This is a genomic window from Shewanella schlegeliana (assembly GCF_016765635.1).
Lineage (GTDB): Bacteria > Pseudomonadota > Gammaproteobacteria > Enterobacterales > Shewanellaceae > Shewanella > Shewanella schlegeliana.
Genome location: NZ_JAESVD010000002.1, coordinates 1 through 57671, shown reverse-complemented (window position 1 = coordinate 57671; position 57671 = coordinate 1). Strand labels below are relative to the sequence as shown.

49 protein-coding genes, 2 tRNA genes and 1 other annotated feature (1 of these 52 running past the window's edge) are annotated in these 57671 nt (G+C 43.6%); of the genes, 30 read left to right on the top strand and 21 right to left on the bottom strand.

Annotated features, from left to right (window positions below; all coding sequences use genetic code 11):
• Together JMA39_RS03295 and hpf are read right to left on the bottom strand one after the other, a co-directional pair.
• Positions 1–291: the beginning of a chorismate mutase gene (locus JMA39_RS03295; RefSeq protein WP_202720410.1), read on the bottom strand. Its footprint begins 1683 nt before the window's first position; the window shows 291 of its 1974 coding nt (coding positions 1–291); it begins with the start codon at positions 289–291; its stop codon lies off the left edge, out of view.
• A gap of 71 nt (positions 292–362) precedes the next feature.
• Positions 363–481, bottom strand: a sequence feature (Phe leader region).
• A gap of 121 nt (positions 482–602) precedes the next feature.
• Positions 603–965 (bottom strand): ribosome hibernation-promoting factor, HPF/YfiA family, encoded by a 363-nt coding sequence (gene hpf / locus JMA39_RS03290; protein ID WP_202720409.1) that lies wholly within the window; start codon positions 963–965, stop codon positions 603–605.
• Between the two features lie 308 nt (positions 966–1273).
• Here hpf and JMA39_RS03285 point away from each other — a divergent pair, with 308 nt between their 5' ends.
• Positions 1274–1966 carry a cytochrome b/b6 domain-containing protein gene (locus JMA39_RS03285; protein WP_202720408.1) on the top strand — a complete coding sequence of 231 codons (693 nt, stop codon included), beginning with the start codon at positions 1274–1276 and terminating at the stop codon, positions 1964–1966.
• Positions 1967–2055: 89 nt separating this feature from the next.
• Here JMA39_RS03285 and JMA39_RS03280 read toward each other — a convergent pair whose 3' ends face one another.
• On the bottom strand, positions 2056–2517 hold the full coding sequence (locus JMA39_RS03280) for a c-type cytochrome (RefSeq protein WP_202720407.1): 462 nt from the start codon (positions 2515–2517) through the stop codon (positions 2056–2058).
• 262 nt (positions 2518–2779) lie between these two features.
• Between JMA39_RS03280 and trpR the strand changes: the two genes are divergently transcribed.
• Positions 2780–3055, top strand: a complete 276-nt coding sequence (gene trpR, locus JMA39_RS03275) for a trp operon repressor (protein WP_202720406.1) — start codon at positions 2780–2782, stop codon at positions 3053–3055.
• A gap of 53 nt (positions 3056–3108) precedes the next feature.
• Here trpR and JMA39_RS03270 read toward each other — a convergent pair whose 3' ends face one another.
• Positions 3109–3510 carry a hypothetical protein gene (locus tag JMA39_RS03270; RefSeq protein WP_202720405.1) on the bottom strand — a complete coding sequence of 134 codons (402 nt, stop codon included), beginning with the start codon at positions 3508–3510 and terminating at the stop codon, positions 3109–3111.
• A 132-nt stretch (positions 3511–3642) separates the two neighbouring features.
• Positions 3643–4263, bottom strand: a complete 621-nt coding sequence (gene slyD, locus JMA39_RS03265) for a peptidylprolyl isomerase (RefSeq protein ID WP_202720404.1) — start codon at positions 4261–4263, stop codon at positions 3643–3645.
• A gap of 713 nt (positions 4264–4976) precedes the next feature.
• On the opposite strand from slyD, the gene thrA reads away from it, so the two are divergent.
• The 4 genes from thrA (at position 4977) to JMA39_RS03245 (ending at position 10242) form a co-directional block, all read left to right on the top strand.
• Entirely contained in the window at positions 4977–7442 is a 2466-nt protein-coding gene (gene thrA, locus JMA39_RS03260; protein ID WP_202720403.1) for a bifunctional aspartate kinase/homoserine dehydrogenase I, read from the top strand.
• Entirely contained in the window at positions 7439–8374 is a 936-nt protein-coding gene (gene thrB, locus JMA39_RS03255; RefSeq protein ID WP_202720402.1) for a homoserine kinase, read from the top strand. The genes thrA and thrB overlap by 4 nt, the downstream gene beginning before the upstream one ends.
• Positions 8375–8418: 44 nt before the next feature.
• Positions 8419–9705, top strand: a complete 1287-nt coding sequence (thrC, locus tag JMA39_RS03250; protein ID WP_202720401.1) for a threonine synthase — start codon at positions 8419–8421, stop codon at positions 9703–9705.
• A gap of 240 nt (positions 9706–9945) precedes the next feature.
• Positions 9946–10242 carry a hypothetical protein gene (locus JMA39_RS03245; RefSeq protein ID WP_202720400.1) on the top strand — a complete coding sequence of 99 codons (297 nt, stop codon included), beginning with the start codon at positions 9946–9948 and terminating at the stop codon, positions 10240–10242.
• A gap of 29 nt (positions 10243–10271) precedes the next feature.
• Here JMA39_RS03245 and nfo read toward each other — a convergent pair whose 3' ends face one another.
• A complete protein-coding gene (gene nfo, locus JMA39_RS03240) occupies positions 10272–11126 on the bottom strand; it encodes a deoxyribonuclease IV (protein ID WP_202720399.1) in 855 nt (284 codons plus the stop codon).
• A gap of 238 nt (positions 11127–11364) precedes the next feature.
• Between nfo and JMA39_RS03235 the strand changes: the two genes are divergently transcribed.
• Positions 11365–11904: a hemerythrin domain-containing protein gene (locus JMA39_RS03235; RefSeq protein WP_237732585.1), complete on the top strand. Its 540-nt coding sequence runs from the start codon at positions 11365–11367 to the stop codon at positions 11902–11904.
• A gap of 55 nt (positions 11905–11959) precedes the next feature.
• Here JMA39_RS03235 and JMA39_RS03230 read toward each other — a convergent pair whose 3' ends face one another.
• From JMA39_RS03230 to JMA39_RS03210, 5 genes are all read right to left on the bottom strand, one after another.
• Complete coding sequence (locus JMA39_RS03230; protein ID WP_202720398.1) at positions 11960–12145, bottom strand: DUF3545 family protein; 186 nt, start codon at positions 12143–12145, stop codon at positions 11960–11962.
• A gap of 222 nt (positions 12146–12367) precedes the next feature.
• The gene (gene pgi / locus JMA39_RS03225; protein ID WP_202720397.1) at positions 12368–14005 is read right to left on the bottom strand and encodes a glucose-6-phosphate isomerase; all 1638 of its coding nucleotides are present in this window, start codon (positions 14003–14005) and stop codon (positions 12368–12370) included.
• An 18-nt stretch (positions 14006–14023) separates the two neighbouring features.
• Entirely contained in the window at positions 14024–14980 is a 957-nt protein-coding gene (gene tal / locus JMA39_RS03220; protein ID WP_202720396.1) for a transaldolase, read from the bottom strand.
• Positions 14981–15258: 278 nt separating this feature from the next.
• Complete coding sequence (locus tag JMA39_RS03215) at positions 15259–16344, bottom strand: OmpA family protein (protein ID WP_202720395.1); 1086 nt, start codon at positions 16342–16344, stop codon at positions 15259–15261.
• Between the two features lie 238 nt (positions 16345–16582).
• On the bottom strand, positions 16583–18949 hold the full coding sequence (locus JMA39_RS03210; protein WP_202720394.1) for a phosphoketolase family protein: 2367 nt from the start codon (positions 18947–18949) through the stop codon (positions 16583–16585).
• A gap of 420 nt (positions 18950–19369) precedes the next feature.
• On the opposite strand from JMA39_RS03210, the gene JMA39_RS03205 reads away from it, so the two are divergent.
• Positions 19370–20851, top strand: a complete 1482-nt coding sequence (locus JMA39_RS03205; RefSeq protein WP_202720393.1) for an alanine/glycine:cation symporter family protein — start codon at positions 19370–19372, stop codon at positions 20849–20851.
• A gap of 108 nt (positions 20852–20959) precedes the next feature.
• A complete protein-coding gene (gene yaaA / locus JMA39_RS03200; RefSeq protein ID WP_202720392.1) occupies positions 20960–21733 on the top strand; it encodes a peroxide stress protein YaaA in 774 nt (257 codons plus the stop codon).
• 77 nt (positions 21734–21810) lie between these two features.
• On the opposite strand, the gene JMA39_RS21375 is transcribed toward yaaA, so the two are convergent.
• Together JMA39_RS21375 and JMA39_RS21370 are read right to left on the bottom strand one after the other, a co-directional pair.
• A complete protein-coding gene (locus JMA39_RS21375; protein WP_308440708.1) occupies positions 21811–22059 on the bottom strand; it encodes a hypothetical protein in 249 nt (82 codons plus the stop codon).
• A gap of 202 nt (positions 22060–22261) precedes the next feature.
• A complete protein-coding gene (locus JMA39_RS21370) occupies positions 22262–22390 on the bottom strand; it encodes a hypothetical protein (protein WP_308440709.1) in 129 nt (42 codons plus the stop codon).
• 490 nt (positions 22391–22880) lie between these two features.
• On the opposite strand from JMA39_RS21370, the gene JMA39_RS03190 reads away from it, so the two are divergent.
• The gene (locus JMA39_RS03190; RefSeq protein ID WP_202720391.1) at positions 22881–23195 is read left to right on the top strand and encodes an ArsR/SmtB family transcription factor; all 315 of its coding nucleotides are present in this window, start codon (positions 22881–22883) and stop codon (positions 23193–23195) included.
• A 258-nt stretch (positions 23196–23453) separates the two neighbouring features.
• Here JMA39_RS03190 and rpsT read toward each other — a convergent pair whose 3' ends face one another.
• Entirely contained in the window at positions 23454–23720 is a 267-nt protein-coding gene (gene rpsT / locus JMA39_RS03185; RefSeq protein ID WP_202720390.1) for a 30S ribosomal protein S20, read from the bottom strand.
• 255 nt (positions 23721–23975) lie between these two features.
• On the opposite strand from rpsT, the gene murJ reads away from it, so the two are divergent.
• From murJ to JMA39_RS03125, 12 genes are all read left to right on the top strand, one after another.
• The gene (gene murJ, locus JMA39_RS03180; protein ID WP_202720389.1) at positions 23976–25535 is read left to right on the top strand and encodes a murein biosynthesis integral membrane protein MurJ; all 1560 of its coding nucleotides are present in this window, start codon (positions 23976–23978) and stop codon (positions 25533–25535) included.
• Positions 25536–25599: 64 nt separating this feature from the next.
• Positions 25600–26535, top strand: coding sequence for a bifunctional riboflavin kinase/FAD synthetase (gene ribF, locus JMA39_RS03175; protein ID WP_202720388.1), 936 nt, complete (start codon positions 25600–25602; stop codon positions 26533–26535).
• Positions 26536–26566: 31 nt separating this feature from the next.
• Positions 26567–29389, top strand: a complete 2823-nt coding sequence (gene ileS, locus JMA39_RS03170; RefSeq protein WP_202720804.1) for an isoleucine--tRNA ligase — start codon at positions 26567–26569, stop codon at positions 29387–29389.
• A 10-nt stretch (positions 29390–29399) separates the two neighbouring features.
• A complete protein-coding gene (gene lspA, locus JMA39_RS03165; RefSeq protein ID WP_202720387.1) occupies positions 29400–29912 on the top strand; it encodes a signal peptidase II in 513 nt (170 codons plus the stop codon).
• A 13-nt stretch (positions 29913–29925) separates the two neighbouring features.
• Entirely contained in the window at positions 29926–30339 is a 414-nt protein-coding gene (gene fkpB, locus JMA39_RS03160) for an FKBP-type peptidyl-prolyl cis-trans isomerase (protein WP_237732620.1), read from the top strand.
• Positions 30340–30341: 2 nt separating this feature from the next.
• Positions 30342–31271 carry a 4-hydroxy-3-methylbut-2-enyl diphosphate reductase gene (gene ispH, locus JMA39_RS03155; RefSeq protein ID WP_202720385.1) on the top strand — a complete coding sequence of 310 codons (930 nt, stop codon included), beginning with the start codon at positions 30342–30344 and terminating at the stop codon, positions 31269–31271.
• 243 nt (positions 31272–31514) lie between these two features.
• Positions 31515–32069 carry a type IV pilus modification protein PilV gene (gene pilV, locus JMA39_RS03150; RefSeq protein WP_202720384.1) on the top strand — a complete coding sequence of 185 codons (555 nt, stop codon included), beginning with the start codon at positions 31515–31517 and terminating at the stop codon, positions 32067–32069.
• Positions 32070–32073: 4 nt separating this feature from the next.
• Positions 32074–33063, top strand: coding sequence for a PilW family protein (locus tag JMA39_RS03145; protein ID WP_202720383.1), 990 nt, complete (start codon positions 32074–32076; stop codon positions 33061–33063).
• Positions 33064–33080: 17 nt separating this feature from the next.
• Complete coding sequence (locus JMA39_RS03140) at positions 33081–33512, top strand: pilus assembly PilX family protein (RefSeq protein ID WP_202720382.1); 432 nt, start codon at positions 33081–33083, stop codon at positions 33510–33512.
• Positions 33513–33514: 2 nt separating this feature from the next.
• On the top strand, positions 33515–37099 hold the full coding sequence (locus tag JMA39_RS03135; RefSeq protein WP_202720381.1) for a pilus assembly protein: 3585 nt from the start codon (positions 33515–33517) through the stop codon (positions 37097–37099).
• Between the two features lie 8 nt (positions 37100–37107).
• Positions 37108–37500: a type IV pilin protein gene (locus JMA39_RS03130; RefSeq protein ID WP_202720380.1), complete on the top strand. Its 393-nt coding sequence runs from the start codon at positions 37108–37110 to the stop codon at positions 37498–37500.
• Positions 37500–37802, top strand: coding sequence for a TapY2 family type IVa secretion system protein (locus JMA39_RS03125; protein ID WP_237732584.1), 303 nt, complete (start codon positions 37500–37502; stop codon positions 37800–37802). Before JMA39_RS03130 ends, JMA39_RS03125 begins: the two co-directional genes overlap by 1 nt.
• A gap of 25 nt (positions 37803–37827) precedes the next feature.
• Here the strand turns inward: JMA39_RS03125 and JMA39_RS03120 are convergent, their stop codons facing one another.
• Complete coding sequence (locus JMA39_RS03120) at positions 37828–38364, bottom strand: GspH/FimT family pseudopilin (protein WP_202720379.1); 537 nt, start codon at positions 38362–38364, stop codon at positions 37828–37830.
• Between the two features lie 163 nt (positions 38365–38527).
• Positions 38528–39040 (bottom strand): GspH/FimT family pseudopilin, encoded by a 513-nt coding sequence (locus tag JMA39_RS03115; protein WP_202720378.1) that lies wholly within the window; start codon positions 39038–39040, stop codon positions 38528–38530.
• Between the two features lie 246 nt (positions 39041–39286).
• Between JMA39_RS03115 and JMA39_RS03110 the strand changes: the two genes are divergently transcribed.
• Complete coding sequence (locus JMA39_RS03110) at positions 39287–39625, top strand: P-II family nitrogen regulator (RefSeq protein WP_202720377.1); 339 nt, start codon at positions 39287–39289, stop codon at positions 39623–39625.
• Between the two features lie 66 nt (positions 39626–39691).
• On the opposite strand, the gene JMA39_RS03105 is transcribed toward JMA39_RS03110, so the two are convergent.
• Positions 39692–40708, bottom strand: a complete 1017-nt coding sequence (locus JMA39_RS03105) for a LacI family DNA-binding transcriptional regulator (RefSeq protein ID WP_202720376.1) — start codon at positions 40706–40708, stop codon at positions 39692–39694.
• Between the two features lie 420 nt (positions 40709–41128).
• Between JMA39_RS03105 and JMA39_RS03100 the strand changes: the two genes are divergently transcribed.
• Positions 41129–43753: a TonB-dependent receptor gene (locus JMA39_RS03100; RefSeq protein ID WP_202720375.1), complete on the top strand. Its 2625-nt coding sequence runs from the start codon at positions 41129–41131 to the stop codon at positions 43751–43753.
• Positions 43754–43895: 142 nt separating this feature from the next.
• Positions 43896–45431 carry a tryptophan halogenase family protein gene (locus JMA39_RS03095; protein WP_202720374.1) on the top strand — a complete coding sequence of 512 codons (1536 nt, stop codon included), beginning with the start codon at positions 43896–43898 and terminating at the stop codon, positions 45429–45431.
• A 79-nt stretch (positions 45432–45510) separates the two neighbouring features.
• Here JMA39_RS03095 and JMA39_RS03090 read toward each other — a convergent pair whose 3' ends face one another.
• Together JMA39_RS03090 and JMA39_RS03085 are read right to left on the bottom strand one after the other, a co-directional pair.
• The gene (locus JMA39_RS03090; RefSeq protein ID WP_202720373.1) at positions 45511–47043 is read right to left on the bottom strand and encodes a tryptophan halogenase family protein; all 1533 of its coding nucleotides are present in this window, start codon (positions 47041–47043) and stop codon (positions 45511–45513) included.
• Between the two features lie 77 nt (positions 47044–47120).
• The gene (locus tag JMA39_RS03085) at positions 47121–47849 is read right to left on the bottom strand and encodes a SapC family protein (protein WP_202720372.1); all 729 of its coding nucleotides are present in this window, start codon (positions 47847–47849) and stop codon (positions 47121–47123) included.
• A gap of 824 nt (positions 47850–48673) precedes the next feature.
• Between JMA39_RS03085 and JMA39_RS03080 the strand changes: the two genes are divergently transcribed.
• The 5 genes from JMA39_RS03080 to JMA39_RS03060 all read left to right on the top strand — a co-directional run bounded on the left by JMA39_RS03080 (position 48674) and on the right by JMA39_RS03060 (position 56622).
• A complete protein-coding gene (locus JMA39_RS03080) occupies positions 48674–51391 on the top strand; it encodes a family 20 glycosylhydrolase (RefSeq protein ID WP_202720371.1) in 2718 nt (905 codons plus the stop codon).
• A 234-nt stretch (positions 51392–51625) separates the two neighbouring features.
• Positions 51626–52528, top strand: coding sequence for an N-acetylglucosamine kinase (nagK, locus tag JMA39_RS03075; protein WP_202720802.1), 903 nt, complete (start codon positions 51626–51628; stop codon positions 52526–52528).
• Positions 52529–52560: 32 nt separating this feature from the next.
• Positions 52561–53694, top strand: coding sequence for an N-acetylglucosamine-6-phosphate deacetylase (nagA, locus tag JMA39_RS03070; RefSeq protein WP_202720370.1), 1134 nt, complete (start codon positions 52561–52563; stop codon positions 53692–53694).
• A gap of 115 nt (positions 53695–53809) precedes the next feature.
• Positions 53810–54994 (top strand): transmembrane glucosamine N-acetyltransferase NagX, encoded by a 1185-nt coding sequence (gene nagX, locus JMA39_RS03065; RefSeq protein ID WP_202720369.1) that lies wholly within the window; start codon positions 53810–53812, stop codon positions 54992–54994.
• 314 nt (positions 54995–55308) lie between these two features.
• Positions 55309–56622 (top strand): sugar MFS transporter, encoded by a 1314-nt coding sequence (locus JMA39_RS03060; RefSeq protein ID WP_202720368.1) that lies wholly within the window; start codon positions 55309–55311, stop codon positions 56620–56622.
• A 440-nt stretch (positions 56623–57062) separates the two neighbouring features.
• Here the strand turns inward: JMA39_RS03060 and JMA39_RS03055 are convergent.
• Both JMA39_RS03055 and JMA39_RS03050 read right to left on the bottom strand, forming a co-directional pair.
• Positions 57063–57138 (bottom strand) — tRNA-Thr (locus JMA39_RS03055).
• 50 nt (positions 57139–57188) lie between these two features.
• A tRNA-Phe gene (locus tag JMA39_RS03050) sits at positions 57189–57264 on the bottom strand.
• Positions 57265–57671 lie beyond the last annotated feature (407 nt).

Sequence of the window (57671 nt, the reverse complement as noted above, 5' to 3'; positions counted from 1 at the left end):
GTTTGCACGGCCATGCAGGTAGGCTTGTTGGTTGAGAACAGAGTCTTCGATAATGCTTTGGTAGAGAGAAATTACATAGTGGGCATCTAAACCTTGCTCTCGACCTTGCTTCACTAAGCGAGATAACAACTCTTTCTCTCTGGTTGTGTCACGTATAGGCCTAACATCAACCTCTTTACTACGGGCGACATCCAAACTTAACTCTCGGCGCTTAGCAAGTAGAGCGAGTAGTTCATTATCGAGATTCGTGATCTGCTCTCTAGTGTGATTTAAGGGTTGTGGTTTACTCATCTTAGCCTCTGAATCTAATTATGCTCTCTAATACCCATAATGATAAACCTATATATGCTTATCTTTGCTGATATAAAAAAGCCTCCCGTGTGGGAGGCTTTGGAATTTTCACTTTCGTTTTTACACCAAAATTCCGCCTCCGTGGGTGGGGGGCATAAAAAAGAAAGTAAAAAAAGCAGTATGGATTTTGTTCATGGATTTAAAACTAAAGGGGTGGAGGAGGTGTGTCAATCAAAACTTGGTTTAATTGAGTTTTTTACATAAAAAAGCGCACCCTAAGGTGCGCTTTGCATTAAAACATAACAATGATATCAAGCTGCAAATTCCTCCTCTAAGTCGTCATCAAAGTCGTCATCAATGGCATCATCTTCTATTTTAAGTGTTGCGTGACGTTGACTTTCTGGTTTATGAGTCAGGCGATTGAGCTGTTTCTCCAGCTTTTGTCCCATTGCATTAATTGCTGCGTAAAGGTCGTCGTGTTTCGCCTGGGCAAATAATTTGGCACTTGGTATGCCCACAGAAGCTTCAATCTTAAAACCTTGCTTCTCCTGTAGAATAATAATATGTGGATTAATTAGCTGCACATCGTGTCTTGCTAATTTGTCTAATCTGGCCTCAATACGTTCGCGAATAGATTCAGTAACTTCGAAATGCTTGCTAGTAATCTTTATCATATGTCGAACCTTTTGTTGTTTCCTTGAGTTCAGATTACCAACCTATGACACGAAAGTCGTGATCTAAATCACGTTTAAAGGGCTATTTAATACTGTTCGTCTTTTATTTGATCACTTAGACAAATATAGCCAATAATTGACCTAATTTCCTTGTAAACAACAAAAAACCAAGTCATATTGGATTGGATAAGTCCTCCCTTATTTAGCGTTAATGGCAAAATTATTAGTCTAAATAACCCCATAGCACTCACATAATTCCCACTTTATAATGGCACTTGAAACTAATTATTTTTAGAGAGTGGCTGATAATGGAACAAAGTTTAGTCAAGATTAGAGTCTGGGATATACCGACAAGGATTTTTCATTGGGGGATGCTGTGCTTACTCGGTGGACTATGGTGGACTGCTGATGCGGGGGAGATGGAGTGGCATCAAATTTTAGCCTATGGCTTGATGGTGTTGATCGGGGTGAGGCTTATCTGGGGGATTATAGGTAGCGACACATCGCGCTTCAGTCATTTTGTTCACTCCCCTAAAACAGTGATCGCTTATCTAGAAAAAACTCGGCGTGAAGGGATCTCTGCTTCAATTGGTCATAATCCGGTTGGAGGTTATATGGTGATCACGCTTATTACTCTGATTTGTGTTCAGCTTATAACGGGGTTATTTGCAACCGATGAGATTTTCACAGAAGGACCACTTTATCCCTTAGTCAGCTCTGATACAGCGAGTTGGTTGACTTGGCTGCATAAAAAGAACTTTGATCTTATCTTACTGCTAGCTGCTGTGCATGTGCTTGCTGTTGGGGTGCATACGATTAAAGGCGATAGGATTCTAGCTGCGATGTTTAGTGGCTATAAGTCGTTGCCCGCATCGAAGCTTGAAGAGAGTAATACCTCAGAACTTACTTTTGTATCACTACTAAGAGCTGTGGTCTTAGTTATGATTATTGGCGCGTTAGTGATCAATTATTTTATGTGGCCGGTGATTAATATGCTCTAGTGCGTTTTAGCATAATTGGTGAGCCAATAAATGAGCCAATAAAAAAGCCTGTTAATGAACAGGCTTTTTTATTTCAAGATAAGTTAGACTTAATCTTTCTTGTAAATGTCATGGCAGCCTTTACAGCTTTTCCCTGTGTTACCAAAGGCTTTCTTGATTTCTTTCTTATCGCCTTTACTTGCTGCGACTGCCAGGATGGCTGCATTTTCTTGGAAGGTTTTCATCTTGGCGTCAAAGTCGGCTTTATCGCTCCAGATTTTTGCTAGTGCTTCGGTATCCCCCTTTTCAGAGCCTGCTACAAAACCTTCTAGAGGCAGCTTTGATAGTGCGGCAACATTTTCAGCGCGTTTAGCAAAAACGTCAGCATTGTATTCTTTTTTGCCTTTTAGCATCGCCCCCATATCGCCAAAGTTGTAAGCAATCAAGCTAAAAGCTGATTGACGGTAGTGGATGGCATCTTCAGCTTCTTTAAAGTTATTAGCCTGCACGCTGGTTGCCAGTGTTGCTGTTGCAAGTAGTGCGCTAATGCTCATTATTAGTGTTTTTTTCATATCGAATCTCACGTTTTTATTATGTTTTGTGAACTTAACCGGCTCATTGTAGCCAGAATTATTCAGCTGAATCCAATCGTTTTTTACTTTAGTTACGCTTAGTTACAAATGACTCTTTTATCTACTAAATTCAGCTAACGCTAATGGATGTGGCACAGTGTATACGGGGCAGATTCTTGCTACACTCCCTGTAGTGATGTACTAGTACGTGATTATTGGTATGAAACATAGTTATAAATTATGTTTGTAAATGGGAGTTTAAATGCGAGCAGAGTGGGATTCGGTTTTAGAAAAAATCTTATTGCAGCAAGATCTACAGAATTTAATCGTATTGTTCGAGTTGTTACTTACAGAGGAAGAGCGTAGTGCCGTGGCGGGGCGATTAAAGGTTTTTCAAACATTATTACAAGGCGAAATGAGTCAGCGCCAAATCGCTCAAGAATACCAAATAAGTATTGCCACCATAACTCGCTGCTCTAATTATCTTAAGCATATGAGTTTGCAGCAAAGAGACAATATTCAGCGGTTAATTTTATAGACGCTCAACAGCTTGGCTCTACTAGGATTGTTGCTGCCTTTAGTCGCTATCAGCTATCGACGATGGGTGTTACCGATATCTTCTAGTCGTTGCAAAGTGACGGTTTTATGTTTGCGGTTCATTGTGCGCCTCGCAAAGATATAGAGTGCATAACTTATTAACGCAATACTAAACACAGGCGCTAGTTTCGAGTCTAGTTTCAGTAGTACTAATGCGGTTAGTAGGTACAGGTATGGGGTGTGCTCGTAGATGAAGGTGGGCAGTTTGCCCTTTCTTCTACGTTTCTTAGAGTCAGTACGGCGATTACTAGAGCGCAGTACATCGACACGACTCCCCAATAGAAATAGCAGTGCTGCGAAGAGTTGGGCATAAGTTTGCTCCAGCATCATCAAGCTAACGCTACCTAGAGCTATATAAGTGTAGGGGAGGGCTTCATAAACGGGTCTTGATAACATTTGCAGTTCCTTTGCAAAAAGATTTTTCTGAGCAATTCCATTGTCCAATTTAGGCAGTGTAGACCATAAAAAAGCCCGCTTCACTTAAATCAGTGAAACGGGCTTAAATTCATTCTAAAGAACTAGAAGGATTTAGTGTCTGCAACCACAGCCGCCGTTACCGTCACAACCTTCTTTAGCTTCTTTTGTTTCATCGTCACTGCAGCATCCGCCTTCGTGTCCGTGATCATGGTCGCCGCCACAGCAGCCACCTTCATGAGAGTGTCCATGGCCACCACATCCACCGCCATGTGCGTGAATATGACCGTGAGCGATCTCTTCTTCAGTTGCTGCACGGACTTCAAGTACTTCAACGTTGAAGACTAATGACTGACCTGCAAGTGGGTGGTTGCCGTCAACAACGACTACGTCGTCCTTCACTTCAGTAACTTGTACTGGGCGCTGACCCATTTCAGTTTCTGCAATAAAGCGCATACCTGGAACGATGTCTTCGATGTCGCCAAATGCTGACAATGGAACTTCTTGGCGAAGACCGTCATGATATGGGCCGTACCCTTGCTCTGCATCAACAGTTACATCAAGGATGTCACCCTGTGCCTTGCCTTCAAGTGCAGCCTCTAAGCCAGGGATCATATTTTCTGCACCATGCAGATAGATCATTGGCTCGCCTTCAAAAGAACTTTCTACAAGCTGACCTTTCGCATCTGATAATCGGTAATGGATGCTAACAGCACATTTTTCGGTGATTTTCATATTGGCTCCAATCGGAAATTTGCGCGCATTCTAGCCTGCTTTAAAGGGATTTGCGATAGGGTGAATGCACTTCTGCTACCTAAACCACATCTTTTATTGTCAGGAAATAGAGTCTGCCTGAGCGGTCTTGATCTGAGATGTATGATTTTTTTATCGATTAGTCGCAATTTATCTAACGCTGAACTTTAAGTTTATTTCGGTAGTAGACTCAGATTAATTTGTTAATAGCCTCCTTTTGATAGGTATTATTGCTCTAGCTGAGTTGATACTAACTTTATTGGTCTTGCGTTGATGGTAGGTTTATTTATTGTATTTATATTAATTAGTTACAGCTTTGCTTGCTGTTTGCTTTTACGTAAGCGTAATAGTTTATTAAACGCAGCGTCTACCATGGGAGATTGTAAACGAATATTTATGAGGGTTTTCTTCTATATTTAGCTTCTAGGGTTACTAATCGCAAGAAACTTGTAATTAGGGGTTGACACTTACTGCTGAAAAAGGCAATTCTGTTAGAACACAAATTAATCCAATTGGATAATAACGAATTTTTATGTTTAGCCACGTTTTAATGAACACCACCATTATTACAACCACCACGATTACCAACGTGGGGGCGGGCTAAGCACAACCTGATATAAGTAAAATATCAAGCCCGCTCCCCCTAAAGGAGCGGGCTTTTTTGTTTCTTGGGTGGCGCGGCAAAAGGAGTTTTGATGAAAGTTATGAAGTTTGGCGGTACCTCGCTAGCTAATTGGCAGCGTTTTAAAGGGGCTGCAGAGATTGTTAATGACTCTGCTAATTCTGAGCCAACAGCAGTAGTTCTATCCGCGCCAGCTACGGTAACCAATGGTCTTATTGAGATGGTTGAAGTTGCCATTAATGGTGGTGATTATCGCGCTGTGCTAGCTAAGGTAGAAAAAGTATTTAATGATCTGTACGGCGCAGCAGGAGCAAGTTTAAACGCCGAGCAAAATGCGACTTTGGCTGAGAAGCTTAAGCTACAACTCAGTTTTTGGCAGAGTAAATTAGAAGGGATGAGCTTACTTGGTGAATGCCCTGAAAGCGTTGAAGCGCAGATCTTAGTCGGCGGTGAAAAGTTGTCATCTGCGCTAATGGTTGAGGTGATTAAATCCTTTAGCCATAGCGCTAACCTGCTACTTCCAGAGTCTTTGCTAGTTGGCTATGGTCCGCGTCTTGAATCAGCAGTCGATATTGAAGCGAGTAAACTTCGTTTTAATGCCTTAGATTTAACTGTTGCAGATGTTTGGGTGATGCCTGGATTTACCGCTGGGGATGCTCAAGGCAATGTTGTGACACTTGGGCGCAATGGTTCTGATTATTCGGCTGCGGTATTGTCGGCTTGTATCGGCGCAAGTTGCTGTGAGATCTGGACCGATGTTGATGGTGTCTATAATACAGATCCAAGAGTCGTAGCTGATGCGAAACTCTTATCACAGTTAAGCTATCAAGAAGCGATGGAGGTCTCCTACTTTGGGGCCAAGGTTCTACATCCTAAAACGGTAGCACCTATCGCGCAGTATCATATTCCTTGCTATATCCGTAATACCTTCAATCCACAAGCTGTGGGTACACTGGTGTCGGACAAACCCGATGAGACAGGGCTCAATGTAAAAGCGATTTCTAACCTAGACGATCAAACAATGTTTGACGTGTCAGGTCCGGGTATGAAAGGGATGGTCGGCATGGCCAGCCGCACACTTGGCGCAATCTCCCGCTCAGGCGTATCTGTATCCTTAATCACCCAAAGCTCCTCTGAATACAGCATCAGTTTCTGTGTTGCCACTGAAGATGCGATTAAAGCTAAGTTTGCTTTAGAGCAGGAGTTTGAGCTTGAACTTAAAAGTGACATTTTAGAGCCGATTGAGATGCGTCACGATTTAGCGATTGTATCGCTAATCGGCGATGGTATGCGCACCCACAAAGGTGTGGCGGCTAAATTCTTCCAAGCACTTGCTCAGGCAACGGTTAATATCGTTGCGATCGCCCAGGGCTCTTCTGAGCGTTCAATCTCAGCTGTGGTTGAGCAGCGTAAAACGAAACATGCAATCTCTGCCTGTCATCAGTCTTTTTTCGATGTGCAGCACTATTTAGATGTCTTCCTCGTTGGCTGCGGCAACGTCGGAGCGGGTTTGCTTGAGCAGATAAAGCAGCAACGTAGCATGTTAAAAGAGCAACATATTGCTATCCGTGTTTGTGGCATCGTTAACTCTAAAAAGATGCTGTTAGATCCTCAGGGTATTGATTTAGCCAACTGGCAGGGCGTATTGGCCGATTGTGAGCAAGAGGCGGATCTCGATGGGATGTTGGTTTGGGCGAAAGAGCAGCAGCTGCTCAACCCTGTGCTGGTGGACTGTACCTCGAGTGAACTGGTATCGAATAAGTATCTTGATGTGATGAATGCGGGTTTACACGTGGTGACTCCCAATAAGAAGGCTAACACTCGTGATATGGCCTATTACCAAGATTTAAGGAAAACTGCACTTAAGCAGCGTCGCCAGTTCCTCTACGAAACAACCGTTGGTGCAGGGTTGCCAGTTATCGATAACTTAAAGAAACTACTATTTGCTGGTGATAAGTTGCTGCGTTTTAACGGTATCTTGTCTGGTAGCCTCTCTTATATCTTCGGAATGCTAGATGAGGGGATGACGCTGTCACAAGCGACATCTATCGCAAGAGAGAAGTGCTTTACCGAGCCGGACCCTCGTGATGACTTAAGTGGTATGGATGTTGCGCGTAAGGTGCTTATTCTTGCACGAGAGGTAGGGATGGAGCTTGAGCTTAGCGATATCCATGTGGAGTCTGTGCTACCCGAGTCATTCGACGCCTCAGGTAATGTTGAGCAGTTTATGGCCAACCTTCCGGCTTTAGACTCTGCTGTTGCTCAACGTATTGAAGCGGCCAAGGCCCAAGGCAAGGTTTTGCGCTATGTCGGCCAGATAGATGATGAGGGCTGCAAGGTTAAGATTGCCGAAGTCGATGCAAGCGATCCGCTATATAGCGTAAAAGGCGGCGAGAACGCACTGGCCTTCTATAGCCGCTACTACCAACCGATCCCATTTGTACTTCGGGGATATGGCGCGGGTACCGATGTCACCGCTGCAGGTGCATTTGCCGATATATTACGTACTCTAAATTGGACTCGAGAGGTGGGTGTATGAGCGTAACGATTTATGCCCCAGCATCGATGGGCAACGTCGGCGTAGGTTTTGACCTGCTTGGTGCCGCCTTGGCTCCTATCGATGGCAGTTTGCTTGGCGATACAGTCAAAGTTGAGTCTGCCGAGCAGGGACTGTCACTCGTTCTTGCTGGCCACTGGGCTAGCAAGCTTCCGCAAAATGAGCGAGAGAATATTGTTTATCAGTGTGCAGAGTTTTTCTTAGGCCATCTCGATAAAGATGTTGGCCTTAAATTAACTTTAGAGAAGAACTTACCTGTGGGCAGTGGACTCGGATCGAGTGCGAGCTCAGTAGTTGCCGCCTTAGCGGCCTTAAATGACTTTTTCGATAAGCCGTTTTCAGAGCAAGAATTGCTACGTTTAATGGGCGAGTTTGAAGGTAAGATCAGTGGCTCAATTCACTATGATAATGTCGCACCTTGTTACTTAGGTGGTATGCAGTTAATGCTTGATACGTCACAGCGAGTGTGTGAGTCGATCCCTGATTTTCAGCAGTGGTATTGGGTGGTGGCCTACCCAGGCATTTCGTTATCGACCTCAAGAATGCGTCAATTAATGCCAAACCAATTTGATAAGCAGACCACGATTGATTTTGGTCGTTACTTAAGTGCCTTCGTTCATGCCTCATATAAACAAGATGCAGAGCTAGCTATTGCGGTATTAAAGGATGTGTTAGCCGAGCCTTATCGTGCGGCTGAAATCCCTAATTATCAAAATGCTAAAATGGCTTTAGCCGAGTTAGGCATGTTGACAACTGGGATCTCCGGCAGTGGACCGACACTGTTTAGCATCACCGATAACCTTGATGTCGCCAAACGAGCTCAGCAGTGGCTGGATAACAATTATGTCGAGTCTGGTAAAGGCTTCTCTCATATATGCCAAATCGATAGTCTAGGGGCACGCCGAGTCGATTAAGTGTCTTAACTAGACCCAATAAACAGAATTTTAAGGAAGTCGTCATGGAGTTGTATAACCTAAAACACCCATCACAGGTGGTGAGTTTTACTGAAGCGGTTAAGTTAGGTCTTGGCAAAGACAGAGGCCTGTTTTTTCCTAAAGTCATTCCGCAGTTACAAGATATCGATAGTTTACTGGCATTGCCTTTTGTAGAAAGAAGCAAGAAAGTGATCGGTGCATGGTTAGCCTCCGAGCTTGGACAAGACACCGTTGATAGATTGGTGGAGCGCGCCTTTAACTTTGATCTTCCTTTAGTGAAGGCCGACACTAATCTCTATAGTCTTGAGCTATTTCATGGGCCAACCCTCGCCTTTAAAGATTTTGGCGCACGCTTTATGGCCCAGTGTCTAAATGAGTTGGCAAAGTCGGATAAGATTAACATCCTTACAGCCACTTCCGGTGATACCGGTGCCGCCGTAGCCGACGCCTTCTATGGCTTAGACAATATCAATGTGGTGGTCTTATACCCTAAGGGTAAGATCAGTGTGCTACAGGAAAAGATGTTTACCACCTTAGGAAACAATATCCACACGGTCGCGGTAGAGTCTGATTTTGATGCGTGTCAGAGCCTGGTTAAGCAGTCATTTGAAGATCTAGATATTAGAGATGGCTTGCATCTTAACTCAGCAAACTCAATCAATATCAGTCGGTTACTAGCACAGATCTGTTACTATTTTGAGGCTGTTGCGCAGTTTAAACAGCAAAATGAGGGCGAGCCTGTGATTGCTGTTCCAAGTGGCAACTTTGGCAATTTAACTGCGGGTCTGTTTGCTAAGGCGATGGGGCTACCTGTAAAGCGTTTCGTGGCCGCGACTAACAGTAATGATACCGTGCCTCGCTATTTAGACTGTGGCGAATGGCAGCCAGAAGCAACCGTCGCGACTATGTCTAATGCAATGGATGTGGCAGAGCCGAGCAACTGGCCTCGTGTTGAAGCCATTGTTGAAGCCATGGGGTGGTCATTGGGGGATATTCTTGGCTTAGGGGTTTCTGAAACGGATACAACTGATTCTGTAAAAGCATTAAACAGTGCAGGGTACCTGTCAGAGCCTCATGCCGCAATTGCTGCGTTAGCCTTAAAGCAAACGATGTCTGCTGATGAAAAGGGGATTTTCTTAGCAACGGCGCATCCTGCGAAGTTTAATGAAGTGGTTGAGCAGATTTTACAAATTGAACTGCCACTACCTGAGCCGTTAGCCAGAGTTGTGCCGAAGCAGATCCTATCGGCCACTTTACCCGCGGATTTTGAGCGGTTGAAAACACATTTGTTCAAGGTTTTATCAGCATAAAAGTGAAGGTTACTAAAAAAAGGAAGCTGTTACAGCTTCCTTTTTTTTGTTGGTAAATTGTGGGCATCCATTTAAATATACAGTTGTATTGCAGACGCAGTTTCATGTATTTGATGCTTAATGAAATCTATTAACATCAGTAACTAAATGTGATGGGTAAAGCTGAATGGCTGTGATTTTTGTCACAAATTAATGTGGGGAATTTTTATATCTTGCGCCGCAGTTTTTAAAAAGCAGGGAATGATTGTGTTACGTGTTGTCATAGGTGTTCTATTAGCAAGTCTGTTAACTGGCTGTGCAACTGAAGATATTGAGCTGTACCACCGAATTAATGAAGCCTATGACTTTGAAGTGACACATTGTGATAGCTTTGCAATGGTGACCGGTTTTGGTCGTGGTGATAATGCACTCGCCGATGCAAGGCTTAGTGCCATTAAACAAGGTGAAGAGCTTAAAGGCACTCATATAGTATGGCTACAATCGGATCTAGGCGAGCCAACCAAAGTGGTTGCTGTGATCTATAAGTGTTTAATGTAATTTAAAGCGCTGCCTTATAGCGATAGCTATCACTGCTTAGCAAGGTAGCGTAACCAATTTATCTCTTGCTGCCATAGCTCCGGGCGCACTGTCTCCAAGATCAGTGGGATCCCTTTTACTGGCTCTAACTTCATCAGGCTAGCAAATGCCTCTTGCCCTATCTCTCCTTGCCCTAAAGATTCATGACGGTCTACTCGACTATTGAGCGGCGTCTTGCTGTCATTTAAGTGCATCGCCTTTAGGTATTGGTTGCCTATAACCTTATCGAATAATTCAAACGTTTGTGTGCAGGTGTCTTGGGTTCGAATATCGTAGCCTGCAGCAAATAGGTGACAGGTATCGATACAGACCCCGACTCTAGACTTATCTTCTACCCCATCAATTATCTGCGCCAGTTGCTCAAAACTGTGGCCAAGATTTGAACCTTGCCCTGCGGTGTTTTCAATGACAGCAGTTACGCTCTGTGTACGTTCGAGGGCGAGATTTATCGATTCACTGATCTTCGTTAAACAGTCATCGATTGCTAGCTTACGTAGATGGCTACCGGGATGAAAGTTAAGTAACGATAAGCCTATCTGTTCACAGCGCTGCATCTCGTCATAAAAGGCTTCACGTGACTTATTGAGAAGTTCAGGATCTGGATGCCCAAGATTAATTAGATAGCTGTCATGGGGTAAAATCGCCTCAGGTGAAATACCAGCATCATTACAGTTGTGCTGAAATAGCTCTATCTGTTTAGGATCTAACGGGGCTGCCTGCCAGCGGCGCTGGTTTTTGGTGAAAAGGGCAAACGCATTGGCGCCAATAGCAGCAGCGTTGAGGGGAGCGTTAGCTATGCCACCAGCTGCGCTAACATGTGCTCCAATAAGGTGTGAGGCTTGCATCTATACTTGTCCTTGTTGAGCTTAAGTTTGTTTAATCGCTATTATGCCATGGGAGATCTACACTGGAGTTTTTATATTTATTGTCAGTGAATTTGTCAGCTGCAAGTGTTTGTTAGTTAATCTAAATTAAGTTGATCTTCATCACTAAAGCCATTGTGATTGGTTTGTTATATTGGGCGTTATTTATACGGTTTACTAATATAAAAGATAGTGGGTGCGAATTAGGATGGAGATGACTATGCTAGCGAGACTCATGCATGACCATAAGCATATTGCCATTTTGCTTAAGGTTTTAAAGGCTAAATATACTAAGTTAGCTGCAGGTGAAGCGATAAATTATAATGTGGTACGAGACATAGTGGAGTATATGCAGAGTTATGCTGAGCATAGCCACCACCCACTGGAAGAGGTTATTTCAGAGTTTTACTGGAACAAGCTTGGCCGTGCACATATTAATGAAAAACTGACTTCGGAACACTTAAAGTTAGGGGAGGCGTCAGCTTCCCTTATGGCCACGTTAAATCTGATTTTAAATGATATTGTAGTATCGAAAGAGCAGTTAGTAGCCGATCTTGAAAGTTATGTGAGAATGCAGCAATCACATATGGAATATGAAGAGTCAACGGTATTTCCCAAGTGGAAAGAGGTGATAACCGATGATGACTGGAAAGCCGTTGCGGTGATATGCAACGAACGCTTGATTGATGACCCTTTGTTTAATGAAAATGACAAAGCATTATTTGAAGAGTTAAGAGAATACTTAGAAACGGCTGAATAGATGATACTTAATGATAAAACTAAAAAGAGCGCTGAGCGCTCTTTTTATCTTTTTGTTACATCAGGAGGGTATCTAGCTCGCCATTGAAGCTGTTATCCATCTCTTGAAGTTCTTTGAGTAAGCGGTGCTTCTCTTTTAGAGCTTCAATTTCACGCCATTTTCGCTTTTTATTGGAGCTTCTTGAGCGGCTTGGCTTCTCAACAATGTTATCTAGCGCACTACCATAATCGAGTCGATTCATGGCAACCTCCTATTGTTTATTTTGTCTTCAATTTAATAGCATGATTTTTATTCATGGTGCAACTAAAATGTTTCGAAAATGTTAAATCAACATGAAGTTTTAATGTTTTAGTTTGAGCTAGAGCAGGTGATATATGAGTGGTTTTGTCGCCATAGTGGAAGGCTCTGCTAGTTAAAAACAAAAAAGCCAGTCGAAACTGGCTTTTTGAGGAGAGAATTCAGCTTAAATATTTCCCTGCCTAAACAGATTGATTAAACCATTACTGGATGAGTCAAGTTCCTTGGCCTCATCGTCTGCTGTCAGGCGGTCGAGTACATCATTACCCAACTGTTTACCCAACTCAACACCCCACTGATCGAAAGAGTTTATTTGCCAAATTGCACCTTGTACAAAGGTTCTATGCTCATAAAGGGCAATCAGGGCACCAAGTGTTGTTGGTGTCAGCTTATCCATTAAAATGGTATTGCTTGGTTTGTTACCAGGCATCACTTTATGTTTAGCAATAAGCTGCTTTTGTGCATCATCAAGTTTGCTGTTGCTAAGCTCTGCTAAGGCTTCTTCATAAGTACGGCCTTGCATTAAGGCTTGGGTTTGACCGAAGCAGTTAGAAGCAAGTTGTACATGGTGCTCACCAACAGGATTGTGGCTGTTTAGTGGCATAATGAAGTCTGCTGGGATTAGTGCTGTACCTTGGTGCAGTAGTTGGTGATATGCATGTTGGCCATTGGTGCCTTCACCTCCCCAGATAACTGGACCTGTACTGTAATCAACATCTGTACCGTTTAGGGTGACAGATTTACCGTTACTTTCCATATCAAGTTGTTGGAAGTATGCCGGTAAGCCTCTTAGGTAATGATCATAAGTTAGCACTACATGCGACTGAGCGTTGAAGAAGTTTCCGTACCATAGAGAGAATAGACCCATAATAACAGGCATATTATTTTCTAAAGGCGTATTAGCAAAGTGTTCATCCATTGCATGAGCACCGGCTAATAACTCGCGAAAGTTATCCATACCGATAAGTAGAGCGATAGGCAAACCAATTGCTGACCATAATGAGTAACGGCCACCGACCCAGTCCCACATTGGGAAGATATTGTTGGCATCGATACCAAATTCGGTCGCTTTAGCCACATTCGAGCTGACAGCAACAAAATGCTTCGCCACATCGGCTTGCGATGCACCTTGGTCTAAAAACCACGCTTTGGCAGTAAGGGTATTGGTTAAGGTTTCTTGAGTACCGAAAGATTTAGAAGACATCACAAACAAAGTGGTTTGTGGATTGAGCCCCTTTAATTTTTCAGTAATAGAAGTACCATCAACATTGGCAACAAAGTGACAGTTTAGTTCTCCCGTCCAATATGGGCGCAGAGCTTGAGAAACGATTTTTGGACCTAAGAAAGAACCGCCAATACCAATACTTACAACATCGGTAATCGTTTTACCTGTATAGCCTTTCCACTGACCTGATGTCAGAGATTCGACGAACTCACCCATTTTCGCTAGGGTTTGCTGAACTTCGGCGACAATATTATTGCCGTCGACAGTAATCACTTTGTCTGCAGGAGCACGCAGAGCTGTGTGCAATACAGCTCTTTGCTCAGTGTTGTTAATCACTTGGCCTGCAAACATCGCCTTAATTTTTGACTCAAGCTGACTCTCTTTCGCTAATTGAAACAGTAATGACATCGTCTCTTTTGACGCGCGATTTTTAGAGTAATCTAAAAATAAACCGCATGCCTGAGTCGACATATCACTGAAACGATCGGATTCAGTCGAGAATAGTTCGCGCAGATGAGGAAGCGTCTTACAGTGCTTCTTCAGTGCTTGCCAGCTAGCTTGTTGAGTGAGTTCTGTCATTGTATTGTCCTAATTCCGTTAAGACGAAAGCTTATCTTTTAGCATAACTTCGAGCTTGCCTTGGTCGATAGCGAAGTTGCGAATACCTTCGGCTAGTTTTTCGACTGCCATCGCATCTTCGTTAAACTCCCAGCGGAATTGGGCTTCAGTCATATCGGCTTCAGGTGCAACAACTTCGGTCGCTGGAAGTAGCTTCTGTACGATAGGCGTGTTGCTGTTAGATAGCTCTTCTAGTAATGCAGGACCAATAGTGAGTCGGTCACAGCCTGCAAGCTCTATGATTTCGCCTGTATTTCTGAAGCTGGCACCCATAACTACAGTGTTAAATCCATGACGCTTGTAGTAGTTATAAATGCTAGTAACAGATACAACACCTGGATCTTCTGCTGCGCTGTATTCAAGACCTGTATCTTTCTTGTACCAGTCTAAAATACGGCCAACGAAAGGCGAGATTAGGTAAACACCGGCTTCAGCACATGCACGTGCTTGAGCAAAGCTAAATAGTAAGGTTAGGTTACAGTTAATACCTTCTTGCTCAAGTTGTTTAGCGGCGCAAATCCCTTCCCATGTAGACGCTAGCTTAATAAGGATACGAGACTTGTCGATACCTGCAGCTTGATAAAGGTTGATCAGCTTGTGCGCTTTAGCGATTGAGCCTTCTTTATCGAATGAAAGGCGGGCATCAACTTCAGTCGAGATGCGACCAGGAACGATTTTTAGGATCTCTAAACCGATATTGACGGCGAGTTTATCGCCGGCATCTTCAACCTGCTGTGCTAGATCACTGCTCTGGCTTTTAGCCCAAGTGATGGCTTCTTCGATTAATGCACTGTATTCAGGGATTTCTGATGCTTTTAAAATGAGAGAGGGGTTGGTTGTTGCATCTTCTGGCTGGTAACGTTTTATGGCTTCAATATCGCCAGTATCGGCAACAATGGTAGTGAAAGGTTTAAGTTGTTCTAATGTATTTGCCATGCGTATTACATCCTTACTCTATGTACAGCATCTGTGTGACAGTTAAGTTAGTTGCTATTAAAAGCCATTTTAATGAACATTCCAACTATATATGAAAAAAAATTACACAAAAGTTGCTAAAAATCATTTAAACAGCCTTTTTTGGTAATCTAAGTACGAGATTATGCTAAGAGCTAGTGTTTGATAAAAGATTGATCAAGAAGTATAGCGTTTTTACCAGGCCTTAAAAATAAAAAAGCCCACGGTTGTGATAGCCGTGAGCCTTTATTTGCGAGTGTTTATTTCAGTACTGGAGTCACTGCTATATCTGTGACATGCGCTTCGATACGGCGATTGGCAGCGTTTGCTTCTGCTGAATTGCCTTCCATTAGTGGCCTTGTTATACCGTAACCTTTTGATGAAACTCTGTTAGGTGCAATGCCATATTCATTAATTAGCACCTCAGCAACGCCAGCTGCGCGGCGTTCTGAAAGTTTCATATTGTAGTCTGCTTTACCTGTATTAGAGGCATAACCTGAAATGGTAACAGTTGAATTCGGATGCTGTTTCAAATATGTAGCTAGCTCTGTCATAGCACCATATGAAGACTTTTCTACTTCAGCTGAGTTGTTAGCAAATTTAGCTTCAATATCGAGTTGGGTCTCTACTTCTAAGTAAATAGGACAGCCGTTTGCATCAACCTTATAGGTCACAGGTGTATTTGGACACTGGTCTAAGTCGTCAGTTACACCGTCATTGTCAGAGTCAGCGATGACAGGAGCTACTGGCTTAGCTTTACTACCAAAACGATAGCTCAACTCTAGTCCCCAGTAGTTACTTTCCATCTCTAGCGTCTTCCACTTGTCTTCATCAAGATTTTCATAACGGCGATACTTCGCTTGAAGTTTCAGGTTATCAGTAATGTTGTAACCAATACCCGCACCAACATAGGGGGCTACACCACTGTCACTGTAGTATTCAGTTCCCCATTGCTTATTATTAGAGATGAGGTAGTTGAATGCACCCGCTTCAGCAGATAAGCTCCAATCTCCTGCAAATGGCCAGAATGCTACTACGCCAAGGTTCATACCTTTGGCACCAACATCATTAAGTTTATTTGAATAGTCGACCCATTCCGCACGGCCTAGGTCGCGATAACCAAGTTCTATACCGAAGTGGTCATTCAGCAGGTAACCCGCGAATACGTCCCATGCATAGGGATCATCTTCGCCACAACTTTTCATGGTTTTTTGGTCACAGTTAGGTTCGTAATTGTTGATGCCGACACCGCCACCTACATACCAGGGGCTCATGCCGTCAGCCGCGTTTGCAGCAAAAGGTAACATCGAAGTAAGCAGAACTGCTTTTAGTGTGTTGTTCATCATTCAAAATCCTTATGTTTTATAATAAAACTCCTCCGTCTGCTCAATATTAATGTTAAGCAGTGCCAGCACTTATCACGGAGATCCATTATGTTTTAGCTGGCTGCAACTATTATCAGTTGTAAATACGATATTTTCCACTTAGTTTATGAAATTTCATAGCGAACTAAAGTAGTAAAAAGGGCGCTATTTAAAATAGCGCCCTTTAATTTAGTTTAATTTACCGCGGTAAATCTGAGAGTTAACGTGTCCATACCCAGTTTTCGATGCTTTCAGGGTCAACACCATTAGCCTTGATATAATTTCTATGATCGACTAGGCGCTGCAGCATGTCAGTAGTGATTGCGACGTGTTGTGTCTCATCGATTACACCTTGCTGGAATAGCTTATATGCCATATCGATAACGAGGTGGTAGCGTGATGTGCCATTACGCACGCCCATATCGAATGGAGTTGTTGTAGAGCCTTCCTCTTCATAGCCCTTGATTCTGAAACGATCGCTACCTTTATAGTCAAACACAAGTTTCTTAATGGTGTTTGGATAACCGTGGTAGTTGAATACAACTCCCTTATCGGCTGTAAACACTTCATCCATCAACCAAGGCTTGCTTTGGAACTCTAAGCTACCTAGACCACTGCTGGTAAGCTCTGTAACACTGACAAAGCGGATACGTACACGTGGCAGTAGTTCACGAATCAGTACCAGTGAAGCCATTGCCTCTTGAGTGACGTAGTCACCACAGCCGACGAGAACCACATCAGGGTTTTCATCTGATGCGAAGTCCCAAACCATAACGCCATCTTTAGCTTGCTGACGCGCTTCATCGAGAGTTAGCCACTGTGGAAGATCTTTCTTACCTGCAACTAAGATATTGAGCTTGTCACGATCGGCGTAAGCGCGCTCGGTGTAAACCAGCGTGCTGTTACCATCAGCTGGCAAGTAAGCAGAGATGATCTTAGGGTGTTTCTCAAGCATCGCACCTAAGAATGAAGGGTTTTGATGAGAGTAACCATTGTGGTCTTGACGCTCAAGCAGTGATGACAAGACGACGTTACAGGCTGGCACTGGTTTACGGAAATGTACCCCTTGGCTGGCGTATACGTATTTACAGTATTGGTCAGCCATTGATGAAACAACTTGTGAGAATGCTTCATAGGTTGGGAACATCGCATGACGGCCAGTTACTGTGTAGCCGTGTAACATACCGAACAATAGGTTTTCTGATAGTAACTCGATGACACGACCATCACGAGACATATCTTCGTCCCAGCTTTCGATAGGCCACTGCCAAGCACGACTCGTTTCTTCAAATACAGCTTGCAGCTGATTTGAGTAAGTTTCGTCTGGGCAGAAAATGCGTAGATTGCGCTGGTCACGGTTGAGTTTAAATGCATCACGCATCCATTCCCCCATCTTATACATAGACAGGCCACGATGTCCGCGTGGGGTTTCAGGGCCGTAGGCTAGCTTCTTAAGATCGGGCTGTGCTAATGCACGAACCACTTCACCGCCGTAGCTTAAATGTTGGCGGCCGCATGTAAGTTCTTTTGGTGGTAGTAGCGATTGAATATCTTCATCGAAGATCAGCTCACCTTGATTGTTGATGCTGTAGAGTTCACTGAATTTGTAACTGGCTAACCAGGTATTCAGTGCATCTAGATGACCTTTGTCAGTAGCACACTTATTGACGATAACTTGGTGTGACTCACAGTTACCTTCTAATTTCTTACCGTTAAATTCGGCGGTACCCGTCCAGCCTTTGGCGGTACGCATCAAGATGACTGGCCAGCGTGGTTTAACAATGTCTTCGCCAGCACGAGCTCGGGTTTGGATATCATTAATCATTTCATATGACTTATCCATTGCCGCAGCCATTTGAACGTAAACGTCCTCCTCTAGCTCATCGTCAACGATGATTGGGTGGTAACCTAAGCCTCTAAATTCTAGGTCAAGTTCTTCATGACTCATACGGCCCATACGAGTCGGACCCGAGATCTTGTAGCCGTTGATATGAACAATAGGCAGAACTGCGCCATTGTTTTTAGGGGAAACAAGGCGGTTTGCATACCAAGACGCAGCTAGTGGCCCCGTTTCTGACTCCCCATCACCAATTAGACATGCAGCAATCAGATCGGGGTTATCTAATACAGCCCCCCAAGCAACTGATAGTGAATAGCCCAGTTCACCACCTTCTAGGATTTGGCCTGGAGCCTCTGGGTTTGCGTGAGAAGGGTAGCCATAGGCTGCAGAGAACTTCTGGCAAATATCTGTGATACCGTCTTCGTTATAAGGAATGGTTTCTGGGTAGAAATGGCTCAAAGAGCCTTCCATAAATAGGTTTGCCTGAACAGCTGGGAAGCCGTGACCTGGGCCGACTAAGTAGACAAACGAGCGATTGTGCTTAGTGATAAGTCTGTTAACGTTTGCATAAACGAAATTGATACCCGGACAGGTTCCCCAATGGCCAAGTAGCCTTGGTTTGATATCGCTATGCTCAAGTGCGCGTTTATGCAGCACGTTTTTCTTTAAGTAAATTTGCGATGTCGCTAGAAAGTTAGTTGCTCGAACAAATTTCTTGAGTGCGACAATTTCTTGCTGATGTGCCATAAATAACCCCATTTACGTAATCATAAAGTTAAACAAATTTCATATTAATCACTATATTTGTAATTTTATTACAAAAACGTGGGCAACCTCTGATTTATTGAAAGCAGATTGTATAAAAAAATACCAATGCCCAGGTGTGAATATAGTGTTAATTTGGTTATTTTGACTGGTGGTCTTTGTGTGTTGGTGTGACGATGATGTCGGGTAAGTGATGAATTGTGATCTATATCGCTCGGGGTTAAAGCAATGCTATGCTATTTTGCTGCGCGGATTACAGCGGGCGTGATGTAATTTTTTCACGTTTAAGATAATTTGAAAATAAAATCTGCTGTTATTTAAATACTTAGGAAGGTTAATACAGGATAGACGCAGTCGAGTTGTTATTTGCTTGATTGGGTTTGTCATGGGGATTGAAATAAAATGATAGAAACAACGGTTAATTTTCTCAATGCGCTGCTTTGGGGAAAGCTTTTAGTATATGGTCTGGTGGGAGCCGGACTGTATTTTACAGTTCGACTGACATTTATTCAGCTTACTCATTTTAAGCATTCTGGCGAAATTATGCTTAAGAGTCGACAAGGTGGCGGCCGCAGCGGTCTTTCATCTTTTCAAGTTTTTTGTACTAGCATGGCTGCACGCGTTGGTGCGGGTAACATGGCTGGCGTGGCAGTGGCAATTACAGCCGCAGGTCCAGGCGCCGTATTCTGGATGTGGCTTATTGCCATCTTAGGTATGGCTACCGCTATGGTTGAGTCAACATTGGCACAGGTTTATAAAGTGCGCGATGAAGACGGCCAATACCGTGGTGGTCCTTCTTATTATATGGAGAAGGGACTTGGTCAACGCTGGATGGGGATCCTATTCTCAATCTTCCTGATCATCGCTTTCGGCCTAGTGTTTAACGCTGTTCAAGCTAATACGATTACTGGCGCAATGACTCAGGTGTTCAATTTAGATCCAACTTATGTTGGCATCGGAATTGTAATTGTCAGTGCCTTTGTGATTATGGGTGGCCTAAATAAGGTTGCCAAGGTCTCTGAAATCGTTGTTCCGATTATGGCTGTAGCCTATATCTTGATCGCTTTTGTTGTTGTGGCAATGAACTTCGAGAAGCTACCAGATGTATTTATGCTGGTGATTAAGAGTGCCTTCGGCCTACAGGAAGCTGTGGCTGGTGGTGTGGCTTATACGATTGCTCAGGCTATGCAAGCGGGTATTGCCCGAGGTTTGTTCTCTAACGAAGCGGGTATGGGTAGTGCTGCTAACGTTGCAGCGAGTGCGTCACCAAACCCAAATCATCCTGCATCGCAAGGCTTTGTGCAGATGATGGGCGTGTTTGTTGATACTATCGTTATCTGTACTGCGACAGCGGCAATTATTTTGTTAGCGGGTGACTTAGGCTCAGACGGTGATGGCATCAAGCTGACCATTGAGGCACTGACTCAACATGTTGGCCCATGGGGTGGCGGATTCGTAGCATTAGCAATTTTGTTATTCTGCTTCACTTCAATTATTGCTAACTACTCTTATGCTGAAACTAACGTAATGTATTTGTCAGGTAACAGTAAGAAAGCACTACCAATATTTAGAATCTGTGTTTTAGGTATGGTGATGTTTGGCGCTGTAGCTAAGATCGGTCTAGTGTGGAACTTAGCCGATGTATCTATGGGCCTAATGGCGACCGTGAACATTATCGCCTTACTGCTACTGTCTGGTTTAGCGATTCGAGTCATTAACGATTATCGTCAACAGCTGAAAAGCGGCGAGACGCCAACGTTTGATGCCAGCAAGTTCCCTGAGCTATCTAATTTAGAAGGCGGGATCTGGACGAGCAAAACTGTTGAAGAGGAAGCCAAGGCTCAAGCTAAGGCCGAAGCGAAAGCAGAAGCTGCTAACGCTTAATCTATAAGCTTTATCAGTACAATCTAAAAAACCACGCTGTTTAAGCGTGGTTTTTTTGTTTTTGTTCAGTATCATTGGTTTAAGAGTTTATCTATAAAGGATTTATGCATGTTGATCTTAGTCTCTCCTGCAAAAACATTAGATTTTGAGAACCCTCCGGGCTGCGAAAGCTATTCAATGCCGACGTTACTCGATCAAAGTGAACAGCTTATTGAGGTTTGTCGCAAACTAACGCCGACCGATATTGCTACTCTAATGAAGGTTAGTGATAAAATTGCAGGCTTAAACGTGGCAAGGTTTAGCTCTTGGCAAAAGGATTTCACTCCAACTAATGCCAAACAAGCGCTGTTTGCTTTTCGTGGTGATGTCTACACTGGACTTGATGCCGATACACTCTCGCCCCTGGCTCTTGATAAGGCACAGCAGCAATTACGGATCTTATCGGGTCTATATGGTTTACTTAAGCCACTAGACTTGATGCAGCCATACCGTTTGGAAATGGGCACTCGTTTAGCTAATGAGCGCGGTTCTAACCTCTATCAATTCTGGGGCGATATCATCACCGATGAGATCAATAAGACCACAGAGGAACAGGGTGATGAGTTTATAATCAATCTGGCTTCTAATGAGTATTTTAAAGCAGTGAAACCTAAGCAGCTCAATGCGCAGGTGATCACCCCAGTCTTTAAAGACTGTAAGAACGGCCAATACAAGGTGATTAGCTTCTTTGCTAAGAAGGCTAGAGGCATGATGGTACGTTATATTTTAGATAATAATATCGACTCGCTAGAGGCATTGATCAAGTTTGATTCGGCGGGTTACTACTACAGTGAGAAAGACTCGAAAGTTAATGAGCCAGTATTCCTGAGGGAAGAGCAGTAGCGATCTTATTCGTGAAAGATGCGTAAATTTAAAAGCAGCTATTTGGCTGCTTTTTCTATTTTTAATAGCGATAAAGTTTAGTGCTTTGGCGCTATTGAACCAAGCTCTATTTGGGGTTGGGGCATTAGGTAGGCAAGCTGAGCATAAGCGGCAACATTTTGCTTGAGTGCTGCAGCTAAAGTACCGTTGGGAGTATGGTGATAACCGAAATAACCGCGGTCGTCTTGCCTAAGTGATGCAACGGGCACGCCCATGGCTGGTCGCATAGGTACATCAGGCCCGCCTGAGGCGCTGTAGTTGCCCATCACGATGCGATTAACTGTCATGGGGGGGCTTTGCTCTAATTGTTGCTTAAAGCCCTGCTCATTAACGCTGAAGTCAATTTGATAGATGCGGCCCGTACCAAAGTCGGATTCTACTGCATTATAATCCTTTTCAGCTTCTCCTTGTGGTTACTTGCATAAGCTTTATCGCCGCAATGACGATTGCGACACTTGTGCCGTCATTAATGGCTCCCGTGCTTTCGTCTCATGAATCTAGGTGAGCGCCAATCAGTACAATCTCTTCTGTCTTAGTCGCACCTGTTACTTCGGCAATCACATTATAAGGGGTAGCAAATCCTTGGTTTTCAGAAGAGAGGGCTAACTTTACCGTCATCTCGCTATCACGTTACAGCTTGGCATTGATAAGATCAGCATCGGGGTCGGACATCGCAGTGGCTGAGATTTTATTGACACCATCTTGGTGGCGCATTATTCCAGTATGGGCTTAAGGTCGTGAGTAGAGTCTCAGCCCATTGCACGGTGATTAAATCTTTCTCACTGCCAGCAAGTGTGGGGCCTACCTCAACGATAAGAGATTCAACTAACTAGTAAGCAAGAGTTGAGTTAAGAGCTTTTTGCTGTAATTGAGCGGCTATAGCCTCGTCTTTATTATTTGTTTTTGTGTGTTGGCAGCCAATTAAGCTAAGGAACGTGAATCAGCAAAGCAGATTGAGATAGTTGTTTTTCATAAGTTTTTTCATTTTTTACTATGTATGTCCCACTTTTAAAAACAATCTAGCAAAAAGTGTGCTTTATGTCCCGACTATATCTGTAAGGCAACGCTATATTAGGGCGTCGGTTTGTTTTAGGAGAAATGGCTCGTAATGAATATAGAACTAATGCAGCAACGAGCAGACCATGCCGTTGTATTGTTGAAAGCGTTAGCCAATGAACGTCGTCTGTTTATCTTGTGTTACCTTCTTAATGAAGGCGAGATGTGCGTTGGTGAAATGAACAAGAAATTGGGTTTAAGCCAATCAGCTCTGTCCCAACATTTAGCTTGGTTACGTAAAGATAATTTAGTAGAAACACGCAAAGAAGCTCAAACAGTTTACTACTCGTTAAAGAGTGATGAAGTTGCTGAGATCATTAAATTACTGAATAACATCTATTGCGATAGTTTAAAGACTGTAGCCTAATGAAGTGAAGACCAGTTGTTAGCGTGACTAGAGCATTTGCTGAGAGCTGGTTTTTATTGGCAAGTTAAAAGTTGTAGTGTAGATGAATAATGGAGAGGCCTGCCTCTCTATTTTTTTGCCTGTTGTTTACGGCGGGCGCGTAGAAACAGCTTCATTGTGACAATGACTTATAGCAATCAGTATTAGCTGTTGATATAAAAGTTGCAGATATAAAAAAACCGGCCAAGGCCGGTTTTTAATTTGCTTTAAAACTAAAAATTAAGCAACAAGTGCTTTGATTTTAGTGTTTAAGCGTGACTTATAACGAGCAGCCTTATTCTTGTGAATAAGACCTTTAGTCGCCATACGGTCAACAATTGGTTGTGCTACAGCGAAAGCAGCAGTAGCTGCCGCGTGATCACCTGCATTGATTGCAGCAATTACTTTTTTAACGTAAGTACGTAACATTGAGCTACGGCTAGCGTTATGTTGGCGACGCTTTTCAGATTGAAGCGCGCGCTTCTTTGCAGACTTGCTATTAGCCAAGGTGCAACTCCTAAAACTGGGTTTGGTATTTTTAAGGTCGAGGAATATGCCCTATTTTTGTCACTTTGTCAATGACAATGATTGAATCAATCTGATTAACTCAAAATAATCCAACCAGCTTGGCTATCTTCAACCTAACTCGTGTAATATGTGGCGCAATTCTAGCAGGTATTGCTATGAGACAATAGAGGCTAATGCTAATTTTTATGCGATATTGCCTAAGTTATTTAGCTCTATCCAGAGGTCGGGGGCGTTTTGAGCAAGAAGTTAATTAAGTCTGGCATGATTGTAAGTGCTATGACGCTGATTTCCCGTGTTTTAGGTTTAGTTAGGGATGTGGTTATCGCTAACTTGATGGGAGCGGGTAGTAGTGCGGATGTTTTTTTCTTCGCAAATAAAATCCCAAATTTTTTAAGGCGACTGTTTGCTGAGGGGGCATTTGCGCAAGCGTTTGTTCCCGTTTTAACGGAGTATCAAGAAAAAAATACTAAAGAGGAGGTTCGGGAGTTAATTTCTAAAGTTGCTGGTACCTTGGGCATACTCGTCACTATTGTTACTCTAGTCGGGGTTATAGCATCTCCTGTACTCGCCGCTCTATTCGGTGGTGGCTGGTTTTTAGCTTGGTTAAATGACGAGCCTAATGGTGCTAAGTTTGAGTTGGCCTCTTTGATGCTGAAGATAACCTTTCCATATCTTTGGTTTATCACCTTTACTGCATTGGCTGGTTCGATATTAAATACCCGCGGTCGATTTGCTGTCTCAGCATTTACACCGGTATTTTTAAATGTCGCTATCATTGCGGCGGCAATCTATCTTGCGCCTAACCTGAGTCAGCCTGAAATTGGCTTAGCTTGCGGGGTGTTTTTAGGTGGTTTAATCCAGTTCTTGTTCCAAATTCCTTTTCTTATTAAAGAGAATGCGATGGTTAAGCCAACTTGGGGCTGGAATCATCCTGGAGTGACCAAGATAAGAACTTTGATGATCCCGGCACTTTTTGGTGTGTCGGTGTCACAAATTAACCTGTTGCTCGATACCTTTATTGCAAGCTTCTTGATGACGGGATCTATCAGTTGGCTCTATTACTCTGACCGATTACTGGAGTTTCCTTTAGGCTTATTTGGCATCGCTATCGCAACGGTTATCTTACCCGCATTATCTAAACGTCATGTGAATGCCGAAAGTAATGAGTTTGCCAAAACCATGGACTGGGGAGTAAAAGCGATTATTCTACTGGGGTTACCTGCAATGTGTGGCCTAATTATGCTAGCTAAGCCGATGTTGATGGTGCTATTTATGCGCGGTGCTTTCAGCTACGAAGATGTTGAGATGGCCTCTTATAGCTTGATGGCGTACGGCAGTGGTTTATTGAGCTTTATGTTAATTAAAATCTTGGCACCGGGTTATTACTCACGGCAAGATACTCGAACACCAGTGCGTTATGGCATTATTGCCATGGTGAGCAATATGGTGTTTAACCTTATTTTTGCGATTCCCTTCGGTTATGTTGGGTTGGCTATTGCCACATCGTTATCGGCATTACTGAACGCATTTTTATTGTATCGAGGCCTACATATCGCTAATGTTTACCGAATCAAAAAGTCGACGATAATCTTTAGTGTTAAAGTACTGCTCGCTGCAGGGGTTATGCTTGCAGTATTGTTTAAACTGGATCCGACTACGGCACAATGGATTGACTTGTCCTTTATAGAACGTAGCTATACATTGGCGAAGTTGATTGCATTTGCAGCAATCTCTTACTTTATTTGCTTGGTTTGCCTTGGAATTCGTCCTTGGAGGATGAAAGCTGCTGTTTGAGGCTGATTATCAAGGCTAGCTGGTATATAATCCGCCCATTTACTCTCATGCGTCGTGTAAGATAATGGAATTAATCCGCGGTATTCATAATATTTTGCCGAGACATCATGGTTGCGTATTGACGATAGGCAACTTTGATGGCGTCCATCGTGGTCATGCGGAAGTGATAAATCGACTGGTAGAAAAGGCACAGCATCTAGGCTTGCCCGCAGTTGTAATGACCTTTGAGCCGCAGCCGCGAGAGTTGTTTCAAGGTGAAAACGCGCCGGCTCGCTTGAGCTTATTACGAGACAAGCTAGTCTTGCTTGATGAGCTGAAGATCGAGCGTTTATTATGCGTGAACTTTAATAAGAAATTTTCGAGTTTTACCGCCGAGGATTTTATTGAGCAGCTACTCGTAAAAGCACTCGGTGTGAAATATTTAGTGGTAGGTGATGACTTTTGCTTTGGTAAAATGCGTCAAGGCAATTTTGAGATGCTACGCAAAGCGGGTGAGAAGTATGGCTTTGCCGTGGTGAGCACCCAAAGTTTTGTTTTAGGTGATAAGCGGGTTAGCTCGACAGAAGTCAGGCTGCAGCTTGCAAAGGGTAACCTAGAGCAAGCTCGGCGCTTATTAGGGCACCCTTTCACATTAAGTGGCAAGGTTGCTCATGGTGAGAAAATCGGTCGTACAATAGGTTTTCCCACAGCCAATATCGCTTTAAAACGCAAGGTTTCGCCAGTTCGTGGTGTCTTTGCTGTGAAGCTATATTGGGATAACAGCGATATATATGAAGGCGTGGCTAACGTAGGTTTTAGGCCTACGGTAAATGGTCAAGTGTGTCAGTTAGAAGTCCACTTGTTTGATTTTGATGGTGATCTTTATGGTAAATCCGTTGAAGTTGAATTAGTGGCGAAGATTAGAGACGAGCAGCCATTCGGATCGTTAGATGCGCTGAAAAAACAAATTAAAGATGATGCCGATAGAGCGAAAGCCCTACTTGGTAGCGATGCAGGCTGAAAAGCTTAGCGAACAAAACGGTAAAGGATCAATGAGCGACTATAAATCTACTTTGAATTTGCCGGAAACAGAGTTTCCGATGCGTGGTAATTTGGCTAATCGTGAGCCAGAGATGTTGAAATCTTGGAACGAGAATGGACTGTACCAGCAGATCCGTGAAAGCCGTAAAGATGCTAAACCGTTTATTTTGCATGATGGTCCTCCATATGCGAACGGTGATATTCATATTGGCCACTCAGTAAACAAAATTCTTAAAGATATTATTATTAAGTCAAAAACCATGTCTGGTTTTGACGCGCCATACGTTCCAGGTTGGGACTGTCATGGTCTGCCGATTGAGCTAAAAGTAGAGCAGAAAGTTGGCAAGCCTGGGCATAAGATTACAGCTGCTGAATTCCGTCAAAAGTGTCGTGAATACGCGGCTAAGCAGGTTGACGGTCAGCGTGAAGACTTTATCCGTTTAGGTGTTTTTGCCGATTGGCAAAACCCTTACCTAACGATGGATTACAGCACAGAAGCTAACATCGTACGTTCACTTTCTAAAGTGATCGATAACGGTCACCTTCACAAAGGTGTTAAGCCTGTACACTGGTGTACTGACTGTGGTTCTGCTTTGGCTGAAGCGGAAGTGGAATATGAAGACAAGATGTCGCCAGCGATCGATGTGGCTTTCTCTGTTGTTGATAAGCCTGCTTTACTTGCTAAGTTCGGCGTCAATGATTACCCACATAATATCTCTATGGTTATCTGGACAACGACACCTTGGACGCTGCCGGCTAACCGCGCACTATCTGTAGGTGCTAATGTTGAGTACACCTTAGTTGAGATGGTCAAAGAGGGCCAGACTCAAGCATTAGTATTAGCGACTGATTTGTATGAATCATGTATTGAGCGTTATGGTGCTGAATCGCACACTGTATTGGGTACTGTTGCGGGTAGCGATTTAGAACTACTGCGTTTTAACCACCCATTCTACGGTTTCGACGTGCCTGTTATTTTAGGCGATCACGTGACTGTTGATTCTGGTACTGGTGTGGTTCATACCGCTCCTGGCCATGGTCAAGACGACTTCGTGGTTGGCCAAAAGTATGGCCTAGAAGTGGCTAACCCTGTTGGTGATAACGGCGTTTATAAGCCAGATACAGAGCTCTTCGCAGGTTTACATGTATTTAAGGCAAACAAGAACGTTGTTGAACTGCTAGAAGAGAAGGGTGCACTACTTAGTCATGTACAGATTAAGCACAGCTACCCACACTGCTGGCGCCACAAGACGCCGATTATCTTCCGCGCAACACCGCAGTGGTTTATCTCTATGGATCAAAAGGGTCTGCGTACGCAGGCGCTAAGTGAAATCGAGCAAACTCAGTGGATCCCTGATTGGGGCCAAAGCCGTATCGAGAAGATGGTTGAGAACCGTCCAGACTGGTGTATTTCACGTCAGCGTACTTGGGGCGTGCCAATTACCTTGTTTGTACATCGTGAAACAGAAGAGCTTCACCCTGATAGTGTGTCTTTGATGGAGCGCGTTGCAGCACGTATTGAGCAAGAAGGCATTCAAGCTTGGTGGGATCTTGATGCATCAGAGCTATTGGGCGATGAAGCTGACCAGTACCGCAAAGTGACTGATACTTTAGACGTTTGGTATGACTCAGGTTCAACTTTCTCATCGGTTGTTGCTGCGCGTCCAGAGTTTAAAGGCAATGATATTGATCTTTACCTAGAGGGTAGCGATCAACACCGTGGTTGGTTTATGTCATCACTAATGATCTCGACTGCGATGAACGGCAAGGCTCCTTATAAGCAAGTTTTGACTCACGGATTCACCGTTGATGGACAAGGCCGTAAGATGTCTAAATCAGTTGGTAACGTGATTGCACCGCAACATGTGACTAACAAGCTGGGTGCTGACATTCTACGTCTATGGGTTGCTGCGACAGACTATAGCGGTGAGATGACGGTTTCTGATCAGATCTTAAATCGTAGCGCCGATGCTTATCGCCGAATCCGTAACACGGCTCGTTTCCTATTGGCTAACATCAATGGCTTTAACCCAGAGACCGATATGGTTGCGGTTGAAGACATGGTTGCATTGGATCGCTGGGTAGTTCGCCGCGCAGCTGCACTACAGCAAGAGTTACTAGAGGCATACGAGCAGTATAACTTCCACTTAGTCACTCAGAAGTTGATGCAGTTCTGCTCTGTTGAGCTAGGTAGTTTCTACTTAGATATCATTAAAGACAGACAGTACACAGCAAAAGAAGATAGCAATGCTCGTCGTAGCTGTCAGTCTGCACTGTACCTAATCTCTGAAGCTATGGTTCGCTGGATTGCGCCAATTCTAAGCTTCACAGCTGATGAAATCTGGAAACTGCTTCCAGGTGAGCGCACCGAGTACGTGTTTACCGAGACTTGGTACGAAGGTCTTAAGTCAGTGACACTAGAATCTGACCTAAGTGATGAGTATTGGGATCAGTTGCTAGCCGTTCGAGCAGAAGTGAACAAGGTCATCGAGAACGCACGTCGTGAAAAGCAGATCGGTGGTTCTTTAGAAGCTGAAGTGACCTTGTATGCCGATGAAGCACTGTTAGCTGCACTTGAGAATCTAGGTGATGAGTTACGCTTCGTTCTATTAACTTCTAAGACAGAAGTTGTTGCACTAGCGGCTGCACCATCTGATGCAATCGAGACTGAGCTTGCTTCACTAAAGCTAGGCTTGAAAAAGTCAGAAGCACAGAAGTGTGAGCGTTGCTGGCACCATAGAGAAGATGTCGGCACTGTTGCCGAGCATCCAACACTATGTACTCGTTGTGTAACCAACATCGAAGGCGATGGCGAAGTCCGCCAATTCGCTTAAAGGAACTGTCATGCCCACTACTTGGAAAGACAGTGGCCTGCGTTGGTATTGGGTAGTTGTGTTGGTGTTTCTTGCTGACCAACTATCTAAGCAATGGGTGTTGTCGAATTTTGAGCTTTACGAGTCGATACAGTTATTGCCCATTTTTAACTTTACCTATGTGCGTAATTATGGCGCCGCATTTAGCTTTTTAAGCGATGCAGGTGGCTGGCAACGTTGGTTATTCACCTTCGTTGCGGTTGGCTTTAGCGTAGTGTTATCGGTTTGGCTGCGTCAGCAGCCAAGCAAAATGTGGCGACTAAACTTAGCTTATACCTTAGTTATTGGTGGCGCGTTAGGTAACTTGATTGACCGCCTACAGCATGGCTTTGTGGTCGACTTTTTAGATTTTTATTGGAATACCAGCCATTTTCCTGCATTCAATATCGCCGATTCTGCGATTTGTATCGGAGCTGGACTCATCATCTTAGATTCGTTTGTCACTGGTAAAGATGATAAGCAAACAGGTGAACTGAAGGAGTAGTTAAGTGTCAGAAATGCATTCAATTTTATGTCACATGAATATCGTGCTAGAAGACGGCTCAACTGCTGAGAGCACTCGCTCTAGCGGAAAGCCAGCACGATTTAATGTGGGGGATGAAAGCTTAAGTCCTGCATTTGAAGCTGAGATTATTAACCTTAAACAGGGCGATAAGCACAGCTTTACTTTGCAACCTTCTGACACCTTTGGTGAGTCGAATCCTGATGCTGTACATCATATGGATAGGAGTCGTTTCCCTGCCGATATGAAACTAGAATCTGGCGTAATAGTGAGTTTCGCAGGTCCCGGTGGCAGCGAAATCCCTGGAATGGTGAGAGACGTTGTTGGCGACTCGGTAACTATCGATCTCAACCATCCACTCGCGGGACAAGTGCTCACCTTTGAACTTGAAGTGGTACAGGTACTGTAATTATGAATATTCTTCTGGCAAACCCACGAGGCTTTTGTGCTGGCGTCGATCGTGCAATTAGCATTGTGGAGCGAGCATTAGAGCTGTTTTCACCGCCTATCTATGTCAGACATGAAGTGGTACATAACCGCTATGTAGTACAGAATCTGAAAGACAGAGGTGCGGTATTCGTAGAAGAGTTGGATCAGGTGCCTGATGATAGCATTGTCATCTTTAGTGCCCATGGCGTATCGCAAGCGGTTCGTAGCGAAGCGAAGAGACGTGGCCTTAAAGTGTTTGATGCAACTTGCCCTCTAGTCACCAAGGTTCACCTACAGGTTGCAAGGGCCAGCCGTAAAGGCATTGAATGCATCTTAATTGGCCATGCTGGGCACCCTGAAGTCGAGGGCACCATGGGGCAGTACGACAACCCTGCTGGCGGCGTACATTTAGTTGAGTCTCCACAAGATGTCGAAAACCTCGTGGTTAAAAACCCTGATAATCTGTGTTTTGTTACTCAAACTACCTTGTCTATGGACGATACCACAGATGTGATCGCATCCTTGCAAAGTAAGTATCCTTCAATTGAGGGACCACGTAAGGATGATATCTGTTATGCAACGCAGAACCGCCAAGATGCGGTGCGCAATGTAGCGGAAGAAGTCGAGTTGTTTATTGTGGTTGGCTCCAAGAACAGTTCAAATTCGAATCGTCTGCGTGAGTTAGCACAGAAGAAAGGCACTACGTCTTTCTTAGTCGATAACGCCGATGACGTGGATGCCACATGGTTTAATGGAGTACAACGCGTTGCTGTTACTGCAGGAGCGTCAGCGCCAGAGGTTCTGGTTAAGCAGGTCGTCGATGCCATCGCAAAGATGGCTCCAAGCGTGGTGACTGAGGTAGAAGGTCGCTTGGAAGATACGGTGTTTGCGGTACCTGCAGAGCTTCGTTGATACTATGTAAATCGAGATACAAATTGATGTAAATAAAAAAGAGGCTTAGGCCTCTTTTTTTTTGCTTGAAATTCAGTCACATCGTACATGTTAATCAGTAATGCGTATCAACCACCATAACTCAACATTCGACTAATCTATTATTAACCTGTATGCTTTCGTATTACTATAAGTCACCGATTTTAAACGTTAAAAGAGCAATTTTAACGTCAAGAATATGACGAAAGCTGAGGAATTGACGGAATGAACACCAAAGAGAAAGGACTTTCATTAATTGAAGTGCTCGTCGCTTTGGTTATTTTAACCGTTGGTCTAGTTGGCGTCTTTAACCTTCACATCATCTCTAAACGTGGTAGCTTCGAGTCTTTTCAGCAAACTCAGGCTGCTTACCTTGCTAATGATATCGTTAGTCGCATTAAGCTCAATCGTTCACAGTTAATGTCTTACTCAGGAACCTATACGGGCGCATTATCCTTGCCTAGTAAAGCATGTGATGTCGCTCCAGGTGGGGCAGTCATCTGCACGACAACCGAGACTCGAATATGGGATCTGTATCAGTGGGAGCAGTTAATTTTAGGTTCATCTGAAACTATCAATGGAGCCAATGTTGGTGGATTAGATACTGCTACTGCCTGTATTGACGCTAAGGCTTCCGGTGAGGTGACAGTCGTGCTCAGTTGGCGAGGCATGAATAAAATTTCTGAAGGTGTAACTCACCCATCTTTTGTACGCAGTTGTGGAAGTAGCAAAAATAGCGAGCGGCGTAGAGTGTACTTCATCGATACGGTAATTATTTAATCTCATGAAGAAAAATATTGTATTAACCAAATTACAAAGTGGATTCTCATTAGTTGAATTGATGGTCGCCATGCTAGTTAGCTTATTTTTGACCGCTGGTATTTTTTCAATGTTTACTATGTCATCAACTAACGTAACTACGACGAGTCAGTTTAATCAATTACAAGAATCAGGCCGTATAGGCTTAGCCTTAATGCAAAGGGATGTTAGCCAATTAGGTTTTATGGCTGACATGACTGGCACGGACTTTGTTTTAGGAGTTAATACGCAAGTTAATGCGCTTGCTATTGCAGCAGGAAATGATTGTATCGGAGGGGGGGCCAATAATGCCACCTTCCCCAATAATCAAGCTGCTCACTTTAGACGTTTATGGGGTTATGAAAGCGGTGTCGGTGGCCAGTCCCTAGCTTGTTTATCTGGTGTGTTACCTAATACAGATGTGCTTCAAATCAAACGCTTGATTGGGCCATCGGTCGTAGCCGCTGCACTAAATTCAAGTCGTTACTATATGGCAACTACTGCGAATCAGGCGGTGATATTTGCTGGTGATCAGCCTGCTCCAGCACTTCCTAACGCCAGAATTTGGGAGTATCAACATCACGTTTACTTTATTGAAAATGATAATGGCGTTCCGGTTTTAATGCGAAGAACTCTAGGTAGAGGTGGAATGAAATCTTCGACGAGCTATGAGCAGTTAGTCGAAGGCGTTGAGAATATGCGCATAATGTACGGTTTTGATAGTGATGGGAATAATACCGCTGATAGCTTTATGCCTGCTCAAAATGTCACCAGTTTAATGTGGGATAACGAAGTCTTTCAGCGTTTAGTTGCCATAAGGATCTATCTTCTTGTTCGTTCAATAGAGGAAGATCCAAGTTACACCAACAATGTGACTTACACTCTTGGGGATAAGCAAATTGTCGCTGGTGGTGATGGCTTTAGGCGGAAAGTCGTCATGACGACAGTCGTCTTGGAAAATCCTGTTTTGATTTAGGAATGAAAAGTATGAATATGAGTAAACAAAAAGGAGTGGTGCTTTTTTTCTCTCTTATTATTTTGCTAATCATGACAGTTATCGGTGTTGCTTTAGCTGTTAATTCCAATCAGTCGATAAAGATGGCTGGAGCTGGTTCAGAAAGAATCGAAGCTATGGTTGAAGCCCATGGAGCTCTCGATAAGGTGCTATCGAATAATGCTGGGGCGACCTTAGCCAATATTAATCAGCCAATGCCGATAGCGGACGACACCTTTAATGTATCGAGCCTACTATCTCCAATGGCAGATGGTGACGTTGCTTGTCAAAGGAGTGCCGCTGCGAGTGGGGCAAATTTAGTTAGTTGTAGGCGAGTCGAGGTTGCGACTCAAGCTATTTATGGTCGGGATGATATGGGGCAGGTCACCATTGTTACAGGCATAGAACAAGAAGTATTAACTGGGAGTTAGTTATGTTGACTAAGCGAATATTAACCTCTATTGCATTTGCAGTCATGGTATTTTCAGGCGCGGGTCATACAGATGATACCGAGTTATATGTTTATGAGTCATCGGCTCGTTCTGGTGCTAGACCTCAGGTTCTTATTATCTTTGACAACTCAGGTAGTATGGGCAACATGGTTGATGATGCTGAAGCTTTTTATGACCCCAGTATCACTTACCCAGCAGTAGGCAGCGACAACTCTTTGCAGGAAAGAATGGTCTACTTTACTAAAGGTGGAATCGATAATACCGCAATGCCAGTCCCTGATAGCCCCTCAGAGAGTCGTAGATTTCTATCAGAGATTAACGGTTGTGAGACTTCATGGGATTATTTACAAAAGTACGGTGTTTTTACTGGTTTCTTTAGAGAATATAGCTTCTCCGGTCAAAACGGTACTTGGCAAGAGGTGCCGGACAATAATGGTGCAAATATAACTCATATTGACTGTTTTGATGATATTGAAGGCAAGAAGTGGCGTAACGCTCCCGGTCAGCCCTCAGGCTTTCCAATCGATAGTACAGGTAATAAGAAAAACCCCATTCGATATGCAGAAGTTAATGGTAGCTCTAGTGATGCAGAAATTGATGCGGCTTATGAGAAAGCTAAGCAGACTGCATTTGGAACAGGGCAACCCATTACTCTCTACACTGATAATTACCTTCGTTGGTATCACGGAGATCAGGAGAGTGTTCCTAAGTCACGCTTGGCAATCGCAAAAGAGGTGATAAAAAATACCATTGTGACGACGCCTAGTGTGGATTTTGGTTTAGCAATCTTTAATATTAATTATCCCTATGAAGGTTACGGAGACGGCGGGCGAATCGTTTCAGGTATTAAAGAGATGTCAGAGGCCAATAAGCTGTCTTTGCTTTCTACTATCGATAGCCTTCCCGCTTCGACTAATACGCCTCTTTGTGAAACACTTTATGAAGCTTATCGGTATTTTTCGGGTAGAGTAGTTTATTTTGGACGCGATGATATTAGCGTTGGTAGCCTAGGTTACAAAAAAAATATTCCCCCACGAGATATCAGTATTGAGTCGGGTGGAAAATACATCTCACCATTTAAAGAGTGTCAGAACCGAGCCTATGTTGTATATATCACCGATGGTGTACCGACCCTTGATCATAATGCTGATCATAAAGTTTTGGAGTTATCAGGGATAACGTCTGCAGATCAGTTTGTTAACTCTAGCCCTTCTTTTACCAGTTACCTGCCAGCGTTAGCTGGGTGGATGAATACTAATGATGTAAATACATCTGAAAATGCACCTGACGAGCAAAATGTCACGACTTTCACAATCGGCTTTAGTGAAGGGGCGGATGATGCTGCTGATTTGCTGTTAAAGACTGCTGAGAAGGGAGGTGGTAAGTATTTCCCCGCGGCAAATGCATCGGCATTGCAATCAGCCCTACAACAAGTTTTCTCACAGATTTTAGAAGTTAATGCGAGCTTTACCTCTCCCTCTATCGCTAGTAATAACTTCGATAGAACTCGTACTTTTGATTCTGTCTATTACTCGATGTTTTTACCTAATAAAGGACCACGTTGGTCCGGTAACTTAAAGAAGTTTAGGGTTACAGGAGATGGTGATATCGTTGATAAGAATGGCGTTAATGCACTTGGGAGCGACGGCAATCTTATCTCATCAGCCTGCTCTTATTGGACTGAGAATAGTGTTTGCGCTGCCGCAAGTGATGGCGGTGATGGTAACGATGTTAAAGTCGGTGGTGTTGCTGAGGTGTTGCGTAAAACGACGAATAGGAAACTATTAAGTAATATAGGCTCTAATGGTGCAATGGCAAGCTTTACTAAGTCAAACGCATCAAATTATGCTGGGGGGGATGCAAGCCTAGCTGCATACATGGGAGTTGATGAAACCCAGCTGGATGGGGTGTTTAATTGGACTAAAGGCCAAGATGTTGATGACGACAATGGTAATTTGCTTATTACAGATACCAGAGCAGATATTTTAGGTGATCCACTTCACTCTCGCCCGTTAGCGATTAACTTTGGTAGTGAGCTGTCTCCTGATATTCGCATTTTGATGGGAACCAACCATGGATTCTTACATATGTTTAAGGACTCCAATGATACAGTTTCTGAGTCTTGGGCGTTTATGCCATATGAGCTTTTACCTAATCTGAGGGAGTTGAAGGCAAACGTACCTACGGGGGTTCACTCTGTCTACGGTCTTGATAGTTCGCCAGTTAGCTATGTGAAGACAGGCGCATCTGGTTTAGAGAAGGCTTGGGTGTTTATTGGCATGAGAAGGGGGGGGAAGTCTTATTACGGATTTGATGTTACTACCCCCGACTCACCTCGCTTTATGTGGAAAATAGACTCTAATAGTTCTGGAATGGCTGAGCTGGCACAGAGTTGGTCTGAGCCCGTAGTGACTCACATTCCGGGGTGGCCAACGGGTAACAGTGATCCTACTAAGGCAAAACCTGTATTAATCTTTGGTGCAGGCTACTCCCCATCAACGAAAGACGGTGCTGCAGTGGGCATTAATGATACTGAAGGCCGTGGTGTTTTTATTGTTGATGCTGAAACTGGTACTTTAGTGCACTCATTTGGACCTAGTGCATCATCCAATGTGACTCAATTGCCAGGGATAACGGATAGTATTCCAAACTCAGTAGCAGTTTTGGACAGTAACAATGATAAATTATCCGATAGAATTTATGCATCTGATACAGGGGGGAATGTGTGGCGTATCGACTTACCAAGCGCTTACCCTAAAGACGCAAAGAATCCTTGGACAGCGTTTAAATTTGCAGATTTAGGTGGTGGGACACAGGCAAGCGATCGACGTTTTTTTGCTGAGCCAACCGTTGCGCAAACTATTTTTACAAACTTATCTGAAGTGAGTGTAACAGTTGATGGAACGACCACCACAACTAAGACTTATCAGAATATCCCCTATGATGCCGTCGCTTTAGGCACTGGGCACAGGCCACACCCGTCTGATAAATTAAGACAAGATAAGCTGTTTACCTTACAAGATAGAAACGTTGTCACGCGTTCATATAACGGACTAAACGGCAATACAATACCAAGTCCGATAATGCTAGCTGATCTCTATGACATAACCAGTAAAGCGGCTACTACGGAATCTGAGAATATCACTTTTGGTAAAAAGTTAGGTTGGTTTTATAGTCTTGGAGCAACGGGGGAAAAGAGTTTAGCTGGGGCATCGATCATTCAGGGGCGTGTTTACTTTACTTCATATGTCCCTGGTGATACGTCATCTAGCAACCAGTGCCTCATAGCTGGCATGGGACGTTTATATTCTTTCGCTTTGCATAAAGGAACCAGAACATACACCCAAGAATATATTGAACTTGGCGAACGAGTACCAGATACGCCCCCACCTTTGATACCTCCTGGGGGAGATGGAAATATCTACTTCCCGATCCCTGAAGCTGAAATGAAGCCTTGTGAGGAGGGGGATGTAAACTGCCCACCGCCACCGTGTGAAAATGGTAATGACAAGTGTGTCGGGGGCGCTCTTGGCGTAAATCGAATTTATTATCATGTTAATGAATAGGATGTTTAATGCTTAGAATTAAAGGTTTTACTCTTATAGAGCTTATGATTGCAGTGGCTATTATCGGTATATTGGCTTCTGTAGCATATCCATCCTATGTCGAGTATGTTGCTCAGTCAGGGCGCTCTGACGCAAAAGTGATGCTTCTTGATGCGGCGAATCAACAGGAGCAGTTTTATTTAGATAACCGTAATTATACGACCAACATGACACTTCTAGGATTTGACGAGACACCAGCCGTATCTGAAAACGGTTTTTATAAGGTATCGAGTACGGTACCTAATAGCGGCTCCTATACACTAACGGCCACTGCACAAGGCACTCAATACTCGCGAGATAAAGATTGTCGAGTGCTGACAATAACAGACTCAGGAGTTAAATCTCCAGCGGAGTGTTGGTAATGAAAAAAATCATATTTTGCTTTTTTTTAAGTTTATTTGCTTTACCGCAAGTGGAAGCTAAATCAAAAGAAATGAAAGATTATAAGTGTTTTTTAAAGACAACTACGGTAGAGCAAATCGCTTTCTATCGTTGGCCAGTTAATAAGCTGCAAGTTAAAATGGCTAAATTGCCAGCAAAGAAAGTACCAGATAGAAATGATGGTAAGAGACCATATATTAGAGAAGTGGTTGAGTGCGTAGGCTTACATGACAGCTTTAAAACTGCAGAAGGAAAAAAACTGGACACTTTAACGGTTAGATAATCGCTAAAGTAGCAGTCTTTATACTTTAGCTACAGCTGGTTGCCGTACCTGCGAACCTAATCTTTCCACTGCGGATTATTTCAATTGTTTTGGTATTTTCGTTACTTTTACTGCCTGGGCAGTAAGAGATTCTGCCTGAGGTGAGAGCGCCTGTTGTTAAGCCATCAGGTGAAAAGCTAATGGAGTTTTCATCATAAGAAACAAAGTCGTTAGAGTTAAAAGCATCTATAACTTTTATGACTTTATCATCTACGCCATTGGTACTATCTATTGTGGCAAGGGTGCCATTATCAATAAAAACACTGAAGCCATTGCGCCAATCAGTGCCACATGTATTTCCGTTTAAAGGGCAAACGGTTACGACAACGCCATAGCTGATGGCTTGGTTCCTCGCAAGTTGCAGTGATTGCTGAATATTTCTAATAGCTGCATCGCTTCTGGCATTTTCATAAAAGGCTGTGAAGGAGGGCGCCGCTATTATAATAAGAATTGCGGCAACAGCAATTGTCACTATTAGTTCCACAAGAGTGAATGCACGTATTCTTTTTTTTAAGCCCTTCATGGCGATATCCTTTGCCTAATAACAGTTGAAGTATAATACAATCCGTAGAGGTTTTCAGCTGTTAAATGGGGGGCGATACAGTGCCAATCTATTGGCTTATAAGCATTTTTTGACTCAATACTCATTATAACTTATTGGGTATTAGCTATAGTTTTGTAAAATATTAATCACAACTTATATTGGTTTTTTGGGAGAAACGAACTCTTCCTGATTGACTAATAATGACGGCACGTGAATTGGCATTGTTTATTGAGTCGGGACAGTATTTTAATGTTCCATTAGTTCCTGATGCCAGCCCTTCAGGTTGAAACCTTATAGCCGAACGGTTATAGCTGACGTAATCCTTTGGGTTGAATGGGCCGATGCTATAGATAAGCTGGTCGTTACCATCAATAATATTTGATTGCCCTGAGTCGGTGAAAATACTGATATTATCCAGCCAGTTACTACTACAAATTTGCTCTGATATTGGGCAGACAGTGACTCTAGAACCATAAGAGATGGCATGGTTTCTTGCCATCTGAATTAATTGTTGGATTGTTTTGATGTTAGAGTCGGAGCGGGCTTGAGCGTAGAAACTATTAAACGAGGGAGCGGCGATCACTATTAGAATGGTCGCTACGATGAGAGTAACCATCAGCTCAATTAAGGTAAAACCGGCAGTTCTGTGGGGCATATCAACTCTTCCTTGAGTTAGTTTTAATATTTACATCCGGTAAATATCGCGTTGTGGGCGTTTAAAAAGTATAGCCTACGGCTGAATAAATTAAGTAGGGGTGAGTATATTGTTCGGTTATATGAAGATTGCATTCATTTTTGTGAGCCTTCATAAATCACATTAGACTTCTGAGTTTGGTCACTGCATGATAAGCTACTGCGTTATTAAATAGCGTCTTACAGCAAGTTTTTAGGGAGTTTTACAATGAAAAAAGTCGAAGCCATTATTAAACCATTTAAGTTAGATGATGTGCGTGAATCACTTGCTGATATTGGTATTACTGGTATGACTGTTTCTGAAGTAAAAGGCTTCGGTCGTCAAAAAGGACATACTGAGCTTTATCGTGGCGCTGAGTATATGGTCGATTTCCTGCCAAAGGTTAAAATTGAACTAGTGATTCAAGACGAACTTTTAGAGCAGGCATTAGAAGTCATCGTTGATACTGCACGTACAGGTAAGATTGGTGATGGAAAAATCTTTGTTACTGATATTGAACGTATTATACGTATTCGTACAGGTGAAGAGAACGAAGAAGCGGTATAGCATTGAGCGACTTTTTCGCATTATCTGCTTTTGCAAATAATGCGAAGAAGTAGAGTTCAGTTTTAGTTAAGCTCTTGGTTTAGCTGAAGAGTCTCTAATAACAGGCTCTGGCTGGAATACTTTGGTTTGATCTGACTTTTCTTCTCGGCGCCTAGCTATCAGTAATTCAGTTGCTATATGGGCGATCTCTTCATTGGGCTGATGCACTGTGGTGAGTTTTGGCCAAGTCTGACGTGAAAATGGACTATCTTCGAAGCCAACAATAGAGATGTCTGACGGAATATCTACCCCTTCTAATCTTGCCGCAAATAACGCGCCTGCAGCTATTTCATCGTTACAAGCGACAATCGCGGTCGGTCTAATCTTCAAGCTTAGTAATGTATTAGCGCCTTTAACCCCTGACTCAAATGAATATTTTCCATCGATAATATAACGATCATTAACTGCGATGTTATTATTCTCAAGCGCCTGCTTAAACCCAGCTAAACGCTCTTTAGTTGATTCGTGTTCATGGTCACCACTTAGGAATGCGATGTCTCGATGACCTAAGTCGATAAGGTGCTGTGTAATTGAAATCGCGCCGGAGCGGTCGTTTACCAGCACCGCTAAACCAGAACCTGTTTCAACTTTTTCTCCCGCAATAATACGTACATAGCTGGCATCGATTTTATCGAGTGCAGCCAAGATCACCGGGTCCTCAGAAAGTGGTGGTGTAAGTACTAAACCAGATAAACGATTGTGCTTAACGAGTCGGGTTAGTTCTTCACAGATATTATCTGCCCGAGAGTTACAAGGGTGAATTAATAACTCGTAACCTAGGTCTTTACAGGCCGATAGGATGCCATTTTGCATATCGATAATATAATAGGCATTGGGGTTATCATAAATAAAACCAATCACATACGATTTAGTTCCAGCTAAATTTCTTGCTGCTAAGTTGGGCTGGTAGTTAAGCTCTTTAATCGCTGCATTAACTTTATCAATCGTAGCTTGCTTTACCGAAGGCTCACTATTAGTAACCCGTGACACTGTTTTTATCGATACGCCAGCATGTTTAGCAACATCATTTATGGTGACTTTCATTAAGCGGGATTCTCATTAGTTAAACATTCTGTGTTGCCAAAGAATGGTAACACAAGATTAACAAACCGCGCTGAGATGGTGCAATTTGTCCTTAAATTTAGCGGTATAGTGCGAAGTTTTATCCAAATTAGCAATGAAAAGGCACGAACTTTTTGTGTTTTTTCGTCAAAATAAAAAAAAGTGCATTAATTGACCAGAGTGTCGACATGTATTTAACTATTTGTATTTAAATGGTTCTTAAGTGATCTCTTCTACACTTTTGTTATTCTGTACGAATATAATTGTTGCTGTGGTTATTTTGTTGTGGCGCAACTGTTAATTGTTGTGTAATCTTTGCCTTAGACATGACAGCGTTGTCATTCCGCTTCTGGAATGGTTATGGAAATAAAAAAAGATAATAAGTTATGGAAGGGAAACGAGATGCGACCATCTACCTTTAAGAAAAGTGTACTAGCTACAAATATCGCGTTGCTGATGAGTGGAGCAATGTCAGTTTCTGCTATGGCAGCAGAGGCTGATGCGAAAGCCGCAGCTGCAGACGAAAATATTGAAAAGATTGAAGTTCGCGGTATGCGCGCTTCAATGAAAGCCTCAATTAATGAAAAAAGATTTTCAGATTCAGTTGTTGATGCAATAACCGCTGAAGATATTGGTAAGTTTCCCGATGGTGATGTGGGTGAGTCACTCGCTCGAATCCCTGGCGTTACAGTTAACCGTCAGTTTGGCCAAGGTCAACAGGTTTCTATTCGTGGCGCATCAAGCCAGCTAACCCGCACCTTATTAAATGGCCACGCTGTTGCGTCAACAGGTTGGTTTGATCAGCAAGCTATTGACCGTAGCTTTAACTACTCATTACTACCGCCTGAGATGGTAAGTGGTATTGAGGTTTACAAGTCATCTCAAGCAGACCTTCCAGAAGGTGGTATTGGTGGTACGGTAATCGTTAAGACTCGTAAACCACTCGATCTTGATGCAAATACTGTATTTGTTAGTGCAAAAGGCGATTACGGTACGATTTCTGAGAGTATTGACCCTGAGCTTTCTGGCCTTTATAGCTGGAAAAATGATGATGAAAATTTTGGTGTTTTAGTCTCTGCGGCAGGCTCTGAAACAGACTACCAACGCAACGGTATCGAAACGCTACTAGGTTGGGGTGAAATAGTTCCGACAACGTTCCAGCAAGATCGTAAGCGTACGGCAATCAATGTGGCTGCGCAGTATCGTCCAACCGATGCGTTAGAATTTGGTGTGACTTATACTGGCTTAGAGATGAAAGCCAATAATGCTAATACCTCTATCTTCCTATTCCCTACTCAACAGGGTGTGAATACCTGTAATCAAACAAATGCTGCAGGTGTTTGTACTGATATAACTCATACTGGTGAAGGTGGATTTGCTTGGGCTCAAACCTGGGCACGTAAAGCAAAAATGACCTCTGATACGGTTGATTTTGATTTTAACTATGAAGCAGATAACTTTACTGTTGATGGCCGAGTGGGTAACACTAAATCAGATGGTGGTACTAGCTTAACCTCTAACTATGGTGGCTCAATTGGCCAACCAGGTGATTTTGCTGGTCATTACGATGCCACTGGTAAGGTTATTGATATCGACATTGCTAAGCAAAACTTTGATGCGGGTGATTTCAATGGTGATCTTTCTACTGCCGCGTGGGCATTGAAGAAGCAGCCAAACAGCGATGAAGAAACCTATGCCGATTTAAACTTCACTATTCCTGTTGAATTAGGTGCGATTACCTCATTCAAGACAGGTGTTCGTTATGCTGATCATGATGTAACTCAACAAACAGATATCGCAACCGTTGGCGACATTGCAGTGCGTGATGCATCATATTATTACGATGGCACAATCTCGTCAGGTGCAGGCTTTACTCTGCCAAAACCAAACTTTGACGCTATGATCAACGATGCTAATGCAGCTATTACTGGTTTTGAGCGTGATAAGTCGGGTTACGGAACACTGAATGAGAAAAACTTCTCTATGTACGCCATGGCAACGTTCCAGTCGGAAGGCGTTCGCGGTAATGTCGGTCTACGTTATGTCTCTAGTGACGTTAGATCTGATTATTATGCATTAAGTAATACTGGTCAGTTTGCCGATAACCTCAGTACTGATAAAGCAAGTTATAGCGATGTATTACCAAGCATCAACATTGCGTTTGATTTAACATCAGATTTAATTTTACGTACAACCGCCGCTCAGGTGATGTCACGTCCTAACTACTCTGAGTTGTTTGCGACATCGACCCTACCAGGGCTAAATGACGGAACACCAGGTAACGAAAAGTTAAATCGTGGTTCAGTTTCACTTGACCCATTTAAAGCGACTCAGGCTGATGTGAGCCTTGAGTGGTACTTTGGTGGTGAAGGTCTTGCTGCAATTACCTACTTCATTAAAGATGTTAATTCATTTATTTCAACTCGCCAGAAGCTTAACCAGCAGATTGGAATCGAAGATAATGATTTGAAAGCTCAAGGTGGCAGCGCTTGTGGTGAAGGCGTTTATGATTGCTGGACAGTGAGTGAGAAGTACAATGCTGAAGGTGGTCGAATTGAAGGTGTTGAGCTACAGCTTCAGGACTCTTTTGATAATGGTCTAGGTTACTCGGCTAACTATACTTACGCAGATGCCAGCTCCCCTTCTGAAAACTATCCAGATCAAGTGGGTGTTTTCTCTGATTCATCTAAGCACACAGTTAACTTAGTTGGTTTCTATGAGATGGATGCATTCTCTGCACGTCTTGCCTATAACTGGCGTAGTGAGTACATGATGCGTGAGCTGCCTGGTTTCTACGGTAACCGTCAGCACGAAGATTATGGAACACTTGATCTAAGTGCATCATACAGCGTAACAGAGTGGATGGACGTGACTTTCGAAGCGGTTAATATTTTGGAAGAAGATAGCATTCAAACGGGTGTAGCCCCACTTGATGCAGAGGTTATCCCAGAGTTTAAAGCTGACTACCCAGTGTGGAGCTTTGAAGGTGAAGCTCGCTATAAGGTTGGCGTAGCGTTCCGCTTTTAAATAAAAAATAGTTGTAATCTAAAGCCCAGCATTTGCTGGGCTTTTTATTGAGTAGATAAAATCAGTTAAAGCTAATTAAGTTGGTTGATACGATTAAGGCGAGTTAAATCGAGATGACTAACGGTTATTACTGGAGATAACGATGGAAATTAAAAGAGTTGCAATTGTCGGTGGCGGCACTGCAGGTTGGTTGGCTGCAAATCATTTAGGTAAGGCAGCACTAGACAATCAGCAGTTATCGGTAACCTTAATCGAGTCTCCGGATATTCCAACTATAGGCGTAGGAGAGGGGACTGTCCCCGCTATCCGTCAATCACTTAAAAGCTTTGGTATAAGTGAGACCGAGTTTATTCGTCGCTGTGATGTGACTTTCAAACAATCAATCAAGTTTGTTAATTGGCTGGATAAACTCAGCCATGGTGAGGCCAACTTCTATCATCACCTCTTCGATATGCCTGCGGCAATGGGGGAAGAGTTAACCGCTCAATGGCTATCCCAAAAGGATCGTGCATACGCAGGCACAATATCGCCTCAACACGCAGTTTGTGAGGCGTATAAAGCCCCTAAATCAATCACAGATGCTGAATATTGTGCACATTTGGGGTATGCCTATCACCTAAACGCTGCAAAGTTTGCAGAGCTACTCGGTGACAATGCTAAAGAGCGCTTTCGAGTCGAGCATATTCGCGCTAACGTCCAAGAGGTTGTGCTAGGTGAAGGGGGCGAGATTAAATCTTTAGTGACCGATATCTGTGGCACGCTCGATTTTGACTTTTATATCGACTGCACTGGCTTCGCTTCCTTGTTAATTGATAAATCGCTTAAGGTTCCGTTTGTCAGTAAAGCGGATGAGCTGTTTGTCGATAAAGCCATTGTTGTGCAGGTGCCTACTAGCGGTGACGAAGTTATTCCTCCATTTACGATTTCGACAGCGCATCAAGCTGGTTGGATCTGGGATATTGCGTTAAGTAATCGACGCGGGGTAGGCTTTGTGTACTGCTCAAAATATATGGATGATGAGCTTGCGCTTAGCAAGCTTGATAACTATCTAGGTGGAAACCTTTCAGAGAGTCAGCATCGAGTGATCCCTATGACAGTTGGTTACCGTGCGCGCTCTTGGGAGAAAAACTGTGTGGCTTTAGGGTTAGCGCAGGGGTTTTTGGAGCCACTCGAAGCAACATCAATCTTATTAACGGACTTTGCGGCGGGACTGTTAGCCAGCCGTTTTCCTCACTCTACGGCGCAATTACCGGGACTGAGACAGCGTTTTAACCATGTAATGGATTATGCGTGGGCAAGAGTTGTCGATTTTATCAAACTGCATTATTGCTTATCTGATAGGACTGACTCTCAGTTTTGGATAGATAACCGCGACCCAGCAACTATGTCTGATGAATTAAAAAAGCGTTTGGCAATGTGGCAAGATTTCGTCCCCTCTAGAGAAGACTTTTTCAGTAAATTTGAGGTTTTCGATTTAGAAAACTACCTCTATGTGCTTTATGGTATGCACTATAGAACACGAGTTAATGACGAAATAAACTTCCAGAATAACAATTGCCGAAATAACAAATCCTATCAGCAAAAGCTCGATGAGATCTCTGCTCAGTTAGTTGCCGACCTGCCTGAGCACAGGGAGCTACTTGAAAAAATCAAACGCTATGGATTACAAATGGTCTAGTATAGGCGCTGAAGCTAATCGGCGTGGCCAATTGTAGCAGCTATTGATAGAGCCTAGGGGTAAGGCATTTAGGATAGGGTTACTCGTTAGACTCTATCCAATCTTTGCCATACAGGGACTGCAGCTGTTGCTGATGAGGTGGAAAGTGCTGGGTGACCTTGTTAAAGTAGTGACTAATATCATCAAGGTTGACCGCGTTATCGCTTGTTACGCTGTGAGTCGTATGTTGCTGAAAGCGGCCTTTTCCGGCTAATAAGCAGTACCAACTCGGAGTCAGGTAGGCAGTTTGGCTTTGTGTCTCTTCTAGTATCTTCTCAAGATTGCCATTAGCTGTATCCCAAACTGCTATGATTTGTTTTAATTTATCAGAACAACTTTGCTGTTTGCGTGCATCTAACCAGTATTGACTATCGGTGCGAGTATTTAAAAAATAGTGTGCTTGAATGTAATCTTTAATGGCATCAAACATTGCATTGATCTTGCTATTAAACTGACTTTGTTTAGTTAAACCATCTTGATCATAGCTTCGAATAAACTCTTCTAGCGTATATTGCACGGCCATTAAGGCTGTAGCCTCAAGGGGCTCGATAAAGCCTTGAGAAAGACCCACTGCCAATACATTTTTATGCCAATGTTTTTCTACTCTGCCTAGCCGCATAGATAAGTGTTTAGCAGGCATACCATCACAGCTTTTACCAATATGTGCTCTTAACTCTGCTTCTGCGGTTTCGCTATCGATATACTTTGAGGAATATACATAACCATTACCATAGCGACTGCTTAAAGGGATTTTCCATGCCCAGCCTGCGCTTAATGCCGCTGATTCAGTGAACGGCGCAATGGGTTCTAAGTTTTTAATCGTCGATGGGATCGCGATAGCACTGTCATTGAGTAAGCTATCAGAATAGTCTTTGAATGGTGTATTGAGTGTTTTACCTATTAATAAGGCGCTAAAGCCAGTGCAATCAATAAAAAGTTCGCTGCTAATGATTTCACCGGACTGAGTGACCAGCAGCTTTATTATATTGTTTTCATTAGTCTCAATGTGTTCGACTGTATCGCAAACATGTCTCGCTCCTAGTCCTATGGCGCGCTCTTTTAGATACTCACCTAATAATGCTGAGTCAAAGTGATAGCCGTACTCCATGGTGCCATTGAGGGCGATATCAGTCTTTGGACAGCGGCTTTCTTTGGCTAAATAACTTTGTAACCAATAACTATCTGGATGTGCATCGACCACAACCCCTTGACGTTTTAGGTCGGCATTATGAATGAAGGCCTTACCTGTTTTGAGGTCAATATCTGAATAGAAGGGATGGAAGTAGCTATTATGGGAAGTGTGCGTGACCCAGTTAGGAAAACTAATTCCACACTTATAGGTGGCATTACATCTGGGCATCCATTCAGATTCTGTTATCTCTAGTGTTTCAAAGAAACGTTTTAATGCCGGAGTGGAGCCTTCGCCAACCCCAATCTTGGGTATATCGGCAGAGTCTATAACGGTAATTTTGCAACCTGCATTCGCCCAGGCGTGTTGCAAAAGGCTGGCACTCATCCAGCCCGCGGTGCCTCCGCCGATAATAACGATATTTTTTGGGGGAGTCATAGACATGGTTCGGCACCTTTATGAATAGCAAAATTTCAGCCGTAAATTCAGAGATATGATTTACGGCTGTATTTATCAATTAATTAATGAGTTAAGTCATACTGATTTTGCTTTTCAATAAGGCGAGTGATCTGCTGTAGTGATAGAAGGTGAGCGTAGATTAGCGGTAGCAATCCATTTTCCTTTAGCGATAAAAACTCTTCATTACTAAGCTGATTTAGCGTTTTCTCATCAACGACATAAATGCCGTCGATGTTAATTGGTTGCTGACTTTCGACTAGCTTAACTGTCAGTTGTTTTGCGGTGAACAAACTCTTGGAGGCTAATAGCTGACAAATATTGCCTGTCTGTTCATTAAAAGCGGCTATTTCAAGTAGCGCTTGAGTTCGCTTTTTAAGGTATTCGCTCTGCTCTTTATTATCGTTAAACAAGCGCTGTGCATTTTCACCTGCTTCAGTCACTAACGGGCTTGCGGTATCGACGCAGATCAGAACATTGTCACTTTCTTGGCTAGTTTTAACCAAAGATAGCGGTGCATTATTAAAGCCTCGAGGTTTTATCATTGCAGGCCAATCACTACTTTGGCAGTAGAGGTTTAACCCGTTTTTAACTCCCATCATGGCGACAGGAATAAACTGTCCAGTTTCGCTGTTCTTAACAAAAACCAATGGAAACTCAGTCGCTAATTGATGGAACTCATGGAACACAACAGGAATAAGCTGCTGATCGGCGAAGCGGCGGTAGTCTTGAGACTCGCTAACGCACATTTCAAGATGGGTATCAGAGTTAAGTGGGACGATATTATTATTCATTGTTATGGGTCCTTGAGCGAAATCTTATTTAAAGCGATTAAAGGCCTGCACTTGAGTGTTACGCATTGCTGTTTTGTAGTACGTCTCGTTGTGCATCGTGTTGTATTGTTTTTGTTGCGTCTAGGTATACTTATAAGTGACAACGTTGTCAATTAAGCTCTAGGTGTGAAACTTTGCAGATTTAGAGTGCGACGCCTTAGCATCGTTGCCAACTAGATTAATCAAAGCGCTGTGCTTAACTCTTTGTTTTATTTAGCTGATATTGGCTTTCTTCGTTTTCGGTTACTCGACTAAGAGCGTCAAAGGGGGGGGGAGTAAATAAAAAAGCCCAAATTAATCTGATCTATTAAAGATATGCCGAGGCGGCTAAGTGATTGTTTTGTAGTTATTTTATTTTGCTCTCTCAGGGTTGGGATAATAAAAATACAGTCAAATGTCAGATAAATGTAGTTGTTTTGTACACTTTTGTGTATATTCTAAATGACAGCGTTGTCATCTGCTTGTGTGACAGGTTGTTTGTAAGGTCTTCATGGACGGGAAGAGGTCTCTCGTCTCATGTTTTTTGACGAACAATTATGTTTGTTACTCCTATATAGTCTCTCCCCAGAAACTAGCGTGGGCCGAGTACTTTATGAGTACTCGGCCATTTTTTATCTGGCACAATAGGGGAGTCCTACATAAGGTTTTAAGAGATAATCGTGTAAGAACCTAAGTAATGACCTAAGTCATAACGAGTTCTCGTTGATTTCCATAAGGGGGAGAAATAACGAGGCAGAGCTTGAGCATTTCACCTTTAAATAACAATAGAAATCATAGGGAATGTAATGAAGATTAAAGTGATAGTTTCAGCGGTAGCACTAGCGTTATCTGTTGGTGCATGTTCTAAGCAGAACGAAACTGAAGAGGTTACTAGTGTTATCTCCCCCACAGAGCAAGGCTCACAGTTTGGTCAAGTAGTAAGTCCTTCCAGCTTGACTCAAGCGACATTGAAGCAAATTGGCGAGACGCTCGATATTGAATATCGCGTAGTGACTAATGTTCCCGATGATAGTTGTGACCAAGAAGCTGCAGATGGTCGCTGTTTCTTGGCTGAAATAGATCTGACTTCTCAAGTCGATATAGACAGTAAAGATTGGGCTATCTACTACTCGCAAATGCGCCCAATTCAAAGCGTCGTGGGCGATGAGTTCTCTATTACTCGTATTCAAGGTGACCTACATAAAATCACTCCGGCAGCGGGCTTTAGTGGTTTTAAAAAGGGACAAACTAAAACAATTCAATTTCGCGGTGAGTTGTGGCAGTTATCTGAAACAGATGCCATGCCTAACTACTATATCGTTGTCGATGGCTTAGAGCCTGTCATCATTGCTAGTACTCAGGTATCGATTGATCCTGAAACAGGCATGGAAGTACGCCCCTATGTGAGTGCTTTCACCGACAGCGATAGCCAATATAAACGCCGCGAAACAGATAAACTTGAATGGGCAACCACAGAAGTACTATATCGTAACAACCTCAACACGCCTGTTGATGCCAGCTTAGCAGAGAATACGATTTTACCCACTCCATCAAAGGTTTCACTGAAAACAGATGCTAAACCTGTCTCACTAAAAGATGGGATAAAGCTTGAGCTTAATGGCGTCAGTCTAGAGGCCGTTGATGCAGCGTTGCAGCGTTTAGCACGCATTGGTGTTAGCCAAAGTGATGCAGGTACTGATAGTGAGCTTGATAGTGGAGTCAGCACTGCACTATTACCCTTAATCGCTCCTAGCGCAAAGGGTGAGTATCGTCTTGAGATCTCAAACAATGGCATAAAGGTTTTTGCAGCAGATGATGCAGGCTTTTCCTATGGTTTAGCCTCTCTGGCGGCACTAGTTGATGCCAATACACTAACGGTAAATCCAATGCTGGTGGAAGATGCGCCGCGCTATGATTTTCGTGGAATGCATATCGATGTATCACGCAACTTCCACAGTAAGCAGCTAATTTTAGACCTCTTAGATCAAATGGCGGCCTATAAGCTCAATAAACTACATCTGCATATGGCTGATGATGAAGGCTGGCGTTTAGAGATAGCAGGCCTGCCCGAGCTAACCCAAGTCGGTAGCAAACGTTGTCATGATCTTAATGAAGATACCTGTCTATTGCCTCAGTTAGGAAGTGGCCCCTTTAGCGATACCAAGGTCAATGGCTACTATAGTAGAGCCGATTATATCGAGATCTTACAGTACGCGGCAGCGAGGCAAATACAGGTGATCCCATCGATGGATATGCCGGGTCATTCGAGAGCGGCGATTAAATCGATGGAAGCGAGAGCGCGCAAGCTGATCTCCCAAGGCAAAGTAGAAGCCGCTAAGCAATATCAGTTATCAGATAGCCAAGATAAAACGGTTTATTCATCGATTCAGTACTATAACGATAACACCTTGAATGTGTGCATGGAGTCAACCTTTACCTTTATCGATAAGGTTATCGATGAGATCGCTAAGATGCATCAAGATGCTGGCGTACCACTGAACCTCTATCATATTGGCGCCGATGAAACTGCCGGAGCTTGGCTGGAATCCCCTGTATGTAAGGCATTTATCGCCAATAATGATAAAGGGGTGACCAGCATGGATGAATTAGGTGCCTACTTTATTGAACGAACCGCAAGAATGCTGGCAGATAAAGGCATTGAAGCTGCGGGCTGGAGTGATGGCATGAGCCATACTCGAGCGCAAAATATGCCTAAGCAGGCGCAATCTAATATCTGGGATGTTATCGCACATGGTGGGCATAAGCGTGCACATCAACAGGCAAATCTTGGCTGGCAGGCAGTGTTAGGGCAACCCGAAGTTCTCTATTTTGATTTCCCCTACGAAGCCGATCCTAAGGAACACGGTTACTACTGGGCTAGCAGGAACACCAATTCCCAAAAGATCCATAGCTTTATGAGCGGCAATTTACCTGCCAACGCCGAGCAGTGGACCGATATTGAAGCGCTGCCGTTTGAAGCCGACGACACGGTTAAAACTGACGAGACGGGCAAGATCGTCAGTGAACCACTAAAGGCAACATTTAGCTTCGCAGGTATTCAAGGTCAATTGTGGAGTGAAACTGTACGTAGTGATGATGTGGCAGAATACATGATGTTTCCTCGTCTGATGATGCTGGCTGAGCGAGCATGGCATAAGCCAAGCTGGGAAGTGCCATATCAGTATCAAGGTGCAGTTTATAATCAAAACAGCGGTTTCTTCACTAAAGAGATGCGTCAAGCACAGGCCCGTGACTGGCATACGGTGGCCAATACTATAGGCGCTAAAGAGCTATTAAAGCTAGATAAAGCCAATATCGCCTATCGAGTACCAACGCCGGGCGCAGTCATCAAAGACGGTAAGCTGTTTGCGAACGTTATTTTTCCTGGTCTTGAAATTGAATACCGTGATGCTGGTGGGCAGTGGCAGGCCTATGCCGAAGGGGTTGCTGTAACAGCACCTGTAGAGGTGCGTGTTATTGCCGCCGATGGTAAGCGTAAGGGTCGTACCTTAGTTGTTGAGTAACAGTTAATTAACAGGTGTTATGCTTCGCTTGTAAGCAATAACTAAGCCTGAATGTGGCAGCATTAACGTGTTGCCACGCTTTTATCGTATTATCAGGCAAGTTTAAAAAACAAATGACAACGCTGTCATTGTTGTTGTAACATAGAATTAACTTGGTGGGCTTTAGTGGCGATAATATGCATAAAGTCCAGACCCATTCTGATTAAAAGAATGAGAACAACAAAGAGGTCTGTCATGGGCATGAGCCAGACGAAAGAAGAGTTCCTATATATAGGAATTGATGGTGGCGGCAGTAAATGCCGTGCAACAATCTACACTCACGATTATTGCATCCTAGGTACTGGGGTTGCAGGCCGTGCCAATCCGCTTCACGGTCTAGCTCAAACATTTCAATCAATTGAAGATTCTACCCAACTCGCTCTTAGCGATGCAGGTCTAAAACCTGATGACAGTAAGCGTTTGATTGCAGGTCTTGGCCTAGCAGGAGTGAATGTGCCTCGTCTTTATCAAGATATTGCTAAGTGGCAGCATCCATTCTCTAGCATGTATCTCACTACCGATCTTCATACGGCTTGTATTGGTGCCCATCAAGGTCAAGAGGGGGCTGTGATCATAACTGGCACTGGTTCTTGTGGCTATGCTCGAGTCGGTGACAAAGAGCTACTTCTTGGTGGTCATGGGTTTGCATTAGGTGATAAGGGCAGTGGTGCCTGGCTTGGTTTAAAGGCCAGTGAAGCTGCGCTGTTAGACTTAGATGGCTTTGGTGAGAAAACAATACTAACCGAACGACTGATGCAGCACTTTGAGGTTAATAATGCCCTTGGCATCGTTGAAAACTTAGCGGGTCAATCCTCCAGTACCTATGCCAAGCTTGCCCGAATCGTGTTTGAGTGCGCCCAGATCAAAGACGGCGTGGCCTTAGATATTGTTCGAGAAGGGGCGACCTATATCAGTGAGTTGGCCAGAAAGTTATTTGAAATTGATCCGCCTCGATTCTCAATGATAGGTGGTCTTGCTGAACCTTTAGCGCCTTGGCTGGCTGAAGATGTGTTAGCAAAACTCGCGCCTAGCTTACAGCCACCAGAGTGGGGCGCAGCCTTCTTTGCTCAGCAGCAGTATGCTAAAGCAACTGTATAACGGGTTCACTATTTTAGTCAGTGGGAATTAAGATGAAGCAGACGATAATTGCCGATCGCGTGTTTGATGGACAGACATTTCATACAGATTTAGCGGTTACCTTTGAAGATGGCCATTTGCTCGCATTTGATAGTGTAGAAGGGGCAAAAGAGTCTCGCTATCCTGGCTTATTAGCTCCGGGTTTCATTGACGTGCAAGTCAATGGTGGTGGGGGAGTACTGTTTAACACCTCTCCAACGATTGAAGGCATAGAGGCCATAGGTAAAGCCCACGCTAAATATGGCACAACGGCTTATTTACCAACGCTCATTACCGATGATGTCGATGTGATGTGTCAGGCTGCAGACGCGGTTGCATCTGCCATTGAGTCAAACAGTGCTGGTGTAGTGGGAGTCCACTTTGAGGGGCCGCATCTCAGTGTACCTAAAAAAGGCGTGCATCCACAGTCGTATATCAGGCGCATCTCCGATGCCGAGTTGGCAATATTTAGTCGCCAAGATCTTGGTATTAAAGTGGTGACGCTTGCGCCAGAGAATGTCTCTCTAGAGGTGATAGAAGCCCTAGTCAAAGCTGGCGTCAGAGTATGTCTTGGGCACTCTAATGCCGATTACGATACCGTTAAAAAAGCGCTTGCCGCTGGAGCAACCGGCTTTACTCATTTATACAATGCCATGTCGGCACTGGACTCTAGAAACCCTGGAATGGTCGGCGCGGCTCTGGAAAGCTCGGACGCTTGGTGTGGCTTGATTGTCGATGGTCATCACGTTCATCCTGCTTCAGCGCGAGTTGCTATCAAGGCTAAGCCGAAAGGTAAGATGATGTTAGTTACCGATGCCATGCCGCCTGTTGGTCTTGAGGATGAGGTCAGCTTTGAGTTATTTGGCACCCAAGTATTAAGAGCGGGTGATAGGCTTAATGCCGCGACGGGGGAATTGGCAGGTTGCGTGTTAGATATGGCTGGAGCGGTGGCAAATACTGTCAATATGCTTGGACTAGAGCCTGAGGAAGCACTGAGAATGGCATCTTTGTATCCTGCCCAGTTTCTTGGCTTAAGTGATAAGATGGGCCAGCTACAGGTTGGTGGACGTGCCGATATGGTGCTGCTCGATGACAAATACAGTGTCGAGCAAACCTATATAGGCGGCGAGTTAGCTTTTAAGAGCTAATTATCGATGCTTGTTCTAACTTAAACTGAGCCTCAGTGGCTAGCTATTAACTAGCAACCACAGAGGCTTTGCTTTATATCGGCGGCGTTAAAAGCGGTAGAAAAGGGCTGTTTAGATGACAACAATAATAGATAAACCCCAATCGAATATCGTAAAGAGTGTGATTGAAACGGCTTCCAAGCCGAAAGCTAAGCTTAGGCTTAAGTCATTGGATGCGCTTCGTGGCTTCGATATGTTTTGGATCTTGGGTGGTGAAGCAATATTTGCAGCGCTGCTGCTATTAACGGGCTGGGCCGGCTTTAAGTGGTTTGATGGCCAGATGCACCATAGCGCTTGGCACGGCTTTACTTTCTACGACCTTATTTTCCCTCTGTTTATTTTCCTTTCTGGTGTCGCGCTAGGCCTGTCACCCAAACGGCTAGACAAGTTACCCCTGCCTCAACGTATGCCGCTATATAAACATGCAATAAAACGGTTGTTACTGTTACTACTCTTTGGCGTTATCTACAACCATGGCTGGGGCACAGGATCACCCTTTGCAGTCGGTGATATTCGCTATGCCAGTGTGTTGGGTAGAATTGCCTTTGCTTGGTTCTTCTGCGCACTTTTGGTGTGGCACACCAGTTTAAGAACTCAGATAGTGACAGCAATTACGGTTTTGGTTGGTTACGCCTTGTTGCAAGCCTTCCCTTTAATGACGTTAGATAGCAGCGGCCCCTTTAGTCAAACAGGCTCAATTAACGCCGCAGTCGATAGCCTGCTATTACCAGGCATAACTTATCAGAACGCAGCGGTCGACCCCGAGGGAATACTCTCGACTATTCCTGCCGTTGTGAATGGTTTATTCGGTGTCTTTGTTGGTCACTTTATTGTTAAACCGCATATTAAGGGAGAGTGGTTTAAGGTTGCTGTATTAACCGTTTCAGGCTTTGGGTTATTGGCTCTAGGCTGGGCGGTATCACTATGGCTCCCAGTCAATAAAACCCTGTGGACCAGTAGTTTTACCATAGTGACTTCTGGCTGGAGTATACTTTTCTTAGCTCTGTTTTACGCCATCATCGATGTGGTCAAGGTGCAGAAATGGGCATTTTTCTTCACGGTTATTGGTTGCAATTCCATTGTTATCTATATCGCGAGCAGCATAGTCAATTGGAAGTACACCGCAAACAGCATATTTGGTGGATTGATCTCAGCTCTACCTAATCATACCCAAGTGCTAGCTGGCGTCATCACACTAGTGTTAGTGCAGTGGCTGGTGCTTTACTGGATGTATAAGCGAAACATCTTCATTAAGGTTTAAGCTATTAAGGTTACACTAAGCCTTGATTTAGCGCTTTTAGCCAAAGGTGGCTGCAAGATAAGAGAATAGGTTCAAATTCGCTGTTTAAATAAAAATGACAGCGTTGTCTTTTTGGGCGTAATGTTTTAACATTGATGAAACATTAGCCTTGGTATGCATAGGGTCTTAGGCTAGAAGCATGCCCAAGCCAAAAAAGAAAGTAGAGAATATAAGCAGACGCTTGTCTGTATAAGTTAAGAGATAACAATGAAGGATGGGGTAGCAGTTTAATCTGGTATCATAAAATTAATTACTATAAGAAGCAGGTTTAATACATGACAGCAACGACTCAGGCTCAGGCTAGCCCCAAGAGCAGTTTACTGCCTATGACCATTATCGGTGTGCTATTTTTCATCTTCGGATTTGTGACTTGGCTTAACGGCTCGCTGATCCCTTTCCTTAAAATCATCTGTGAGTTAAACGAATTTCAAGCCTTGTTTGTGACGTTTGCCTTCTATATTGCCTATACCGTGATGGCTCTGCCTATGTCATCGATACTTAGGCGAACGGGTTACAAAAACGGTATGGCAATCGGTCTGGCGATTATGGTTGTCGGCTCTTTACTGTTTATTCCAGCAGCGCAGAGTGCAAACTTTATTCTATTCCTTGGTGCCTTGTTTGTACTCGGCACGGGTTTAACGATTTTGCAAACCGCCTCCAACCCTTATGTGGTGCATATCGGCCCTAAAGAAAGTGCCGCGATGCGAATTAGTATCATGGGGCTTATCAATAAAGGTGCGGGTGTTATCGTACCAATCTTGTTTACTGCGTTAGTGTTGTCAGGCTTTGAAAACTTCACAGCAGATCACTTAGCTGCATTGAGTGAGGCTGAGCGTCTAGCACAGATCAATGAGTTATCTTCAAGACTGGTTATGCCATATATCTATATGGCAGTGGCACTGACTTTCCTAATTGGTTTAGTCAAGTTCTCCTCGCTTCCAGAGCTTGAGTTTGAAGCGGCAGATGATCATCAAGAGAAGGGCAGTATTACTCACTTCCCACAGGTCGTGCTTGGCGCCGTTGCTCTATTCGCTTATGTTGGCGTTGAAGTTATCGCCGGTGACACTATTGGCTTATACGGCGAAAGCTTAGGGGTTAATAACTTTGCCTCGCTGACTTCTTACACTATGGTGTTTATGGTATTTGGTTACATCATTGGTGTGACCTGTATTCCTAAGTTTATAAGCCAAGAGAAAGCTTTACTTGGCTCAGCGCTTGCTGGCATCGTCTGCATTATTGGTGCGGCGTTAGGCTCTCGTGAAAGCACTCTTATGGCCGATATTATCTGGGGCTGGAGTGGTATCCCGGTGATCCCTGATACCGTCACCTTTGTTGCGTTAATGGGATTGGCACATGCACTAGTTTGGCCTTCAATTTGGCCACTGGCACTTGAAGGTCTAGGTAAGTATACGGCACAAGGTTCTGCGCTGTTGATCATGGGGATCTCGGGAGGCGCAATTCTACCGCTAGTATTCGGTAAGGTAGCGTATTTTGCTGACAATACTCAGGTCGCTTACTGGGTAGGTCTGCCTTGTTATCTGTTCATCCTATTTTATGCTCTCAAAGGCCATAAGATGCGTAGCTGGTAAACAGCTTATAGATTAGCTCCTCTAGACTGGAGCCGTTATAAAGGAGCCTAAGGGCTCCTTTTTTGTTTTTAGTATTTAGAGGCCGGATAGAAGCTGGAAAGGCTGAGACGGTAAAGGCAGGGCAGGGAACAGGGGAGAAGCCAAGAAATGCAAAAACGGTAGTAGCCAGAAATGTAAAGGCGAGATAATAGGAGCTCTGTGGGTCGATGTTTGCCGTCATTGGTTTAAAAAAGTAGCAAAGTGCTGAGACGATAAAGGCTGAATAAGAGCCGGACACAAGCCGACAAAAGCTAAGGCGGAAAAGCCAGAAAAGCAAAGGCGAAATAATAAGAGCTCTGTAGGTCGGCATTTATGCCGTCATCGGTTTAAAAAAAGAGACTAGATATTAGTAAATTGTAGATACAAAAAAGCCACTCGAAGGAGTGGCTTTTTTGTTTTTATGGTGCCGGCACCAAGAGTCGAACTCGGGACCTACTGATTACAAGTCAGTTGCTCTACCAACTGAGCTATGCCGGCTTATTTGCTTAACAAGTTACTAAGTAGATAGTTAACTCATTAATAAATGTTGGTGCCCGAACCCGGAATCGAACCAGGGACACGAGGATTTTCAATCCTCTGCTCTACCGACTGAGCTATTCGGGCAACTAAGCGCTACTAATGTATGCGTTAGATTTGCTACTTCAAACCAAGCCTTTAAAGCCCGTCTCGTTTGGAGTGCGCGTATAATATAGTGATGTTTTAGAAGGTGCAAGTGCTTTTTTCATTGTGTGGTCTATTAGTAACCTAAATCCTTGTTTATCTTCTGCTGACTGGTTAAAAAAGTGCTAGTAATTGGTCGGTTAGCCTTAGAGACTGCGTTATTTGTAACTATTGTTCTGTTCGGTTGTTTGGTGTCTGCCTATGAGTTTCTTTAATGGCCTGACTAAAATGAGAGGTTATAACCTAAAGCTCTTAACTTAAAGGGGCGTTTATCTCAGGGGGGGGCTAAGCCTAAGATACAAAAATCCACTCACTTATGGGGAATGCTTTCTTGTTGAACTATTACTTTA

Coding starts and splice junctions, on each gene's coding strand:
- JMA39_RS03125 (WP_237732584.1), top strand. CDS start 37,500: ATGAAAAAAATCATATTTTGCTTTTTTTTAAGTTTATTTGCTTTACCG.
- JMA39_RS03130 (WP_202720380.1), top strand. CDS start 37,108: ATGCTTAGAATTAAAGGTTTTACTCTTATAGAGCTTATGATTGCAGTG.
- JMA39_RS03280 (WP_202720407.1), bottom strand. CDS start 2,517: ATGAAAAAAACACTAATAATGAGCATTAGCGCACTACTTGCAACAGCA.
- JMA39_RS03135 (WP_202720381.1), top strand. CDS start 33,515: ATGTTGACTAAGCGAATATTAACCTCTATTGCATTTGCAGTCATGGTA.
- JMA39_RS03085 (WP_202720372.1), bottom strand. CDS start 47,849: ATGAATAATAATATCGTCCCACTTAACTCTGATACCCATCTTGAAATG.
- JMA39_RS03110 (WP_202720377.1), top strand. CDS start 39,287: ATGAAAAAAGTCGAAGCCATTATTAAACCATTTAAGTTAGATGATGTG.
- JMA39_RS03145 (WP_202720383.1), top strand. CDS start 32,074: ATGAAGAAAAATATTGTATTAACCAAATTACAAAGTGGATTCTCATTA.
- tal (WP_202720396.1), bottom strand. CDS start 14,980: ATGGCAAATACATTAGAACAACTTAAACCTTTCACTACCATTGTTGCC.
- nagA (WP_202720370.1), top strand. CDS start 52,561: ATGAAGCAGACGATAATTGCCGATCGCGTGTTTGATGGACAGACATTT.
- JMA39_RS03210 (WP_202720394.1), bottom strand. CDS start 18,949: ATGGCACATCAGCAAGAAATTGTCGCACTCAAGAAATTTGTTCGAGCA.
- JMA39_RS03115 (WP_202720378.1), bottom strand. CDS start 39,040: ATGCCCCACAGAACTGCCGGTTTTACCTTAATTGAGCTGATGGTTACT.
- ribF (WP_202720388.1), top strand. CDS start 25,600: ATGGAATTAATCCGCGGTATTCATAATATTTTGCCGAGACATCATGGT.
- JMA39_RS03205 (WP_202720393.1), top strand. CDS start 19,370: ATGATAGAAACAACGGTTAATTTTCTCAATGCGCTGCTTTGGGGAAAG.
- JMA39_RS03230 (WP_202720398.1), bottom strand. CDS start 12,145: ATGAATCGACTCGATTATGGTAGTGCGCTAGATAACATTGTTGAGAAG.
- nagX (WP_202720369.1), top strand. CDS start 53,810: ATGACAACAATAATAGATAAACCCCAATCGAATATCGTAAAGAGTGTG.
- hpf (WP_202720409.1), bottom strand. CDS start 965: ATGATAAAGATTACTAGCAAGCATTTCGAAGTTACTGAATCTATTCGC.
- ispH (WP_202720385.1), top strand. CDS start 30,342: ATGAATATTCTTCTGGCAAACCCACGAGGCTTTTGTGCTGGCGTCGAT.
- thrC (WP_202720401.1), top strand. CDS start 8,419: ATGGAGTTGTATAACCTAAAACACCCATCACAGGTGGTGAGTTTTACT.
- fkpB (WP_237732620.1), top strand. CDS start 29,926: ATGCATTCAATTTTATGTCACATGAATATCGTGCTAGAAGACGGCTCA.
- ileS (WP_202720804.1), top strand. CDS start 26,567: ATGAGCGACTATAAATCTACTTTGAATTTGCCGGAAACAGAGTTTCCG.
- JMA39_RS03235 (WP_237732585.1), top strand. CDS start 11,365: ATGCTAGCGAGACTCATGCATGACCATAAGCATATTGCCATTTTGCTT.
- JMA39_RS03285 (WP_202720408.1), top strand. CDS start 1,274: ATGGAACAAAGTTTAGTCAAGATTAGAGTCTGGGATATACCGACAAGG.
- JMA39_RS21370 (WP_308440709.1), bottom strand. CDS start 22,390: ATGACGGTAAAGTTAGCCCTCTCTTCTGAAAACCAAGGATTTGCTACC.
- nagK (WP_202720802.1), top strand. CDS start 51,626: ATGGGCATGAGCCAGACGAAAGAAGAGTTCCTATATATAGGAATTGAT.
- JMA39_RS03100 (WP_202720375.1), top strand. CDS start 41,129: ATGCGACCATCTACCTTTAAGAAAAGTGTACTAGCTACAAATATCGCG.
- pgi (WP_202720397.1), bottom strand. CDS start 14,005: ATGACAGAACTCACTCAACAAGCTAGCTGGCAAGCACTGAAGAAGCAC.
- JMA39_RS03245 (WP_202720400.1), top strand. CDS start 9,946: ATGATTGTGTTACGTGTTGTCATAGGTGTTCTATTAGCAAGTCTGTTA.
- lspA (WP_202720387.1), top strand. CDS start 29,400: ATGCCCACTACTTGGAAAGACAGTGGCCTGCGTTGGTATTGGGTAGTT.
- JMA39_RS03095 (WP_202720374.1), top strand. CDS start 43,896: ATGGAAATTAAAAGAGTTGCAATTGTCGGTGGCGGCACTGCAGGTTGG.
- thrA (WP_202720403.1), top strand. CDS start 4,977: ATGAAAGTTATGAAGTTTGGCGGTACCTCGCTAGCTAATTGGCAGCGT.
- JMA39_RS03080 (WP_202720371.1), top strand. CDS start 48,674: ATGAAGATTAAAGTGATAGTTTCAGCGGTAGCACTAGCGTTATCTGTT.
- JMA39_RS03190 (WP_202720391.1), top strand. CDS start 22,881: ATGAATATAGAACTAATGCAGCAACGAGCAGACCATGCCGTTGTATTG.
- JMA39_RS03120 (WP_202720379.1), bottom strand. CDS start 38,364: ATGAAGGGCTTAAAAAAAAGAATACGTGCATTCACTCTTGTGGAACTA.
- thrB (WP_202720402.1), top strand. CDS start 7,439: ATGAGCGTAACGATTTATGCCCCAGCATCGATGGGCAACGTCGGCGTA.
- yaaA (WP_202720392.1), top strand. CDS start 20,960: ATGTTGATCTTAGTCTCTCCTGCAAAAACATTAGATTTTGAGAACCCT.
- trpR (WP_202720406.1), top strand. CDS start 2,780: ATGCGAGCAGAGTGGGATTCGGTTTTAGAAAAAATCTTATTGCAGCAA.
- JMA39_RS21375 (WP_308440708.1), bottom strand. CDS start 22,059: ATGACAGTTAATCGCATCGTGATGGGCAACTACAGCGCCTCAGGCGGG.
- slyD (WP_202720404.1), bottom strand. CDS start 4,263: ATGAAAATCACCGAAAAATGTGCTGTTAGCATCCATTACCGATTATCA.
- JMA39_RS03105 (WP_202720376.1), bottom strand. CDS start 40,708: ATGAAAGTCACCATAAATGATGTTGCTAAACATGCTGGCGTATCGATA.
- JMA39_RS03270 (WP_202720405.1), bottom strand. CDS start 3,510: ATGTTATCAAGACCCGTTTATGAAGCCCTCCCCTACACTTATATAGCT.
- JMA39_RS03060 (WP_202720368.1), top strand. CDS start 55,309: ATGACAGCAACGACTCAGGCTCAGGCTAGCCCCAAGAGCAGTTTACTG.
- pilV (WP_202720384.1), top strand. CDS start 31,515: ATGAACACCAAAGAGAAAGGACTTTCATTAATTGAAGTGCTCGTCGCT.
- JMA39_RS03140 (WP_202720382.1), top strand. CDS start 33,081: ATGAGTAAACAAAAAGGAGTGGTGCTTTTTTTCTCTCTTATTATTTTG.
- nfo (WP_202720399.1), bottom strand. CDS start 11,126: ATGCAAGCCTCACACCTTATTGGAGCACATGTTAGCGCAGCTGGTGGC.
- JMA39_RS03215 (WP_202720395.1), bottom strand. CDS start 16,344: ATGATGAACAACACACTAAAAGCAGTTCTGCTTACTTCGATGTTACCT.
- JMA39_RS03090 (WP_202720373.1), bottom strand. CDS start 47,043: ATGTCTATGACTCCCCCAAAAAATATCGTTATTATCGGCGGAGGCACC.